This is a genomic window from Ruegeria sp. I3 (assembly GCF_056532525.1).
Map to the genome: position 1 here is coordinate 1 of NZ_JBQFNI010000006.1, position 53,551 is coordinate 53,551.

A 53,551-nucleotide genomic window follows, 5' to 3' on the forward strand; every position below is an offset into this window, starting at 1 on the left:
GCTTCGTGCAAGAGTTCAACGACAGCCTCGCCATCCCCCGCAATCTCTCCGACCTCGGCGTCACCAAAGCCGCCATCCCCGAACTGGTCCAAGGCGCTATCATCGACCCCTCATGCGGAGGTAACCCAATCGAATTGACCGAAGAAAACCTGACAACGCTCTTCAACGCAGCACACTAACAGGCTTGCCGAACCGATCCCTCACCTCTCATACTGGTCGGAGGTGAGGGAGATTTTCATGACGAAAGAGATTGTTCTGATCCACGGTGCTTTTGCCGGACCGTGGTGTATGGAGGATTATGCGGGCTTCTTTCGTGCACGTGGCTGGACGGTGCATGCGCCCGCGCTACGCTATCATGGTGGCGACCCCAAGGCAGATCCCGATCCCGGCCTCACCGACACAAGCGTCCTAGATTACGCCAATGACATTGCAGACTTCGTGCAGGGGTTGGAGAGCAAACCTGTTCTACTGGGCCATGCCATTGCGGGGGTAGTGGCGCAGAAGGTGGCGTCTCAGGGGTTGGCCAGCGCAATTGTCCTGATCAACCCAAACGCGGCCTGGGGCACATTGCCCGAAACCGACGACGAACGTGCCGTGCCGCGCGCGTTGATGGAGGGTCGGGCGTTCTGGAAACAGCCCATGCGCGTCGATTTCGAACTGATGGCCCCCTTTGCGCTGAACAAGATGCCCGAGGCGCAGCAGCACGAAGTGTTCGACCAGCTTGGCCCCGAAAGCGGGCGGGTGATGTTCGAGATGTTCTTCTGGATGTTCGACGATCACCACGCGATGAAGGTGGACATCGACAAGGTCGATTGCCCGGTGCTGATCGTTTCAGGCACCGAGGACCGGGCCGTGAACCCCAACACCTGCCGTGCTCTGGCGAAGCTTTACGGAGACCGTGCGACTTTCCTGCCTGTCGACAACCACGCGCATTTTCTGTTCATGGAGCCGGGCTGGGAAGGCCCAGCCGAACAGATTGCCGACTGGTTGGATCGGAATGTTGGGTAAGATGGGGTTTCACCCCATCGTCCCCGCTCCGCTTTAATGGGTTGGAAACCCATCCTACGTCAGTTGTTGGTTTGAAACGTGCTCTGCGGTTTCCAGACCAGAGAGCCATCGTCATTGCGATGACACCGCAGCAGCCGTTCCTCGCGCGTGCTGATGGTTGAGGTTACGGTGTTGTCACCGGTCAGCAGGATGAACGCGTCTGGCGAATAGGCCATCCCGCCATAGTAGCAAAACCGCGTCTCGGCCCCGTCCGGAATGGGCGATGCAGTGCTGAGCATCTGCTGCGCGGGGGCTGCCGAGGCTAGCAGGGTCAGGGCCAGCCCTAGGGTTAGTGTTTTCATGTCGTCCTCCCGTTCGGAATTATTTCGTTAGATTTGGTTTTGGCGCCGGAAACCTCAAAATTCGTTCTTGGATTACGGATTGAGGGTAAGTGTGAACGGGATCAACGGGTTAGGCAAGGGGGTTGCGGTGTGCCGGGCTGAAGCCCGGCCTACGGGGTGGGAAGCACCGTACTATCTACCAGTTGCTTGATGCAAAGCATCAAGCACGCGCCCGACCCGCCCCCTTGGGCGGGCGCGTTCCGCACCCATCCTCGGGCAGGGCGCGAGGTTCTCAAAATGCACGGAAGTACTTGTCTCATCCAATGATAAATCGGATGCTACTTTTGCAATCTTACGGATTGCTGTTCTACGATTTTAAAGCCACGAAACGATGGTCTGGCAGTTTTTACTTCGACGCCAGCATAGCCTTTCAAAGCAGTTCTAAATTGAGCGGAAGTTAGATTTGAGTTGGCGCCGATGATAATCTCTCGCAACCTCAGTTCATCTCCAAATGGATGGAAGAACAAGTTTGCGCCACGTGCTTTCAGCTCTTTTTCTTCGCTCGTCAGTTCGACGTATGCTCGCCATTCGTTTTCGTATTCCCAATGCTTGCTCTTAGTGTCTCGAGCGTAAGCAACGAATTGCTCTAGCGCATCGAAGTCCTTAAGGACTTCTGGATCAAATTTAACGAAGCAGTCTGTGTAATCCATTTGGTTAACGTCGCCTGAGACATCAAATCCAAAACAAACCCCTTTGTGATTCCGAGCATAATGGCCCCACATAGTCGGGAGGCACCACTCGCTACTAAACGAGATGAATCCGCGTTCCTGCGAGAATCGATCGATGGTCTGGCCCCATGCTATTCGCGCTTCACGGTTGTCACCAAAGTCGAATGGCTTCATCTCGAAGATATCATTCACTTCGTTGGGGAATGACAGTTTCAGGCGACGCCTTACAACGTTATCAAGAGCATGATCTGGGCCGGTGAAATAGTAAAGACGTTTGGGTTCACTCAAACGTCCAATTCCTCCACAAACCGCGCGTTTTCCTGAATGTATTGGAACCGCAGTTCGGGTTTTTTGCCCATCAGGCGCTCGACGAGGTCGCCGGTTTCGCCGGGTTCGTCCTCGTCGATGGTGACGCGGATCAGCTTGCGCGAGGCCGGGTCCATCGTGGTCTCTTTCAGGTCCTTGGCGTCCATTTCGCCCAGACCCTTGAAGCGCGAGACGTCAATCTTGCCTTTGCCGCCTAGACCTTTCTCCAGCCACTCGTCGCGCTCGGCCTCGTCCAGACAATAGACACGTTTGGCGCCTTGGGTCAGGCGGTAGAGGGGCGGGCAGGCCAGATACAGGTGGCCCGCGTCGATCATCGGGCGCATCTGCGTGAAGAAGAACGTCATCAGCAGCGATGCGATATGCGCCCCGTCCACATCCGCGTCGGTCATTATGATGATCTTGTCATAGCGCAGGTCGTCGACGTTGAACTTGGTGCCAAGACCCACACCCAGCGCTTGGGTCAGGTCGTTGATCTCGGCATTGGTGCCCAGCTTGGAACTGGCCGCGCCCAGCACGTTCAGGATTTTACCGCGCAAAGGCAGCAGGGCCTGCGTCTTGCGATCCCGACCCATTTTGGCAGAACCGCCCGCCGAGTCGCCCTCGACGATGAATAATTCCGTGCCGTCCCGTGTTGAACTACTACAGTCCACCAACTTGCCGGGGAGACGAAGTTTCTTAGTGGCGGACTTGCGTTGTGTTTCCTTCTCGGCCCGTCGGCGCAGGCGTTCTTCGGCCCTCAGGATGAGGAAGTCGAGGATCGCCCCGGCGGATTTCGTATCAGCCGCCAGCCAGTTATCGAAATGGTCGCGGACGGAGTTTTCGACCAGCCGCTGCGCCTCGACCGTGGCGAGGCGGTCTTTGGTTTGGCCGACGAATTCCGGTTCCGAGATAAAGCAGGACACCAGCGCACAGCCTCCGGTGATTAGGTCGTCGCGGGTGATCTGACCGGCCTTTTTGTTGTTGATCAGCTCGCCATAGGCCTTGATCCCCTTGAGGACCGCAGCCCAGAATCCCGCCACATGGGTGCCGCCTTCGGGGGTGGGGACAGTGTTACAGTAGGACTGGATGAACCCGTCGCGTGAAGGCGTCCAGTTGATCGCCCATTCGACTTTGCCGGGGGTCCCGAACTTCTCCTGAAAATCCACGGTGCCAGCAAAGGGCTGTTCGGCATAGGTGGAGGAGCCGTTCATCGTCTCCTTCAGGTAATCCGACAAGCCGCCGGGAAAGTGGAAACTCGCCTCGGTCGGGGTTTCCCCGTCGTCGATGGCAGATTTCCAGCGGATTTCGACGCCCGAGAACAGATAGGCCTTGGAGCGGATGGATTTGAATAGGCGCGCGGGTTTGAATTTGTGGTGGCCGAAGATGTCCGCGTCGGCGTGGAACGTGACGGTTGTACCGCGCCGGTTGGGCGCTGCGCCTACTTTTTCCACCGGACCTAGAGGGATACCGCGCGAGAAGCGTTGTTCGAATAGCTGTTTGTCGCGTGCCACCTGCACGACCATCGAATCCGACAGGGCATTCACCACCGATGCACCCACACCGTGCAGACCGCCCGAAGTCTGATACGCCTTGCCCGAGAACTTGCCGCCTGCGTGCAGGGTACACAGGATCACCTCCAATGCGGACTTGTCCGGGAATTTCGGGTGGGGGTCGATCGGAATGCCGCGCCCGTTGTCACGAACGGTCAGGGCGTAATCGGCGTGCAGTTCGACCTCGATCCGGTTAGCGTGGCCTGCGACTGCCTCATCCATCGAGTTGTCGAGGATTTCGGCCACCATGTGGTGCAATGCGCGCTCATCGGTGCCGCCAATATACATGCCGGGGCGTTTGCGCACCGGTTCCAGCCCTTCGAGCACCTCGATGGACGAGGCGTCATAGGTGGAGGTCGCTTCTGGCGTCAACAGATCGTCGGGCATGGGTGCTGCTCTTGTTTTTGAGTTTCCCCCATTATGGCAGGTGATGTGGTCCGGGGGAAGAGGGACGCGAGGTGTTGTATCCGGTTTGTCGGGGTCACCGGAACCGGAGCGAATTTCAGCGCTGTATTGCAGCGCGTTTACAATGACAGACTACAATGATAGCCAGAGAGTTTTGTCTTTAAAGCCACCTCGAACAAGAGAACTTTTCTCAAGCACATCCGAATATTCGTCATCCCAATCACGGAACCGGTCATTTGTGACGATAGCAGCGCCGAGATCCCTCGCTACCTGAAGGACCAGCGGGTCGGCAGGAGTACCCTTCGGCGCAACCATCACGTGGCTGGATGGCAACCCAAGCAAAGCCGCAAGGTAACTGTCGTTCATATAGCGATCTGAGATTTTGTATCCTACATTGGCATCAAAGACGACGCCCGGTGTCCGCCCCTTTGTCTTCAACTCGTCGACAACCTCGCGCACTGTGGCGATATTAGGAACACCGCCTTTCCAGTGCAAAACATTTGATCCATCGACGACAGCCCAGTTTTTCGAAGTTTTGAGCCGGCGTAGCCTTTTTCCGAACAGCAGCAGCAAACTTGCCAATGCGCACGGTCCTGTCAGCAATAACCAATCTGAGAACGCTGGATTGAACATAGCTAAAGCAGAGCCAAAACAAGTCAGGGCAAAAATACAGATGAGAGGGCGCACAGTTGAAAAGTCTTTGGTCAGAAAGTTGTTTCAATAGGGACGTAGCAGACAGTAGGGGTGGCTGCCCAGCATATATCAGTGATGCAATACAGATTGATATTAAACCGCGAGCTTTCCAAGGTCTCGTCATGTTTCGAAATCCCGTTTAGGCTTTGTTCCGGAAGCAGAAATTAGGGAGCAGAAGAATTGAGCTGGATCAGAACCATTCCATTCGAAGAGGCGACGGGAAAGCTGAGGAGGCTTTATGACCGCGTTACCGGGCCGGACAGCAATGTGGACAACATCATGATGGCGCACAGCCTGCGGCCGCATTCGATGGAAGGCCATATGGCGATGTATAAGGCCGTACTGCATCACTCGGGCAACAAGATACCGAAGTGGTTTCTTGAGGTGCTGGGCGTGTGGGTCAGCTCTCTGAACCGGTGCGGGTATTGCGTAGAACATCACTTTTCCGGATTGCAGCGGTTGCTGCAGGATGAGGTGCGCGGCAATGCGATCCGTGCGGCGATTGAGGCGCGTGATCCGGCCTCGGCCCCGCTGGACGCGGCACAGGTCGAAGCGATGAGATATGCGCGCAAGCTGACCGAGGCACCCGGTGATCTGACCGAGGCGGACGTGATCGCCTTGCGAGAAGCAGGATGGGAGGACGGAGAGATTCTGGAGATCAATCAGGTGTGTTCGTATTTCTCCTATGCGAACAGAACCGTTTTGGGGTTGGGGTGTTCGACTGACGGAGACGTTTTGGGCTTGTCGCCGAACAACTCGGACAATCCTGATGATTGGGGACATCGGTAAGTGCGGGGCTGGCCGCTCCCCCCTATGTATTTTGGGATCATGTAAAGAACGGGCATAGGCTTGTTCTTTGACGCCCCGATAAAACCTATGTCAATTTGACACCAATCAAAGCGCGCCGTGTGACAATCGGCTAAGCATCTCCTCGACAGTGAAACCGAGGAGAACATGTATGGATGCGGCACCCCAGATCAAACAAAAATCATCTCAGATCAAAGCTGTAACTGACCTGACGGCGGATGCCTCGGCACCAACATCCGAGAAAATCCGGCAAGCTTTTGAGAGCGGCAAGTACCCCTATGGCCGCAAGATGGCACGCAAGGATTACGAGGCGCAAAAGGCCGAGCTGCAGGCAGAGTTGCTGAAGGTTCAATTGTGGGCGCAGGAGACCGGGCAGCGGTTTGTGCTGTTGTTCGAGGGCCGCGACGCCGCCGGCAAGGGTGGGACCATCAAGCGGTTCATGGAGCATCTGAACCCGCGTCAGGCGCGTGTGGTCGCATTGAACAAGCCGACGGATGAGGAAAAGGGGCAGTGGTATTACCAGCGTTATGTGCAGCAGCTGCCCACCGTGGGCGAGATGGTGTTTTATGATCGGTCCTGGTACAACCGTGCGGGCGTCGAGCGGGTGATGGGCTTCTGCTCACCCAATGAGTATCTGGAATTCATGCGGCAGACGCCCGAGTTGGAGCGGATGCTGGTGCGCTCGGGCATTCAACTTTATAAGTACTGGTTCTCGGTCACGCAGGAAGAGCAGCAGCGGCGCTTTGGGAGTCGTGAAACTGATCCGTTGAAGCAATGGAAACTGTCACCGATTGACAAGGCTAGCCTAAGCAAATGGGATGATTATACCGAGGCGAAAGAGGCGATGTTCTTCTATACCGACACCGCTGATGCGCCCTGGACGATTGTCAAATCCAACGACAAGAAACGCGCGCGTCTGAACTGCATGCGGCATTTCCTGTCGACGCTGGACTACCCGGACAAAGACCTGAGGATCGTTGGTGAGCCTGATCCGTTGATAGTTGGGCAGGCGCATCACGTAATTCATAACTCGGACCATATTCTGGGGACAGCGCTGCATCCTGACGCGAAGATCGGCTGAAAATCGATAAACTGTAAAGCCGTTGCACCAAAGGTGATGGCGAGCGTCGCTTTGTTCTCGTTAGTCTCATTATGAAATAAGTTTGTTCCGCTCTTGTCTCGGGCAGCGCGCAAGCCTAAGGCTGGCGGAATGAACAAGGTGATGACATATCCCGGCCATTTGCGCGCAATCGCGGTGCTGGGCCTGCCATTGATTGGCGGGCATCTGGCACAGTATGCGATTGGTTTGACCGATACCGTCATGCTAGGCTGGTACGGGGTCGAGGCGTTGGCTGCCGTGACGCTGGCCAACAGCTATTACTTCGTCCTGTTCCTGTTTGGTGCCGGGTTTGGGTGGGCTGTAATGCCGATGGTGGCGACCGCTGCCGCCGAGGAAAATGAGACCAGCATTCGCCGCTCCACTCGCATGGGTCTGTGGCTATCTCTGATCTATGCGACGGTGATGATGCCCCTTTTGTGGTGGTCCCATCCGATCCTGATTGCTTTGAAGCAAGAGCCGCAAGTCGCTGAAACTGCGTCAGTATACCTGCGGGTCGCGGGGTGGGGCTTGTTCCCGGCGCTGTTGGTGATGGTCCTGAAGTCCTATTTGGCCGCGCTTGAGCGGACGCAGATTGTGCTGTGGATCACGATTGTTGCAGCTGTGGTCAATGGCGTGACCAACTATGCGCTGATCTTCGGAAACTGGGGCGCGCCCGAACTTGGGGTGATTGGTGCGGCTATCGCGTCAGTGGTGACGCAGATCGTATCATTGGTGGCGGTCGTGATCTATGCGGTGCGTGCGTTGCCGGAACACAGCTTGTTTCAGCGGTTTTGGCGCCCGGATTGGGAGATGTTCATGAGCGTGCTGCGTTTGGGCGTTCCCATCGGTCTGACGACACTGGCGGAGGTGTCGTTATTCGCGATCTCTGCTGTCATGATGGGCTGGTTGGGTCCAGTGCCGCTGGCAGCTCACGGGATTGCGTTGAACCTCGCCTCAGCGACGTTCATGGTTCATTTGGGCCTGTCTAATGTGGCGACTATTCGGGCGGGCAACGCGTTGGGTCGACGGGATCGGGCGCATCTTGAGAAAGGCGCGATTACGGTGACCGGGATGTCGTTGATCGTGTCGGTCTTGACGATTGTTCTATTCCTGACATGCGCTGAGCCCCTGATCTCGCTGTTTATGGAGGCCGATGATCCGCAGCGGCCACAGATCCTGCTAATCGGCACTGGCCTGCTGGCGATGGCTGCGTTGTTCCAGCTGGTCGATGGGGCGCAGGTCATCGCACTAGGCCTGTTGCGAGGTTTGCAGGATGCAAAAATACCGATGGTGATGGCCGCACTCAGCTATTGGGTGATCGGTATCCCCGCTTCGTACTATTTCGGCTTTGTTCGAGGTATGGAGGGGATCGGAGTCTGGCTTGGCCTCGTGATTGGCCTCGCTTGTGCTGCCGTATTGTTGATGGCGCGCTTCTGGCTAAGGTCGGTGCGCGATGTAGGAGAAGTTCCCGCCTAGGGGATCATTCTTTGCTCATCCGGTCGGATTTCTTTCGAACAAGTACCGACCGCAAGTCGTGCATTGCCATCAGCAATGGGTCGGTCACGTCCTCTAATTGCGCATCCGTTGCTTTAGACTGGGCCCATTGCGTGGTCAGATTCAGGTAGTCAACCGCACGGTGTATATCATCCATATCGCGGCGGGATAGCAGGGCTTTGCGCTCTTCCATCCAGCGCGCGATTTCATCGTTGTCGGCGTCGCTTAGTACACGCTGGCCCTGCGGTTTGACCTCGCCATTGCGGATGTTGATGACCGCGATCTGTTCCATCTCGATCCGGCGATGGCGATTTTCCGTGTCGATCCTGAACACCGCTGCCCCATTTTCGCGCACGCGGAAATAGTATTCAGGCAGGGCTGTGGACATAACAAACTCCGGTATCAGGTGAGCGCGGCGCAAAAACGTTGGATGCGTGTGCAGGCTTCAGTCAGGGCTTCATCAGAGGTCGCATAGCTGACGCGGAAATTGGGCGACAGACCAAAAGCTGCGCCAAACACCACCGCCACGTCGGCCTCTTCCAGCAGGGCGATTGCGAAGGTTTCGTCCGAATCTATCACGGTGCCCGCGGGTGTGGTTTTCCCGATCAAGCCTGCAATTGATGGATAGACGTAGAACGCGCCTTCGGGTGTCGGGCACGAGATACCGTCGATTTGGCTGAGCATGTCGACGACCAGATCGCGACGGCGTTTGAATATCTCATTATTCGGCGCAAGGAATGCTTGAGTTCCATTCAGAGCCTCGACTGCTGCCCATTGGCTGACCGAACTGGGATTCGAAGTTGATTGAGATTGCACCTTGCGCATCGCGGCGATCAACTCGACCGGGCCTGCCGCATAGCCAATACGCCAACCGGTCATGGCATAGGCTTTGGAGACGCCATTGCAGGTCAGCGTCCGATCATAAAGTCTCGGTTCCACCTGTGCGGGCGTGCAGAACTCGAACCCGTCATAGGCCAGGTGCTCATACATATCATCGGTCATCACCCAGACATGCGGATGTCGCATCAGGACATCAGTCAGTTCTTTTAGTTCAGAACGGCTATAGCCCGCCCCGGTGGGATTCGAGGGTGAGTTGAAGATGAACCATTTCGTTTTAGGTGTGATTGCGGCTTCCAGTTGATCCGCTGTCAGTTTGAAATTGGTCTGCAGCGAAGTTTCGACGATCACTGGTGTGCCACCGGCCAGTAACACCATGTCCGGGTAGCTGACCCAATAGGGCGCGGGGATGAGGACCTCATCGCCCTCGTTCAGCGTAGCCATCAGCGCGTTGTAAAGCGTCTGCTTACCCCCGGTCCCGACCGAGACCTGAGCGGGCGTATAGTCCAATCCGTGGTCACGCTTCATCTTGGCGCAAACCGCCTGTTTTAGCTCGGGGATGCCGTCCGGAGCAGTGTATTTGGTTTTGCCCGCAGCGATGGCGGCCACGGCGGCGTCCTTGATGTTCTGCGGCGTGTCGAAATCGGGCTCGCCTGCGCTCAGCCCGATCACATCGCGCCCGGCGGCCTTCAGCTCGGCTGCTTTGGACGTCATCGCGATGGTGGGCGAGGGTTTTACGCGTGACAGTGTCGCAGACAGGAAACTCATGGTCGGCCTCGGTTTGTATGTTCAGCCCGACTGTCATAGGGTGCGCCGAAATAACGATCAAGCCAATTGAGTTTTACCCTTTGGAGACCCCGATGAACGACGAAACAGACTGGTTCGGACCGGACACCGCAACCTTCGGGGATCGCGTTGCTGGCGCACGCGAAGCCGCAGGCATGACGCAGACCCAATTGGCCCGCAGGCTTGGTGTCAAAAAAGCCACGATCACCTCGTGGGAAGATGATTTGTCGGAACCCCGCGCGAACAAGCTGTCGATGATGGCGGGGCTACTGAATGTCTCGATCATGTGGCTTCTGACGGGCGAGGGCGACGGCATGGACGAAACCAGCCTGCATGGCGATACGGACTCGGAATTGCGCGATCTTGTTGCAGAGCTCCGCACGATCCGAGGTGAGATGCGAGCCAACTCCGAGCGTCTGGCCCGCGTCGAAAAAGCGCTGCGTCTGAAATTGGAACGCAATCAATGACCGAGCCGCGCGAGACCCGGATCAAGCGCATGAAAATGCGTTCGATGCGGCGGGGCATCAAAGAGATGGATTTGATCCTGACGGCATATGCCGATCGCAATCTGTCTTCGATGGACGAGGCGGGATTGGACACATACGATGCCTTGCTGCATGAAAATGATCAGGACCTTTATCAATGGGTCACTGGTCAGGCCAGCCCGCCGGAACCGCTGGCCGAATTGATCGCGGATATCGCGCAAACCTTTCAAAAATAAGCAATCATCAGGCTTAACCGATTTTTCGGGAATTCGCGTCATGTTTTCAGAAACAGCGCGATGAATCGGAGGATTGAATGAGTATGGAGTTACAGGTCACCGCGCCCGGGACCAAGGGGTTCATGACGAGCTATCTTGAGGCGTTGGCGCTGGTCGAGCGTCTGCATCGCTTGCTTCTGGACGTCATCAAGGATGAATTCGAGCGTGTCGGCGTACTTGAGATCAACGCGGTGCAGGCCCTGCTGTTGTTCAACATAGGCGACCATGAAGTAACCGCCGGAGAGTTGAAGAGCCGTGGTTACTATCAAGGCAGCAATGTCAGCTACAATCTTAAGAAACTGGTCGAGATGGGCTATATGCACCATCAGCGATGCGAGATCGACCGCCGCTCGGTACGGGTACGCCTGACCCCGCGCGGGCGTGAGATTCGTGACATCGTGTCAGACCTGTTCGCACGCCATGCAGAAGGGCTGCAAAACCGCGGCGTGATCGGGACCGATGGGATTGAAGAGATTACCGGTTCACTGCGTCGTGTCGAACGATATTGGACCGATCAGATTCGGTATATCTACTGATAGCTTTGATGGCTGAGTTTGGGACAGCGACAGACCCTCAAGCTCACGGATCAGTTTACGTGTCATCGCATCTTCATAGGCTTCGAAGCCAAGGGCGACTTCGACGAAAGCATCGGGGCCTCGGATGACCCACGCGTGGTAATAGGCGGATAGCTCCCCAATCTCTACCTGGCGGGTGTCTCCTGGATTGGGGTCGTCGATTCCGATTACAAGGGCGTTGATTGTAATATCAGTGTTTTGCAAAGCGGCTTTTATGTCCCGCGGGTGATGTCCGAGATTGTGTTTACCATCACCGGACAGATCCAGTGTTCGCCGCCAGCAATCGCTTTGGCTCTCCAACATCTCAGCACCGTACAACATGGCCGACCCGACCGCCGTTCCCTGCGGCGCTGATGAGCGTGTTGTGCTTTCTAAATGTTGCTGAATTCGACGCAGATCAGCAGTCGAGCGAACATCTGTCCAACCAAGCAAGAGGCGTTGGTGGCCAGGTTCGCTCCATTCGTAGATAGCGATCCGAATAAAGGTAGACGGGTTTGAAAGGATCAGTTGAACCACCTCGGGATGGCGCAACGCCGCCGCAAGGCCACTAAGTTGCAACCTGTACTCACGACTGTCGACCGAACCAGAGACATCCATTCCCAACGCCAAAGCCTGTCGACATTGCGCTGAAAGCGGGTTGGCCAGCAGGCAAAGAAGTGTCGCACACAGGCGGATCATTTCGCATTATCCGGTTGCAACGCACTAAGTTCCAATCCTTTCAATTCCCGTTCCAGTTTGCGACGCATGGCACGCTCAAAATCTTCGAACCCGGCGGCGATCTCAAGAAAAGCACCGGGTCCGTGTAGTACATTTTTCTGAAAGAACGGGATCAAGTCGATTTCTCCTTCGAAATCAGCTGCATTGATCACCAGACCATTCACGGTCGTGTTTTCGAACGGAAAGTGTTTGTAAGCGATCTGTGGCCCGTAGCCATCGTTGTTCTTGCCATCGCCCGAGATATCGATGGTCTGGAACAGACAATTCGGGGCGCTCTCCATCAGGGTTGCCCCAAAAGCCAGTGCGTGACCCATCGCAGTTGGGAACTCGTCTTCCGATCGCTTCGATGTCCCGATCCGATGCGCGGCGGAGATCAAATTGGCCCGAGTATCGATTATCGTCCAATCCAAAAGCAATGTCTGGTTGAAACTGCCGGACCATTCATAGACGGCTAATGCAACCGGTTGAGGTGAAAGGAAGAAAGCCTCCTGCACCTCGGGCGCAATCAATGCGTTGGCCAGCCCCTGTCGTTGTAGCGCATCCTCAGTCGCGTCCACCGAGGTCGAGATGTCCATGGCCAGCGCCAGCGCCAGGCGGCAGGTCTCGGCCCAAAGGGGGCTGCCCGCGACAGCCAGCCCCAATGCTCCCAGCCAGCGGATCACCAGTGGCCGGTGCTTTCCATGCTAGACCAAGGCTCTGCCGGGGCTAACGCTTCACCATTTTGCAGCAACTCGATTGAGACATTGTCGGGCGAGCGAACGAACGCCATACGCCCGTCGCGTGGCGGGCGGTTGATCACGACGCCATTGTCCTGAAGATGCTGGCAGGTCTCGTAAATGTTGTCGACGCCATAGGCGAGGTGCCCGAAATGGCGGCTGTCGCTTGGCAGTGCGTCGTCGCCATCCCAGTTGTATGTAAGTTCAATGGGCGCGTCCTCTTGTCCCGGTGGGGCGAGGAATACCAGTGTGAACCGCGCAGCCTCGCTTTCATAACGACGCGTTTCCTTCAGGCCCAATAGTTCATAAAACGCTATGGATTTCTCAAGATCCTTCACGCGGACCATGGTGTGGAGATATGTCAGCCCCATCGCGACTTTCCTTGCATTGGTTGTGATGCCAAGCACCTTAGCGCGCCTTCATCCCGTGTCGAGGGGCTGGCCGGACACAATTCCGATTTAGCGCAATGCGCCGCACATATCGCGGTTCCGATGGCAAGCTTGCCGATATATAGTGGTCGGCGACTCATTGCTGGAAAGGATAATTTCATGCCTCTGTCTGCCGACCAACTGGCCGAGATCGAAGCTCAGCGCGCACAGTCGAGCCCGACCCGCCGCGTCGTTGCCGAAGGTATGGAAGATCATCTGTACACGGCGCATCAGGTTCTGGATCACGGATTTGTCCGCGTTATCGACTATATGGGCGACGATGCTGCGATCTGTCAGGCCGCGCGTGTTTCCTACGGCAAAGGCACCAAGTCGGTGCAAAATGATGAAGGTCTGATCCGCTATCTGATGCGCCACTGGCATTCGACCCCGTTTGAAATGTGCGAGATCAAGTTGCACGTCAAACTGCCCGTATTCGTAGCCCGCCAGTGGATCCGCCACCGCACGGCGAATGTGAACGAATATTCGGCGCGGTATTCGATCCTGGATCGAGAGTTCTATATCCCGGCACCCGAACATGTCGCCGCGCAATCCGAGGTTAACAATCAGGGCCGTGGAGACACATTGCAAGGCGAAGAGGCCGCGCGCGTGTTGGAGATACTGAAAGCGGACAGTGCGCGCTGCTATGACAACTACGAGGCGATGATCGGTCAGGACGGCCAGCAAGGGCTTGCGCGTGAACTGGCGCGGATGAACCTTCCAGCCAACATTTATACGCAATGGTATTGGAAGGTGGACTTGCACAACTTGTTCCACTTCTTGCGTCTGCGTGCCGACCCGCACGCGCAGTACGAAATCCGCGTTTACGCAGATACCATGTGCAAGATTGTCGCCGACTGGGTACCGTTTGCCTACCGCGCGTTTGAGGACTACCGCCTTGGCGCAGTCAACCTCTCGGCGCAGATGGTGACCTGCTTGCGTCGGATGCTCAGCGGTGAAGATGTCACTCAGGAAAACTCAGGCATGACCGCACGGGAATGGCGTGAGTTTGAGGCTGTTATCCGAGAGGGTTGATTCAACAGAAAACTGGGCACGTCCCAAGGTGGGCGCGTTCACTAGGGTTTGCGGTTAACGGCCTGAAATTGGCCGTCAACCTTCTTTTATCTTTCCCGCCGGGGCGGGCTGTGCCTTACAGCGGCTTCAAATCAGCAGCCATTTGGCGGCCGTCACGTCCGTCCTGCAACTCGTACGAGACTTTCTGATTGTCAGCGAGTCCGGTCAGACCGGATCGTTCTACGGCCGAGATATGAACAAACACATCTTTGCCCCCTTCGTCGGGCGCAATAAAACCATAGCCTTTGGTTGTATTAAACCATTTCACGGTGCCGGTTGGCATTTCCCGTGTCTCCTTCTACTTACAAGTTGTCCCACAAATTGGTGGGGGCCTTGGCTGGCAAAACCGCCACACGTCACTGTTCGCCCTCACGATACAGCCCGGGTCGCGTGTTTCGCCTTTTTCAACATTACACGGTGAAGTAAAAAATCAAGAATAACTGGGGCAGCCTGATGGGTTTGTCTAAATTTGCAGCGATTACAGGATTAGTTAGATGATGCAGCTATATGGGTTAAAAACTTGCGATACGTGCCGTAAGGCATTGAAACTGCTTCCAGATGCGGTTTTCGTTGATGTCCGCGCGCAAGGGGTTCCCGAAAATGTGCTGTCCGAGGCGTACGAGACTTTCGGCAAAGCCTTGCTCAATACGCGATCAACAACCTGGCGGGGATTGGATGATGACACACGCAATCGACCGGTGCTCGCGCTGTTGGCTGATCATCCGACCCTGATGAAACGCCCACTGATAGTATCCAATGGTCAGATGTATCTGGGCTGGACGCCTGAAACCCGTCAGGCCCTTGGTGTTGCCTGAAGAACTGCTTATGTGACACGGGCAACAAGCGGAGACCTGTGAATGCGAAACGCTGCCATGATTTTAGGCGTCATTGCCGGGCTGATCGGGATGATCGTCGGTTTTTTTGGCTACGGCTTTGTGGAACTGATCGACCAGTTTGGTGAGATCGAAGGCATTGCCGAGCAGGTAGAGAACCCCGAGTTGATCCAGACGGCTTCGATCGTGGCGCCTTTGTTGGCAATCGTTGGCGGGGCGATGGCCCATTCTCGAGCGCTGATTGCGGGTTTATTGCTGCTGATTTCTGCGGCTGGGATGTACTATGCCTTTGGCTTCGGCGTTTTCACCATGTTCCCGATTGCCTTTGCAGGCGTAGCAGGGTTGCTCGGGCTCGCCGCAGGAAAACCGGACGAGCCCAAGGCACATTTCTAGGTCACTTCAGGCGTAGTAACCGATCCAGAGACAGCGGACCCGCGCCGTTGATCACAATCACCAGCAGCAGGAATGTCCACATCACGCGCTGATCCATCAACGTAATTGCGTTGTCGAACAAGCCGCCCAGTTTGACGCCATGTCCGGTGACATCGGTCAGTGTTTGAACCCAGACAAATCCGATCATGCCAAGCGCGGCAAGGCGCGTCAGCAGGCCGACCAGCAAAAGCACAGGCAGGACAAATTCGGCCACTGTGCCAAAGAAGATGACGACCCGCTGGAAAAAGGTCATCTGAGTCACATCATACAGCACCGCCTCTGCAGCTTTGGGAAAGATCTGACCGAAGGCTCCGGCCGATGGCGAAAAGATTGAGCCGTCGATTTTCAGCGTGGCCGAGTTCCAGTAGTAGACGAACAACACGGCGATAAAGACCACCCGAGCCAGGGTTGGTGTCAGCCAACCGGACGCGTGATCCGCTTTTTCCATCGCATTATTGTAAGTTGAGATCAGGGCAGTCATGTGTCCAGCCTTTCGATAGTCACAGAAGTTATTGCACCGCCCTGCAAAAGCAGTGCCAGAGTGGTTCCAAGATCAAATTCGGGTGTTTCGGCCATGGTGGATTCAAATGCCTCACCGATGGATTTGCCATCTTGAATCAGCGCGATCCATGCCGCACCACCGGGTGGCAATAGGTGTGGGGCAGGGTCGTATTCGGGACGCATGATCAAGGTATCCTGAGCGCCCGCCTCAGGTTTCGGCGCGCCTTCTTCAGTGTTAAATAGCCAGATCGCATGTACGGGCCAGCTTGAACGCAACACCTGCACCGACGGCGCGAGGGTCAGTTTGGCTTGCATCAAATCTTCCGGTGGCAAGCTGAGCGCTTCGGCATCTATGGGTTGTCGATCAGCGGCGTGGTAAGCCCTACGCAGCGCCAGTTCCAGACGGGCAACATCCGGCAGGTAGCCCAGATGCGACAACTGCTCCATTCCTTCCAGAAATTTAGGGAATTCCTCGCCATAAAACATCATCAGGGGTGAGGACGGCGGGTGCTGGCGCAAGAATATTCCAGCCAGCCCGTCCATATTCTGGGGTCCCAGCAGTTTTGTGATGACCGGGAAGGCCTGATGCATCGCCTCGGTCAGCGAGACGGCGACGTTGTTGCGATAGACGCTGAAGCGACGACCGGCGGGCTGCGCCTCGGCGTCCAGCAACCCATCGGGAATGGGCTTGTTGGCATCTAGCAGTGCCATGTGGAATGTCGTTTGCGACACGCTCATGCGGGCACGCGATCCAACGCTTTTTGCGCGCGCTCGGCTTCGGTCCGTAACACCGGCCAGTCCGGCACATCGGTGTCCCATTCAATCAACAGGGGTTTGGGGCCGGATTTGTCCAGAACGTAGTCCAGCAGGGACCAGACCGGATCAACGACCTCACGCCCGTGGCTGTCGATCAGCAAAGGATGCCCATGATCGTCTTCGTCTTCGTCATGCCCGCCCAGGTGAATCTCACCGACTTGGTCCAACGGGTAGGCATCAATGTAGCCCTGCGGTGAGAAATCCAGATTGGTGGCTGAAACAAAGACGTTGTTCACGTCCAGCAGCAACCCACATCCGGTGCGCCGGGTGATTTCGCGCAAGAAATCAGGTTCGGACCATGTGCTTTCCTCGAAAGCCAAATAGCTTGAGGGGTTCTCTAACAGCATTTGCCGCCCGACAATCTCTTGCACCTCATCAATATGGTCGCAAACACGGTCCAGAGTCGCATCAGTATAGGGCAGAGGAAGTAGATCGTTCAGGAAGTGGCTGTCATGGGTTGACCAGGCCAAATGCTCCGAAAAACTGGCCGGGTTCAACCAGCCGACAAGATGCTTCAGGCGGTCCAGGTGATCTGGGTCAAGTGGCGTTTCGCCGCCGATTGACAGCCCGACACCATGCACTGAAATGGGGAATTGTTCGGACAGGTGACGCAGTTGTGCCAGAGGTCTGCCACCATCGCCCATATAGTTTTCGGCATGAATCTCTAGCCACGCCACAGGCTTGGCCTGTTCAAGAATCTGCGAGAAATGCTGTGGTTTGTAACCAACGCCCGGTGCTGCAGGCAGCCGGTTCGATCTGAGCGCATTATCCAACATTTGCAAATCCCCTGATCACGTGGAAAGGGCGGGCGATCCTGCCCGCCCTTTCTGCTTCATTCGGAAAAGCCTTATGCAGGCAGGTCACGCTCCAGCGGCTCAAGCGAACCTTTGCGATCTGCACCGTCTGCTGTTTTAGGCAGCTCGATGTCGGCGCAGGTGCCTGCGTCAACCAGGGTCCATGCGTTGCCCTGATAGTCGACGGTCGAAGTGCCCGCGCAAGTTGTGCCGGGGCCGGCTGCACAGTCGTTCTGACCCGCCAGAGAAACGCCATAGCACTTTTCTTTGGCCTGGGCTGTTGCGGTTGTGGCCGCGCCGGAAACGGCTGCAGCAACTGCGCTTGCGATAACCAGTGTTTTTGCAGTGTTCGACATCTTGGTAATCCTTGTTAATGACTGCGAATGTCTGCTTGTGACAACGACAAGGTAATGGTTCAGGGGCAGCAGTTGAATTCACGAGCCCGTGTCTCACAACCCCGTCAAAGGTCGTCATGCACCCTTGAACGTTAACAAATTGTTTTTGAATTGAAAAATGATATTTGTTTCAATCCGGCCCAAAATACCGGGCCGGATTTCTAGCGGTTTGCTGCCGAATGTTACAGCAGATCGGGGGGCGTTGCAGCCACGCTCAACTCATTTGTTACAGCCTCAAGCGATTGGACCTGCGTCTGTTTTTCGCCAAGGCGACGGACACTGACCGTGCGATCTTCGACTTCACGGTGACCGACGGCCAGAATGATCGGCACTTTGCCAACCGAATGTTCGCGGACTTTATAGTTGATCTTCTCGTTGCGAATATCCGCCTCGGCGCGGACGCCTGCTGCGCGAAGGGTGCTGACCACTTCGGCCACATACTCATCGGCCTCGGAGGTGATCGAGGCCACAACGACCTGGCGCGGGGCCAGCCAGAACGGCAGCTTGCCCGCGTGTTCTTCGATCAGAATGCCGATGAAACGTTCAAACGAGCCCAAGGTCGCGCGGTGCAACATAACTGGGCGGTGTTTGCCACCATCAGCGCCGATATACGTGGCGTCCAGTCGCTCGGGCAGAACAAAGTCCACCTGATGCGTGCCGCATTGCCAATCCCGCCCGATCGCATCGGTCAGAACAAACTCGAGTTTCGGGCCGTAGAATGCCCCTTCACCCGGGTTGAGTTCCGGCTCGATCCCAGCCGCGCGGGTTGCGCTGAGCAGGGCGGCTTCAGCCTTGTCCCAAACTTCGTCCGATCCTGAGCGTTTTTCCGGCCGGTCCGAGAATTTGACCGAGAAGTTCTCAAACCCGAGGTCTTTGTAGATACCGGACAGGAACCGAATGAACTCAGCGGTTTCGGATTCGATCTGGTCTTCGGTGCAGAAGATATGGCCATCATCCTGGGTAAAGCCACGCACGCGCATGATGCCGTGCAGCGCGCCCGAAGGTTCGTACCGGTTACACGATCCGAACTCGGCCATGCGCAGAGGAAGGTCGCGGTAGGATTTGAGACCCTGATTGAAAATCTGCACGTGGCAGGGGCAGTTCATCGGTTTCAGGGCGTTGACCGCCTTTTCCCGTGCATGTTCCTCGTCCACTTCGACGATGAACATGTTCTCTTGGTATTTGTCCCAATGACCCGAGGCTACCCACAGCTTGCGGTCGACGACCTGAGGGGTGTTGACCTCAACATAGCCACCTTTGCGCTGTTGCCGACGCATGTAATCTTGCAGAAGAGTGTAGATGGTCCAGCCATTAGGGTGCCAGAAAATCTGCCCTGGGGCCTCTTCCTGCATGTGGAACAAATCCATCTCGCGACCCAGCTTGCGGTGGTCGCGCTTGGCGGCTTCTTCCAACATGTGCAGATGAGCCTTAAGCTTTTCCTTGCCGGTGAAGGCCACGCCGTAGATGCGCTGTAGCATTGCGCGGTCGCTGTCGCCGCGCCAATAAGCCCCGGCGATTGACATCAGCTTGAACGCGTCGCCTGGCAGTTGACCGGTGTGCTGCAAGTGCGGGCCACGGCAGAGATCCTGCCAGTGACCGTGCCAATACATGCGCAGTGGTTCATCACCCGGGATGGATTCGATCAGCTCAACTTTATAGGGCTCATTATTGGCCTTGTAGAACTCGATCGCGCGATCGCGATCCCAGACCTCGGTGGTCACCGGGTCACGCTTGTTGATGATCTCTTTCATCTTTTTCTCGATGAGGCCGAGATCTTCGGGCGTAAACGGTTCCTCACGGTCAAAGTCATAGTACCAGCCGTTTTCGATGACGGGGCCAATGGTGACCTTGGTTGCGGGCCAAATCTCTTGCACGGCTCGGGCCATGACATGCGCCAGATCGTGTCGGATCAGCTCATTGGCTTGCGCCTCGTCCTTCATGGTGTGAATAGCGATTTGCGCGTCGGCTTCGATTGGCCATTGCAGGTCCCAATGCTGTCCGTTCACCGTGGCAGAAATGGCTTTCTTCGCCAGCGAGGTCGAGATGTCGGCGGCGACCTGTGCGGGCGTAACGCCTGCTTCATAGGATCGGGAATTACCATCGGGAAAGGTAAGGGAGACTGACTGTGAGTCCAGGGCCATATCGGCTCTCCTCGTCGGTTTGGCGCCCACTGAACGCCCGGTTGCGGGTTATGTATGCTCGGCTCATGTGGCAGGTGGGGACACAGGTGTCAAGGGCAGGAGCGAGGGGCCAGCCCTCGCACTCCCCGAGGTATTTTTAGCCAGATGAAGAAGGATCGGGCAATTGCAGAGAGGTGCGTGACATGCATGATGGGCTGACAAGCAATGAGGGTAGCATGGCAGAGGCAGAATTTCTGGAAACCGCGCAGGGACGACGTCTGGCGTATCACAAGAGTGATGGGCGCGGGCCGACCATCGTTTTTCTAGGTGGCTTGAAATCAGATATGGAGGGCACCAAGGCGGTGCATCTGGAAGCGTGGGCGCGCGCGCGCGGGCAGGGGTTCCTTCGGTTTGACTATTCGGGGCACGGTGAAAGCTCGGGCGCCTTTACTGACGGGTGTATCGGGGACTGGCACGAGGATACGCTGGCTGCAGTTTCTCGGTTAACTGATGGTCCGCTGGTTGTTGTGGGATCGTCGATGGGCGGGTGGCAAGCGCTGTTGCTGGCGCGTGTCATGCCCGAACGGATCGCAGGTATGGTGACAATTGCGGCGGCCCCAGATTTTACCGAGGATGGGTATTGGGCGTCGTTTTCGAACGAGCAGAAATCTGAACTAGAGACGGTTGGACATGTGGAACTACCATCGGACTACATGGAGCCCTACGTCATCACCAAGCGGATGATTGAGGATGGGCGGCAGCGGTTGGTTTTGCGCGCTTCGCTTGATCTGCCTTTCCCTGTGCGTCTCCTGCAGGGGACAGCAGATACGGCCGTCTCGACCGATACGGCAGTGCGCCTGCTGGATCATGCCACTGGTCCGGACATGCAACTGCTGCTGGTCAAAGATGCGGATCACAGGTTCTCGGATGAGCGATGCCTCGGGTTGATTGAGCAGGCTCTGCGAGAAGTCCTGGAAGGCACCTGATGCGTCGCCTGGGCTGGGTTTTGGGGCGGGTGCTGGTGGGTTTGACGCTGGTTGGTGTGTTGATCTACGCCTTTGGCCCGCGCGAGCCAGTGGACCTGCATCCGCGTTTCGATCCGCGCAAATTTGGCGAGGGCGTTCAGGTTTACTTTGAAAGCATCGAATCCGCCTATGATGACATCGTGCCAGGTGTTGAAAAGCGCGTGGTCTGGCAAGATGGTTTTGTCGAACAGCGGACAGCTTATGCGGTGCTCTACATTCATGGGTTTTCCGCCACGTCCGAGGAGATCAGGCCAGTACCTGATCGCGTTGCGGACGCGTTGGGTGCCAACCTTGTCTACACAAGGCTTCAGGGGCATGGCCGCGATGGGGACGCAATGGCCGAAGGTACGGCGTCGGGCTGGATGCAGGATACAGCCGAGGCGTTGGCTGCCGCCAGGGCTGTTGGTGAGCAAGTCATTGTGATCGCAACATCAACGGGGGCGACATTGGCCGCCGCGGCTGCGATGGATACGGAACTGAGCACTGATGTGGCTGCATTGGTTTTGGTGTCGCCGAACTTTGGCGTAAACTCGGCTGGTTCCTGGGTGCCATCCTTGCCGTGGGCCCGGCATTGGCTGCCGCCATTGATGGGACAGGACCGGGATGTCTCAAGCACTAATCCCGAGAAGAACATCTTTTGGACAACTGTTTATCCATGGGAGGCGGTCGTGCCGATGTTTGCCCTTGTAGATGCGGTCAATGCGCTTGACTTCTCGGGCGCGCGGGTTCCGGCGCTGTTCTGGTTTTCTGATGATGATCAGGTGGTGCGTCCGAATAAAATGCATGAGGCGGCCAAGACCTGGGGTGGTCAGGCGATGGTTTCATTGGTGACAATGGGGCCCGGGGATGATCCGACCTCACACGTGGTCGCGGGGCGTCTGATGTCACCGGGTCAGACCGACGCGGCGGTCGCGGGCATATTGGAATGGCTGTCAGAGCAGGGGATTCCGAAGCAAAGCGGGGGCTGAATATGCGTAGACCGGGCAGTATGTGGAGCCTTGAGACGTTGGGTCGCGTGCGACTATCCCGGCATTTTTTCATGCGTGATTTTCTATATTCCGAGATCGGGAACTTTCACGAATTGCAAAATATTCCCGACAACCCTGATCTTGCGATCGAGACCGGGCGCGCGTTTTGCGAGACCTTGCTGGACCCGCTGGAAGAAACCTTTGGTCGTATCGCGGTGCGCTCGGGCTATCGCTCGCGATCACTGAACCGGTTCGGGAACGAGAACAGGTTGAACTGTGCCCGCAATGACAACCCGTTGGAGTGCCACATTTGGGATTGGGGCGAAGGTGACGCACGTGTAGCAGGGGCGTCGGTGGTAATTCCGTGGTTTGCAGACCGCTATGCGCAGGGGCGCGATTGGCGCGATCTGGCGTGGTGGATGCATGACCATCTGGATTATTCCGAGATTTGGTTTTTTCCCAAATTATGCGCGTTCAATCTGGTTTGGCGGGCCAAGCCTGTACGGCGGATCGACAGCTATATCACCCCGCGCGGCTGCTTGTTGCGGGCCGGGGCGGAGCCAGATGAACCGCTGGGCCAAAGGCAGGAACGCTATGCGGATTTCCCGCCGTTTCGGGCGATCAGCTATCCGTGAAGTTTTGCTTGCCCGCTGTTGGCAAACCTCTCATCCTGTAACAAAACAATAACAACGAGCGGAGGGCACCGAGGTGATTGAGCCGTTGGTTTTGCTACCCGGATTGATGTGCGATGCACGGTTGTTTCAGGCGCAGATCACCGCGCTGTCGCGTGAACGTGCAGTTATGGTCGCACCAATCACCGGCGGTGAACGGTTCGAAGAGATCGCGTCGGGCTTGCTGGATCAACTGCCGCACCGGTTTGCTTTGTGCGGGTTTGGTCTGGGTGGTGGCGTCGCGCTTGAGATCGTGCGGCGCGCACCTGAGAGGGTGACACGACTGGCCTTGCTGGCGACGGATGCGCAGGCCGACACACCTCATATCGCGGCGAGTCGCGAAGACCTGATCGTTGGCGCGCAGGCGGGGAGGTTGGACGAAGTGATGCGCAAGCTGATCGGCTCGGACATGTTGGCTCCCGGTCCGCAACGCATCCCGATTTTGAACGAAGTGTTGCAGATGGCCGAGGAATTGGGCTCGAATGTGTTTGTACGTCAGATAAGAACCCTGCAACGCCGTCCGGACCAACAAGGCACGCTGCGCCGGATCAGGATGCCCACGCTGATCATTTGCGGTGCCTATGATGCGGAGAATCCGGTCCGCAAGAATACCTTCATGGCTGATCTCATTCCGGATGCAGAGTTGCGCGTGATTGATGAGGCCGGGCACTATCCGACACTGGAAGCACCCGAATCCGTGATTGCGATGCTGCAGGATTGGCTCCGGAAACCACTGCGGCTGACCTAGTCGTAGAAAACCGCGCGCTGGTTCTTGGTCAGAACAGTTGGTTGCACCACCGGCCGACCGGTTTCAGAGTCAAAGAATGGCGTTTTCTTCCAGCTCCCGGACAGACGCGATTTTAGTACGCGTTTAAGCAGACCCACAGCGGCATAGCGGATTTTCTCATGAGACTGCTTGCCGTCAGCCCTTGGCACAAATCCACGCGTAGTAATGGGACCCAAACTGCTGGGGTGGGGAATACGTTTGACGATAAAACCCGCGAACGGAAATTTTGGAGTTGTCGGCGTCGTGGCCAGCGGCGCGTTGCAGCATCTGGCATACCAACGCAACATGCCCTTGGGGCTAAGTTGCATAGCTGCCAAGTACTCGACCCCTGCATCGATCTTGATGTCTTCCGGTGACATCTGAAACACCTCGACTGGGTCGGGCGCAGGGTCGGGCTGTTCAAAATAAAGCTGAGCCGCGCGGCAGTCATGGCAAAAACACACGACATGAGTGCCGGATACGACGCCGTGTTCAGTAATGCGCCCCGAAAGGGCACCGCAATTGCAACGGAAAGGAAGGTCTCCTGCCGCTGCGCGGCTCATGCAACTTTGTTGCTATTGGCGGCTCGTTGACGGGGTTTGCGGCTGTTTTCATTCATGAAATCAATCACTAGCGGACGGATGTTGTCGCGCCAGCTGCGGCCCGCAAAAATGCCATAGTGACCCGCGCCGGGTTCAACATGGCTGGCCTTTTTGCTGTCGGGCAGACCCGTGCATAAATCCAGCGCCGCAATGCATTGCCCGGGGGCTGAGATATCGTCATTCGTGCCTTCGACCGATTTCACAGCCACATCAGTGATCTTGCCGATATCTACCTTGTGGCCGGCTACAACGAACTCGTTGCGCGCGATCTCACGGTTTTTGAAGACACGTTCAACGGTCGAAAGATAGAACTCGGCAGTCATGTCCATCACCGCCAGATATTCGTCATAGAACCGGTTATGGGCATCGTGGTCGGATGCCTCGTCACGAATAACGCGCTGGATCTGATCCGAGAACGCCTTGCTGTGACGTTCGGCATTCATTGACATGAACGAAGCCAGTTGTAGCAAGCCGGGATACACCATCCGGCCTACGCCCTTGTATTTGAAGCCAACCCGCTGGATCATCGTTTCTTCCAACTGACCCATCGTTACACGGCGACCAAAATCCGTAACCTCGGTCGGAGTTGCGTCGGGGTCGACGGGACCGCCGATCAGGGTCAGGGTACTTGGCTGCGCCTTCGGCTCGACCTCGGCCAGATAGGCAGTTGCGGCCAGAGTCAGCGGTGCGGGCTGACAAACCGCAATAACATGCGTATCGGGGCCGAGCTCTTTCATAAAATCGACAAGGTAGAGCGTGTAATCCTCGACATCGAACTTGCCTTCGGACACGGGAATGTCGCGCGCGTTATGCCAATCGGTAATGTAGACCTCACAATTGACAAGCAGGCTTTTGACGGTCGAGCGGAGCAGGGTCGCGTAATGCCCCGACATCGGCGCAACCAGCAGCACCTTGCGTGGCTGTTCTTTGCGTCCATTAACGCGGAAATGGATCAGGTCGCCGAAAGGACGCTCAAGAACGGTTGTGATATCGACCAGATGGTCCTTGCCGTCTTCGCAGGTAAAGGTGCGGATACCCCAATCAGGCTTGACGACCATACGCTGAAATGTGCGCTCGGTTACTTCGCCCCATGCAGCCATCCAGTTGAAGGCCGGGTTGGGTGTCATCGAGAACAGGGGGTAGGATGCCATCGCGCTTGCGGTTGCACCAAGCCATTGGTTGGTGTTACGCATGGTTTCCATCAGGTCATAGGTCATCATGTAGCGCATCGAATGTGCCTCCTGAGTATCAGCCTGAGAATTCGGACCATTCGCCGCTTTGCCCCCCGACGCCAACGACGTTATTCTGCACAGCAGCGAGACTAGGGGGGAATTGTTAAAATGACAACTACCGAAGACCAGACGCCAAAACTGACCGAAGAACATATTGAACGACTTAAAGAAAATATGGACAAAGTAGAAGAACTGTCCAAACGCCTGGTCGAGGTCATGGCCGGAAAAACGCCGCACACCCCCGCTCTGGATGGCCCGAATCAAGAGCTTTTTGCAAAAGCAGCAACTGCGTATTGGGCTGAAGCGTTTCAAAACCCCACAAAGCTGTTGGAGCAGCAAATTGAGTATTGGGGAAAATCGGTTCTCAACTTTGCGGAAGCGCAGAAAGCGATGACCCAAAGCGACGGGGATGTACCCCCAGCCGCTGCCAAAGATAAACGGTTTGCCAATCCAATGTGGGAAACCAACCCCTACTTTCGCCTCATTCGCCAGCAGTACCAAACCAATGCCGAAGCGATCGCGCAGGCCGTCGCATCGGTTGACGATCTGGAAACCAAGGATAAACAGCGTCTGCAGTACTTCTCGCAACAGATCATAGATATGATGGCGCCAACGAATTTTCTGGCCACCAACCCCGATGCGCTGGAAAAGGCCATCGAGACCGAAGGGCAGTCCCTGATAAAGGGGCTGGAGAACCTCGTGTCGGACCTTGAGGCCAATGACGGCGAGATGGTTGTCAGGCTGGCTGACGAAAGTGCCTTTGAGATTGGCGGGAATATCGCAACTACACCCGGCGACGTCGTCTATCGCAACCGAATGATGGAACTGATCCAGTATAAACCGGTGACCGAGACGGTGCACGAAACGCCGATCGTTCTGTTCCCGCCATGGATCAACAAGTTCTATATCTTGGACCTAAAGGCTCAGAACAGCCTGATCAAATGGGTGACCGAGCAGGGCTATACCCTGTTTGTGGTCAGCTGGGTGAATGCCGATAGCTCGCACGCGGACATCGGGATGGAGGACTATATTCAGGAAGGGTTCCTGACCGCCATCGAAGAGGCGAAGAAAATCTGCAAGGTCAAGCAGGTCAACGCAGTGGGTTACTGCATCGCCGGTACGACGCTGAGCCTGACGCTTTCGCTGATGAAGCAGCGCGGCGACAAGTCGATCAAATCTGCCACTTTCTTCACCACCCTGACAGACTTTGGTGAGCAGGGGGAGTTCACGCCGTTCCTGCAAAATGACTTTGTAGATGGCATCGAAGAACAGGTCTCGAAGGATGGTATTCTAAAGGCATGGATCATCGGGCGAACGATGTCTTTCCTGCGATCCAGAGATCTCATCTATACGCCGGCGATCCGCAGCTACATGATGGGTGAAACACCGCCAGCGTTTGACCTGTTGTACTGGAACGGCGACGGGGCCAACCTGCCAGGTCGGATGGCGATCCAGTATCTGCGCGGTTTGTGTCAGAGCAACGATTTCGTCAACGACGGGTTCGAATTGCTTGGCCATAAGCTGCATATCAAGGATGTCGATGTGCCTTTGATGGCGATCACCTGCGAGACGGATCATATTGCCGCATGGAAGGATTGCTATCGCGGGGTGCAGCAGATGGGCGCGAAGTCGAAGACCTTTGTGGTGTCCGAGTCCGGCCACATCGCGGGCATCGTAAATCCGCCCAGTAAGAAAAAATATGGCCATTACACCAATCCTGAGCTGAAGTGTGATGCCGATACATGGCTGAAAGAGGCTGACTTCCACGAAGGTTCGTGGTGGCCGATGTGGGAAGCGTGGTTAAAGAAGCGATCAGGCAAGCAGGTTCCCGCGCGCGATACCGGCGATTCGGATCATCCACGCCTTTGCCCGGCTCCGGGTACCTATGTTTTGGTCAAGGCAAACCGCTGATATCATTTTGAAACTCAAAAATTTCTGCGTTGCAGCAAGAAAAAACTTGCAATGCTGCGATGCAGCAATCATATTGCCTTCAAGCTGATGAGAACCGGGGTGGGCCCGGAACGGCTAGAAGGATTTAGGACAATGGCAAAGACCCAAGACTTTACCGCGACCCTGAAAGACATGATGGGCGCGTTCCCGGTTGACACAACCGCTCTGGAAGACGCATTCAAATCGACCGCTTCTCTGAACGAAAAGCTGTCGGGTGTTGCTCTGGACGCAGCTGAGAAATCGGCTGAGATCTCGAACAAATGGACCAAAGAAACTCTGGCCAAACTGACCGAGATGTCGAAAGCAAAGACCGAGCCTGCGGATTACGCAAAAGCTGCAACCGACTTCGCAAGCGCGTCGGCTGAAGTTGCTGCTGAAAACCTGGCTGCTTTCGCTGAGATCGCGAAAAAAGTTCAGACCGAAACCGTTGAGCTGCTGATGGCGGCTGGCAAAGACGCTGCAGAAGATGCAACCGCAGCCGTCAAAAAAGCCACCAACGAGGTGACCGCTGCAGCAAAGAAAGCAGCAACCACCAAGTAAGATAAGACTGCGACTTAGCACCCATTCCTCCCAAATGGTGCAATCGCTGCGGGCAGGTCGCTTGACCTGCCCTTTCTTTTTGTTCTGCAGTCGCATAACCTGCGCTGCAACGCATCATCCTTGGGGAGGGTACAGGGTGTCGGAACAAGACAAACCGCTGCTGATCAAGCGCTATGCCAGCCGTCGGCTGTATAACACCGAGACCAGCGATTACGTGACGCTTGAAGATATAGCCGGTTTCATCCGCGACGGGCGCGAGGTTCAGATCATTGACCTGAAAACCGGTGATGACCTGACTCGTCAGTATCTGCTTCAAATCATTGCCGAACACGAAAGCCGTGGCGAAAATGTTTTGCCGATTAATGTGCTGAACGATCTGGTGCGCAGCTACATGGTGCCGGGCGGGGGCATGATGCCGCAATTCCTGCAAAGCTCGTTCGACATGCTGCGCGAGAGCCAGTCCAAGATGATGGAAAACATGAACGCCATGAACCCAATGTCCCAGATGCCGGGGTTCGAGGCGATGCAGGCGCAGCAAAAGGCCTTTCTAAAAGCCATGACCGGTGGTCTGTCGGGAAACTGGTCGGGGCCGGATGATGAACAAGAAACATCGCCCGAACCCAAAGAGGATTTGGACGACATCAAAAAGCAACTTGCCGAGCTGCAGCAAAAACTATCGAAGCTGAGCTAGCCTGACCGATGCGCTGGCTGTCTGTTCTGGGCGCGTTGATCTGGGCCCAGACTGCACAGGCCCAAGGCCAGTTTACATCCGTGTGGGAACCTATCTGCACAATGGGTCGGGATACGGCTGCGGGCTGCGACGAGATTCGCGCGCGCGAAATTCTGGATGCAACGACCCCGCCCTGGCGCGCCATTGGCCGGGTCAATTTTGCCAGCCGCAGTCAGCGGTCCCATTGTACAGGCGTGCTGGTGTCTGAGCGGCTGGTTTTGACCGCGGCACATTGCTTGTACAACAGCGCGCGCAACCGCTGGATTCCTCCGGCCAGTATCCGGTTTGCCGCAGGGTATCAGCGCGGCGAGGCTGCCGCCGTGTCCAATGTATTGGCCTATCGGCTGGATTCGGAACAGGGGCGCGACGGTGTATTCAACAATCGCGCCGATCTGGATTGGGCCGTTTTGGAGTTGTCCGAGCCAATTGGAGAGCAGGTTGGTTTTTTCGATATTTCCCGGACTGTCCCGCAGATGGGCTCGTTCGCGGGCTATCCCGGATTGCGGCCTCACGTGCTCAGTCGCACCGATAGCTGTAATGCCGCACAGGCCGGCCAAGGGCTGATGCGCGCGATCTGCCCCGTCATGATGGGGGATTCCGGTGCGCCGTTTCTGATGCAAACAGAAACCGGGTTTGCCGTTGCCGGGATTTTGTCGCGCGTCGCGCCAACCCCTGACGGGATCGACGCATTGTTACTTTCAGTTCATGACCTTGATCTGCAATAGTACTGACGATCAGGTCCCGTAGACTGGCACCGGGCCAACAACCTCGCCAACAGAAGCCAGCAGGATGTCCGAGATTACGTCCAGTTCATCGCGCGTCAAACGCACGGGCAGACGTACATCGCAGGCCTTCATCAGCATCGCACGGGTCTGTGGCAGGTCGAACTGTTCGGGTAGGAACTGCCAGTTCCAGAAGGCACGAGCGTTATCCTGACTCAGGCCAAAGACCTGCACCTTGACACCGCGTGCCTCGGCTGCGGCGGCAAAGGCGCGGATTTCATCGTCGCTGAGGTCAACCAGATTGAATTGGATCGAATCCGGTGCGCGCTGCTCGGGTGTCAGAGGGGCAGGGACATCGATGTAGGGCGATGTGTTCAGACGATCAGCCACATAGTCATGGTTTGCCAGCCCGTCGCGGACACGGCGTGCCAATTCGGGAATTTGCGGACGAATGACTGCAGCGCTGAGGTTGCTCATGCGCAGGTTATACAGTGGCAACTGATTCTGCCATTTGGCAAAGGCCTGCTCCAGCTCTGGTGAGCCAGAGTGCTTTTTCCAGTTGTGCTCGTATGCGCCCGACATGATGACAGCCCGCGCCACAAGATCCGCATCGTCGCTGACCAGAATGCCACCTTCGCCTGCGTTGATCATTTTATAGGACTGGAACGAGAAGCAGCCGACCTTACCGATGGTGCCAATATTGCGCCCATGCCAGGTTGTGCCCAATGAGTGGGCGGCGTCTTCGATCACCGGGATATCGCGCGCTTCGCACAGCTCCATGATCGCGTCCATGTCCGAGGTATGGCCGCGCATATGGCTGATGATCACTGCCTGCACGCTGTCCAGCTTGGCCGTGAAATCGGCCATATCGACGCGATAATTGTCCCCGACCTCGCACAGAACCGGAATGCAATCCGCGTGCACGATTGAAGACGGCACGGCGGCAAAGGTAAATCCGGGGATCAGAACCCGCGCATCGCGGGGCAGCCCAAGCGCCTTGAGCGACAAAAACAGCGCGGCAGAACAGGAAGAGACCGCCAGCGCGTATGTTGTGCCGAGCAGTTCGGCAAACTCTGCCTCCAGGAGAGCAACGGGCGCATCCTGAGGTGCGGTATAGCGAAACAGATCGCCTGACTTCATCAGGGCGTCGATTGCGTCTCGGGCGGCTGCGGGGATGGGTTCGGCTTCATGAACGTTGGGTACAAGCGTCATATTTGGATTTCCCGAATTTTATCTTTGGGAAATATAAATTCGATGTGGAGGCAAGCCAAGTCCCAATTCGCATCGTCAGCGAGATTTCACCAATTCGTCGTAAAGAATGTGTTCAGATTCCCAGCCTGTCACGCAGCGCATACCAAGTCATGGCCAGTATCAGCAACGGCGTCCGCAAAGCAGGACCACCCGGGAAGGGCACTGCAGGAACGCGGGCCATGGTATCGAACCCCTCAGCCTGCCCCTGGATCGCCAACGCCATGAGTTGCCCCGCATGGGTCGCGGTGCCGACGCCGTGGCCAGAATAACCCGAGGCGGACAGGATATTTGGCGCAACCCGGGTCAAATAGGGCATGCGCCGCATGGTGATGCCCAGCGTTCCGCCCCATGCGTAGTCGATTTTGACGTCACGCAGATGCGGAAAAATCTCGGTCATCGGCTTGCGGACTTTTGCGGCGATGTCCTCGGGGAAACGATAACCATAACTTTCGCCACCCCCAAACAGCAGCCTGCCATCGGCGCTTAGCCGGAAATAGTTTATCACGAACTTGGTGTCAGCAACGGCGATATCTTTGGCCAAAACTTTTTGCACTTCAGCGCCCAAAGGTTCGGTTGCCGCGATGAAATTGTTGATGGGCATCACGCGCGATGCAACTTGCCGGTTCAGATCTCCGAGGTATCCGTTGCAGGCCAGAATAACGTGACCGGCAGTGATCTTGCCCTTTTCAGTGCGTACAGTGACACGAGCGCCCTGATCGATGCCAAGAACTTCGGTGTCTTCATGCAGTCTTAACCCGGCTCTGACAGCGGCGCGCGCAAGGCCGAGGGCGTAGTTCAACGGGTGTAGGTGCGCGGCACCATTGTCCAGATACCCACCCGCATAGGCTGGTGAGGGGCAAAGCCCGCGCGCGGCATCGGCATCTAAAGTTTCGATTTGGTCGTATTTGTATTTACCCGACAGATGCGCCGCGTGATCATGTAGCTCTGCGCGCTCCGAGTTGTTAAAGCCCAGAACCGCAATGCCGGGCTTCAGGTCGCAATCGATCTGATGTTTTGAGATCAGAGATTTGACCAGATCCTTGGCTTCTTCGGCCAGATCCCAAAGCTTTAACGCATCTTCATCGCCGACAAGCCGTTCAAGATCTTCTTGATCCAAACGCTGCGCGCTGCCCAGTTGGCCTCCGTTGCGACCCGAAGCCCCAAAGCCCGCGCGATGAGCTTCCAGCAGGACAACATCGAACCCAGCCTCAGCCAGGTGCAATGCTGCCGAAAGGCCCGTGTATCCGCCTCCGACAATGCAGACGTCTGCGGTATGGTCGCCTTCAAGCTCTGGGTGGCGGTCAAAGGTGTGCGCCGTTGCGGCATACCAGCTAGGCGGATACTCCGCCTTGCGGTCATTAGAATACAGCAGGTTCATCGCGTCTTTGCCCTAGACGTTCATTAGCAGATGCTCGCGTTCCCACGGGGAAATGACCTGCAGGAACTCTTCGTACTCAGCACGTTTGACGATGCCGTAGACACGGGCGAACTCGGGACCCAGAACTTCGTGCAGGGCTGTCGCCTCATCAAACAGGTCCAGAGCTTCACCCATGATCTGAGGGATATCGCCGTCGCCTTCATAGGCGTCGCCATAGAATTGGCGGCGTGGGCGCTCTTGCTGAGTCAGGCCCAAATAGCCGCAGGCCAACGACAATGCGATGCCCAGATAGGGGTTGCAGTCCATGCCTGCGATGCGGTTTTCGACCCGGCGCGCCTCGGGGCCGGACAGAGGTACGCGAATGCCAGTTGTGCGATTGTCGCGTGCCCACTCCAGATTAATCGGGGCCGCATGGTCTTTGACGTAGCGGCGATAAGAATTCACATACGGTGCCATCACCGCCAGCCCTGCAGGCAGGTGGTTCTGCAAGCCGGCGATGAAGTGATAAAACGCATCTGTCTCGCCACCTTGTGGACCGGAGAAGATGTTCTGTCCCGTTTCTTTTTCGATGATCGAGTGATGGATGTGCATGGCCGACCCCGGCTCATCTTCGATCGGTTTTGCCATGAATGTTGCAAAGCAGTTGTGACGTAGCGCGGCTTCGCGGATCAGGCGTTTGAAATAGAATACCTCGTCCGCCAGCTTCACCGGATCGCCATGACGCAGGTTGATCTCTAGTTGTCCGGCACCGCCTTCTTGCGTGATCCCGTCGATTTCAAACCCCTGAAATTCGGCAAAGTCGTAGATGTCGTCGATCACCGGCCCGAATTCATCGACCGCTGTCATCGAATAAGCCTGCCGCGCCGCCGCAGGTCGGCCCGAGCGGCCCATCATCGGCTTGATCCCTTGCGCGGGATCTACATTCGGCGCGACAAGAAAAAATTCCATCTCGGGGGCGACAACCGGCTTCCAACCTTTGTCGTGATACATCTTCACAACGCGTTTGAGCACATTGCGGGGGCTGAAAGGGATCGGCTCGCCATCTCGGTCGAACGCGTCGTGAATCACCTGCAAGGTCCAGTCGCCCGTCCAAGGAGCGGCCGACGCAGTTGAGAAGTCGGGTTTCAGGATCATGTCCCGCTCAATGAAACCGTCCTCACCTGCAGCTTCGCCCCAATCCCCTGTGATGGTCTGATAGAAAATGCTGTCGGGTAGGTGAAAATAGGATTGCTTGGCAAACTTTGACGCCGGGACCGCCTTGCCGCGGGCGATGCCGGGCAGGTCAGAGATGATGCATTCAACCTCATCAAGCCGTTTGCCTTCAAAGTAGGTGCGCGCCGCCTCAGGCAGCTGATCTGTCCAGTCGGCCATCAGGCCCTCACTTTCTTTAGGAACTCTGCCATGTGGTGTCCGATTTTGGCATTATCATCCGGGGCATCTTTCCGGTTCGCTGCCGCCTGCATCAACGCATCGGGAACCACGCCTTTGCCTCGGGTCTCCATCAAGCCCTGTATGAAGTCATTTCCATATTCAGGATGGGCCTGCACGGTCCAGATCGTATCGCCATAGGTGACCATGGCGTTCTGGCAAAAGTCATTCGTACCGGTGACCACCGCACCTGCGGGCAGTTTGGTCACTTGATCCTGATGCCAAGCATTCAAGGTGACGGTCTGATCGCCAAAGCTGTATTCCGTGCGTCCTACAGCCCAGCCGCCATCAAACTTTTCCACTTTTCCACCAAGCGCTTGTGCGATGATCTGATGGCCAAAGCAAACACCAATCAAGGGGTTCCCTGTCTTCTGAATATCCCGGATCAGCTGTTCAAGCGGGGGAATCCAAGCGTGATCTTCGTATGCGCCATGACGAGATCCGGTGATGATCCACCCGTCGGCCTGATGCGCGTCTTTCGGAAACTCACCATCGACCACTGCGTATGTTTGGAATTCAAAGCCGTTCCCACCCAGTAATGCGCGAAACATGCCATCATATTCCCCGAATTGTTCATGCAATTCATCGGGTGGGTGGCCGGTTACAAGGATGCCGATTTTCATAGTTCACCAAATTTGATCAAATTTATTCTAACGGAGCGAAGCGAGCTGGGCAAGAGGTTCAAACGCTCTCAAGATAGCTGAGCCAGTGCTCGTCAGGAGGGTGGGACGCGAATCGTGCAATTTCCTGCCGTTTGGTCATTACAAGGTTGCGGATCAAATCGTCCGGGAAAATGCGCGCAACTACCGGGTCAGTTTCGAAAGCAGAGATGGCCGACGGCCAGTCGGCTGCCAGCTGCGGCAGATCGGTCAACTCATAGGCATTGCCCGAAATCGGGCTGGGCGGTCGCAGGCCATCCTCGATCCCAACCATTGCCGCGCCCAGAACTGCGGCAAGCATGAGATAGGGGTTGATGTCACCGCCAGCAACGCGATGTTCGATCCGTCGGGCGGCAGGGGCACCACCCGGAATGCGCAGGGCCGCCGTGCGGTTTTCATAGGCCCAGCTTGCTCCGGTGGGTGCGTGGGCACCAGGCACGAGGCGCGTGTAAGAATTGCCATGGGGAGCGAAGATCAGCGTAGAGCCAGGCATCGCGGTCAGACATCCAGCAACCGCCGAGCGCAGTTCAACGGTTCCCTCGGCCCCTCCGTTATCGAAGACATTGCGTCCATCGACATCGACGACCGAGAAATGCACATGCATTCCGTTGCCCGCATCCTCGGCATAGGGCTTGGACATGAAGGTTGCTGTGAAGCCATGCTTGCGGGCTACGCCACGCGCCAAGGTCTTGAAAAGCCACGTATCATCGGCGCAGCGCATGGCGTCCTGATGGTTCAGATTGATCTCGAACTGGCCGATCCCGCTTTCAGATATTGCAGTCTGAGCGGGAATACCCATAGCGGCGCAACCATCATAGAGATCGGTGAAGAACGCATCAAACGCGTCCATTTCGGCCATCGACAGAACGGCTTCGTCCCGCAGCCTGCGGCGCGTGACCGGGTTGATCGGAGGCTGCGGTTGGTCGCCTGAGGCGTCAAGCAGAGTGAACTCGAGTTCGGTAGCGGCGATGACCGACCAGCCCCGTTCGGAAAATCGATCTAGAACCGCAGAAAGCGCGTGTCTCGGATCGCCCGCAAAAGGCGTGCCGTCATCGTGGTACAGGCACATGGGCACCAGCGCGGTGGATGTATCAAGCCAGGGCATGGGAACCGGACCACGCCCGGTGGGGCGCAACACACCATCTGCATCACCGCTTTCGAAGACAAGCGGGCTGCCTTCGATATCAGCGCCCCAGAGATCGACATTGAGCGCAGAGAACGGCATACGCACGGCGCCTTTGTCCAACTTGGCACCGTATGAGGGCGGCACGCGTTTGCCACGCATCTGACCGTTGAGGTCACAGGCGGCGACGCGGAATGTATGCAGGGCGCTCAGGTCCATTGGGGGCTCCGTGGTCTAGTCACGAGAGGTTTAAATCAGGATTAGCGTCTTGTCACGAAATTTGATCAAATTACGAACAGGCGTCGCTTGCGGTGGGGCGCGATGTTGAAAATCAACCGACTTGTACAGTGGTCGAGACCGCTGTCTTCCGAGTTGTACAACATTCAGGTGCCCGATTGTGCCGGGCGTAGCGATGCCTATAGTCTCATATATGTTCATCTTTCTTACCATAGTGTTACTGATCGCAGGCGGGGTCGGCTATTACGTCTGGTCCAAGAGACAGGCCCGCGCGGCGCTGCTGGCGACGCGTCTGACCTCGGATCAACGGGACATCATTGATCAGCAAGTTCCCATCATCCGGCGGCTGCCCGCCGGGCTGCGCAGCCACTTGGATGGCAAGGTGAACCTGTTTCTGGATCAAGTGAGCTTCTACGGCTGCGACGGGTTGGAAGTGACTGAGGAGATGGAGTTGTCGATTGCGGCGCAGGCCTGTTTGCTCGTGATCAATAGCGACATTTGGTATGACAATCTGACGACCATTCTGATCTATCCCAATGCGTTCAAGTCAAAGCAGCAGCGGCGCTCGGGCTATGTCGTGTCCGAGAAAGAGATCGTGCGGACCGGGGAAAGCTGGGATCGCGGACCGGTCATTTTATCATGGGCACACAGCCAGCAGGGCGCTCTGGATGATCGCGACGGGCAGAACGTAGTGCTGCATGAATTTGCGCATCAGATCGATGATCTGTCCGGGGGTACAAATGGCGTACCGATCCTGAGTGAAGGGCAGAGCTTTGCCGAATGGGAAAAGGTATTCCTGACCGCCTATGACGCGCATGTTCACGCGGTTGAAAGCGGGCGGCGGACAGTCATCGATCCGTATGGCGCGACCGGGCATGAAGAGTTCTTTGCCGTTTCGGTTGAAGTGTTCTTTGAGCGCCCGAAGGCGCTGAAGCACGAGGTGCCTGAGGTCTATGAGCAGCTTTCGAAACTGTTCCGGCTGAACCCGGTGGAGTGGGCTTAGCGCGCCAGATTTAGTCGGAAGCGCATCTTGGCTTTCCGCTCGGCAGGTAGATGGCGGTTCAGGCGTTTGTTGACCCTTCCGAAGCCCCAAACGATGACCAGCGTCAGCAGGATGAAATAGAACGCCAGAATCGGGTAGGGGATGAACGGGTTGAACGTCTTGTCCGCGAAGTAGCTGGCGTAATAGAGCGCGTCGCCCCGTTGTTGCCAGGCCGGGAAGGCCGAGAAGAAGACCAGTGTGGTGGACTGGAAGACAAAGATCGCTTCGTTCGTATAGGCGGGCCACGCCAGCCGCAGCATTGTGGGCCAAACGATACGTCGGAAGCGCGACCAACCGGACATGCCATAGGCGTCAGCGGCTTCGATATCGCCCTTGGGGATCGAACGCAGGGCGCCATAGAAGATCTCGCCCGAATAGGCGGAAGTATTCAGGAACAGCACGATCAGCGCCCCCAGCCAGGCCGAGGTGAAGGCGTCGAACATCGGATAGGGCTTCTTCAGCGAAAGGAAGAAGAAATAGGCAAAGAAGAACTGGATGAACAGCGGCGAGCCGCGGAACAAAAAGATGAACCACTCGGACGGTTTACGCAGCCATTTATTCGACGAGGCTTTGCCGACGGCCAACGCGGTGGCGAGGAAGAACCCCGTGACCATCGCCATGATCCCGAAATAGATATTCCAGATCATGCCCGAGCCGATCAGCGTGAAGTGCTCGCACAGGGTGAAATCGGTCTTGGGCAGCAGGCGCTCGCCAAAGCCCAGCGAACGGAGGCCATAATCCTGAATGGTCTGGATGCAGCTCATGCGGTGGTCTCCTTGCGCAGAAGCTCTCCGCCCGATGTGGCCTGACCATGGGACAGGCGGCGCATCAGTTTCTCAAGCCCGATTTCCGAGACGCGGGTCATGCCGAGGTAGAAGATCAGCAGGGCGAGGAAGTACCACATGCGCCAGTCGCCATGAGGGTAATCGGTAAAGCGGGATGTTTTTGTGCCGCCCAACTCGCGCGCCCAATAGACGATATCTTCGATGCCCAGCAAGAAAAGCAGTGGTGTAGCCTTGATCAGCACCATCCACAGGTTCGATAGGCCAGGTAGGGCGTAGACCCACATTTGCGGCACCAGGATACGCCAAAAGGTCTGGCGGCGTGTCATGCCGTAGGCTGCGGCCGTCTCAAGCTGGGCGTGTGGTACAGCGCGCATGCCGCCGAACAAGACGTTGGCGGCAAACGCGCCGAACACGATAGAGAATGTGACGACGGCAAGGAAGAAGCCGTAGGTTTCATGCACCCATTCGGGTGCAGTGCCCAGTGGCAGCTTGGCGGCCTGACAGACGATGAAGTCGTTGCCCTGCCGCACCGGATCGGTCCAGTCGGGGCAGAGCACTTTATGGCGCAGCCATTCAAAGCCCTGATCCAGAGCGATCACGAAGAACAGAAAGAAAGCGATATCAGGCACGCCACGCACGATGGCGATATAGGCCTTACCCAGCCAGCTAAGCGGCGGGAAATGCGATCGCGCTGCCATAGCGCCGGCAAAACCGAAGCTCAGGGCGACCGGGGCGGTGACGGCCAGCAGACCCAGCACCTTGAAGAACGACAAGTAGAACGACCAGTGGACGCCATTGGTCAGATAGCACGAGAACCAGCGGAACGTGCCCAGCGTGTCAGGATCAGCGCAGTAGGAGAACATAAGGCGTCTTTCGAACGTCTGGCCGGTCTCAGGTCCGGCAGGTCCGGCGCGCGCACGCGCCGGACAATTGGACGGAGGGCTTAGTTGGTTACGACCGAGCCGTCTGTGTTGTATGTAGCGATACCTTCGCCAAACCATTTGACCAGCATCTCGTTGAGCGTGCCGTCTGCCTTCATGGAAGAAATCGCGTCATCGAACTTGCCGCGCAGTTCTGCGTCGCTCTCGCGCAAGCCCATGCCGATGCCACCGCCCAGCGGGACAAGATCGCCGACAAAGACCAGCTCGCCACCGGATTCCTCAACAATCGGGACCAGGAAGTCATAGTCAGCCAGCACAGCATCCGCTTCGCCATTGCGTACGGCGGCGATGGTTTCTTCGGGGGTGGCGAATTCGACCAGAGTCGCGCCGGATTCAGCAACGTGACCGGCCTGAATGGTTGCGGTCTGTGCAGCGACGATGCCACCTTTCGTGTCAGCGCCATCTGAAGCAGCTACGTAAGCTGAGGCGGTCGGCGGGTAGTAATTCTGGGTAAAGTCGATGACCTCATCGCGTTCGTCAGTGATCGACATGCCGGCGATGATGGTATCGTAGTTGCCCGAAACCAGGTTCGGAATAATCGAATCCCAGTCATTCTTGACCCATTCGCACTCCAGACCGGCGCGCTTGCACAGCTCGTCACCGACTTCACGCTCGAAGCCGTCGATCTCACCAGCATCATTGATGAAGTTGTACGGAGGGTAGGCGCCCTCGGTGCCCATGCGCACAGTTTCGGCCATTGCGATACCGGCGGTCAACGCCAGTGCTGCGGTGGTCAGAATCAGGTTTTTCATGAGTTACTCCCCTTTATTGGTTCTGTCCGTTGGTTAAGCCGCCTGAGTGGCGGAGAGAAAGCCCTGAAGCCGTTCGGATTCAGGGGCAGTGAAAATGTCTTCGGCTGAACCCTCTTCTTCGATCAGGCCCTGATGCAGGAACACAACGTGGCTGGAGATATCCGCAGCCATCTTCATGTCATGGGTCACGATGATCATGGTGCGGCCTTCTGCGGCCAGATCCTTGATCACTTTGATCACTTCCTGTTCCAGTTCGGGATCGAGCGCTGAGGTCGGTTCGTCAAACAGCAGCGCCTGAGGTTCCATGCACAGCCCACGTGCGATTGCGGCGCGTTGTTGCTGTCCGCCCGATAGTTGCGCCGGATAGACGTCGCATTTGTCGCCAATGCCGACCTTCTCCAGATATTTGCGCGCGCTGTCTTCGACCTCGGCCTTGTCGCGGCCCATGACAGTGACCGGAGCCTCCATCACATTCTGCAGGATGGTCATATGGGCCCACAGATTGAACTGCTGGAACACCATCGACAGATTTGTGCGGATGCGCAGCACCTGCTTGGGATCGGCGGGACGGCGATGATTGTGGCTGCCAGTCCAACGGACGGGCTCGCCTTTGAACAGAATCTCGCCCTCTTGGCTGTCTTCCAACAGATTGCAGCAGCGCAGCAGGGTAGACTTCCCCGAACCGGATGATCCGATCAGCGACACGACGTCGCCGCGATGCGCGGTGATGTCCACGCCCTTGAGCACCTCGAGTTGGCCAAAGCTTTTGTGCAGGTTCTTGATCTCAATGACGGGAGCGGCGTCTGTCACGGGCAGTCCAGATATGATTGGTGTTGGTGCGGTAATAGGGCTGAAAAATCGGGCTAATGCAATGCGCAATTGACAAGTTCACGCAGCGAAATTGCCAAATCGGGCGGTCGCGCTGTCTAAACTGTCAGTTTGTTGGGCGCATTCTGTGACTCGATGCACCATTATCGACAGGTCAGCCAGATCAATCTCTTGATTGCGGCCCAGAGATTCAGGTCACAGGATTCCGGATCAACCGAGGTGATCCTCAGCGAAACCAAATTTATTGAACTGGCTTGATCCAATCACCAAAACTGTTTGAATTTGGGAATAATTCGTTTTGAGTTAAAGATTGAAATATACGAATTCAATTCACGTAAGGGGCTTCTTGTGATCGCGCTATTATTTGCATTGTTCGCCGGCACGATGGTGCTGGCATACTTTAAGCTGGTCAGAATTTCATACGCATTGTTCGTGCTGACGCTTTTGGCGAGTGCCTACTGGCTGAAGTTTCACGCCACGACCCCCTTAACGATTCAACTGTGAGGTCGTCCAATGTCACCTGAATTTGCTCGTAACATGAATGCGATTGGTGCACTGGCGGTTTGCCTGGTTCTGGTGCTTGCCTTCTACTTTCAGCTTGTCCTTTACGAACTGCCCTGTCCGTTATGTTTGCTCCAACGCGTGGGATTCGTGGCCGTTGGGTTCGGGCTTGCTCTGAACCTGTTGTGGGGTACGCGCGCCAGAAACTATGGCATCGTGCTGGTGGCGGCGATCTTTGGGATCAGTGTTTCGATCCGCCAGATCCTGCTGCATATCGTGCCCGGAACAGGGCACTACGGCTCCCCGGTTCTGGGCCTACACTTCTATACCTGGGCGGGAGTCGCGTTTGGTTTGATCATCCTTGGCACCGCAATCATGCTGGTATTCGAGAAGCAGTATGATCTTGCGTCGGACGTTCGGGCAACCGAACGCTTCGGAGGAAGTACATTGGCCAAAACAGCGTTTTTCCTGATTTTGGCATTGGCCGTCGCGAACGCTGGTTCGGCGCTTTTGGAGTGTGGGCCTGGCATCTGTGACGATCCGCCGACAGACTACAAGTTTCTGAATGAGCTTGAAGGCAGCGATTCATAGCGCTGACAAAGCCCGAAGGCTTGCCGGTTGATCAGACCTTCGCCGCCTTTTGTCTTGCAAGCGCCGAATCCACATCGCTCACGCCGAGCAGGCTGACGACAAGGCGTAGCAGAGAATCCTCTTCACCGCTGCGGTGCCCATCCGCCAGTGCGACCGACCACATGGCCTGCACAACGGCTAGGCGGTCGTCATAGGCGATGGCCTCTTTGATGGCGCGAGTAAAGCGGACGGTGTCGGGCGCCTCGGCTTCAAGGTCTTCGGCGCGGGCGCGCAGGGCTGCGGCCTCAAATGGCGACAGGCCGTAGCGTTCGGCCGAGATGCGGTCGATTCGGGCCATTTCGGTATCGGCATAGTCGTTGTCGGACCGAGCGATACGCACCAACAGGGCGGTGAGGGCCAGACGGGCATCATCTTCGACAAGCGGGTCGGGCTGCGGCTGTGTGAGCCGGGACAGGAAATCACTGAACATAAGCGTTTATATAGAGATAGCCTAGGTCGCTTCCAAGCGGCTTTGTATCCGCTCGCGTGCCGCTTTGCTGTCATTGAAGCTGAGGCCCATGGCAATGCGGGCTTCTTCGACGATCTTGACCTCGCCCTCGTCCGAGTTGCCATCGGCCAGCACGACCTCCCACAGGGCGTCAAGCGCGGCCAAGCGTTCCTGAAGATCGGTGGTTTCGCGGATCAGTTTGCCGAATGTATCTGTTTCCGGAGCAGCTGCGTGCAATTTTTCGCAGGTGGCGCGGACCTTGGCGGCCTCGATCGCATTGTGCTGATAAAGTCGCGCAAGAATGCGGTCGATCAGGCTGATCTCTTCCAGCTTGTAGTCGCGGTCGGCCTGCGCGACACGTACCAGCAATGCCCCCAGGGCCAGTTCGGCATCAGGATCGGGCAGTTTGTCATGTTGCGGCGGCCGAAAGGCCTGGAAGAATTTTTTCAACATATCGGCAGGATATTCCGTAATTCGAGGCGCGCCAAGCGGTGCTAGCCCTCATAGCCCTGAATAATCACAAGATCGCCGGTCGAAACCGGATCGCGCAAGGCCTTGGCGGCTTGATAGGCATCGCTTTCATAGCAGGCCAGCGCCTGTTCATAGCTGGGAAATTCGATGACAACGGTGCGGGCGCGAGCCTTGCCTTCGGGCTCGCTCCTCTCGCCGCCGCGTACAAGAAACTTGGCCCCGTAATCGGCGAATGGGGCCGCATTGGCAGCAATGTAAGATTTGTAGGTTTCAATGTCGTCTACATCGACATGGGCAACCCAGTATCCTTTGGCCACAAGGTGTCCTCCGCTGGTATCGGATGCAAGGTGCGGAGGAACAGGTTGAAATGCAATCCCCTAAAAGTGGATCATCCACCGGATTGCAGCGCGGCGCGTGCTGAATCCTGTAACCAAGCGGTCATTTGCCGATAGGGAACCGGGCCATAGCTGATCCGGGCCACGCCGAGTTTCGCCAGCGTCGGCGTGTCAGGCGTGCCGGGCAGGGCGATGATGTTGACCGGCAAGTCGGTGGCCGCGCAAAGCTGGCCGATCATGGATTCGTCTTTCAGGCCCGGCGCGAAGAACCCGCTGGCTCCGGCATCGGCGTAGGCTGCCGCGCGGGCCATGGCGTCATCCAGCATCGCTTGATCATGCGTGTCCGGAGCGGCTTTGAGGAAGATGTCAGTGCGGGCGTTGATGAAGGCGGGAACACCGGCCACGTCACAGCTTTCGCGCATCGCAGCGACACGCGCTGCCTGTGTTTCGATGTCATAAAGATCTTTAGTTCCAACGACCTGATCTTCGAAGTTAAAGCCGATTACTCCGGTTTCCAGCGCGCGTTTGACATTGGCCGATATGCCAAAAGTATCCTCGGCATAAGCGCCTTCGAGGTCCATGGTGACCGGTATATCAACCGCCTCGACAATGCGGCGAGCGTTGTCTAACGCCAACTCAAACGGGATGTTCTGGCCGTCCGAAAACCCCTGCGCCATTGCCACCGGAGCACTGCCAGTTGCCAGCGCTTTGGCCCCTGCATCGCGTACAGCGACGGCGCTGCCGGGGTCCCAGATATTGTAGAGGATGACCGGATCGCCCTTCTTGTGCAGGGCGGCAAAGGTTTCTGCTTGGATAATCTGGTCGGTCATGGCCGGTCTCCTGTCGCTGCTATGGCGGCAGTTAACCGTGTAACTGGTCGGCGCGTAAAGATATTTCGCGCCGACTGGTACAAATCTGTTATCGGCCCGTGATCAGACCAGACGCGAGGTGTCTTTCGCGGCGCGCACGAACTCGCGGAACAGCGGGTGCGGGTCGAAGGGTTTGGATTTCAGTTCCGGGTGGTATTGAACGCCGATGAACCACGGGTGATCCGACCATTCGACGATTTCCGGCAGGCGACCATCCGGCGACATGCCCGAGAAGTTCAGGCCTGCCTTTTCCAGCTTGTCGCGATACTTGATGTCGACCTCATAGCGGTGACGATGGCGTTCTTCGATCTGGGTGCCGCCGTAGACATCTGCGACCTTCGAGCCCTCGGCCAGCACAGCGTTATACGCGCCCAGACGCATGGTGCCGCCTTTGTCGTCACCGACTTTGCGTTCGACCTTATGGTTGCCCTGCACCCATTCTTTCAGGTGGTAAACAACGGGTTCGAAACGCTTTTTCCCGGCCTCATGGTCGAATTCTTCGGACCCGGCTTCGGTGATTCCCGCCGCATTGCGCGCCGCTTCGATCACGGCCATTTGCATGCCCAGACAGATGCCCAGATAGGGCACCTTGTGCTCGCGCGCGTATTGAGCGGCCTTGATCTTGCCTTCAGTGCCGCGTTCGCCAAAACCACCGGGGACGAGGATGGCGTGGAAGCCTTCCAGATGCGGTGCGGCGTCTTCGGTATCGAACACCTCGGCATCGACCCATTCGACCTTGACCTTGACCCGGTTGGCCATGCCGCCATGGGTCAGGGCCTCGGCGATGGATTTATAGGCGTCTTCCAACTGGGTGTATTTGCCGACGATGGCGACCTTCACTTCGCCTTCGGCGTTGTGGATACGGTCGCTGACATCTTCCCACTTGGCCAGATCGGGCTTGGGGGCCGGGCTGATCTGGAACGCGTCCAGAACCGCCTGATCCAGACCTTCGCGGTGATAGGCCAGCGGGGCGTCATAGATGGTGGACAGGTCCTGCGCTGCGATTACGCTATCGGGGCGGACGTTACAGAATAGGGCCAGCTTTTCGCGTTCTTTCTTTGGAATCGGACCTTCTGACCGGCAAACCAGAATATCGGGGGCCAGACCGATCGAGCGCAGCTCTTTAACCGAGTGCTGGGTCGGCTTGGTTTTCAACTCGCCCGAGGCCTTGATGTAGGGCAGTAGGGTCAAGTGCATGAACAGGCACTGACCGCGCGGCTTGTCTTGGCTGAACTGGCGGATGGCTTCAAAGAAGGGCAGACCTTCGATGTCGCCCACAGTGCCGCCGATCTCACAGAGCATGAAATCAACCTCATCCTCACCAATGGCGATGAAATCCTTGATCTCGTTGGTGACGTGCGGGATCACCTGAATGGTTTTGCCGAGGTAATCTCCACGCCGCTCTTTCTCCAGCACGTTCGAATAAATCCGTCCTGAACTGACCGAGTCGGTCTTGCGTGCGGCCACGCCGGTGAACCGTTCATAGTGGCCAAGGTCCAGATCGGTCTCGGCCCCGTCATCGGTCACGAACACTTCGCCATGTTCGAACGGCGACATCGTGCCCGGATCAACGTTCAGGTAGGGGTCCAGCTTGCGCAGACGCACCGAATACCCTCGGGCCTGCAACAGCGCGCCCAGAGCCGCCGAAGCCAGTCCTTTGCCCAAGGATGAAACCACACCACCAGTGATGAATATAAAACGCGCCATGTTTTTCGGCTGCTCCCGTGAGACGTCATTATCAGCTGCCCGGCGGTTCAAAAAAACCGCTGCATCACGGGACTTCACATATAGAGGATTCGCGCACATAGCGCAAGAGAACCGCAAGATGCTGTTGCAGTTCCCTTATGAATTTCTAGGTTTTGTGGCTTAGTCGGCAGCCTGCGGGATCAACGGAGCGTTGTCGCCTTGTGCCGGAGGCAGCAATTCATCCGCCGATGGAACCGCCGGAGCGCTTTCCTCAGCCGGTGCCGGAGCAGGTACGCCCAAACGATCAATTACTGAGCTGCCCGAAGATTTCTGAGCCGCAAGAATCGTCAGCGTGATCGAAGTCACGATGAAACACGCCGCCAGAATCCATGTCAGTTTGCCCAAAGCAGTCGCCGCCGCGCGGCCGGTCATGGCGCCGCCGCCACCGCCACCCATACCAAGGCCGCCGCCTTCGGAACGTTGCATCAGCACAACGACAATCAGGCCCAAAGCCAGAAGAAGGTGGATGATGAGAACGACGTTTTCCATGGTGGTCCTGTACAGCGTGGCGTGTATCGCGTGGTACTTATGCAAGTTTGATGCTGGGGGCAAGTCACGAGTTGGCATCACGTGCGGTGATGTTTCATATCACACCAAAGAGACTGGACAGGTTGCCATTCTGTCGCGCAGGCTGCGCGCCATGCCACATGATGATCACGACCACCCGCACGCCCTGTTGCCCCCCGAACCTGCGCTGCGCGTCAAAGCGCTTGAGACGATTCTGACCCGCAAGGGGCTGATCGATCCGGCGGCGCTTGATGAAATCATCGACACCTACCAAAACAAGATCGGCCCGCAGAACGGCGCGCATGTCGTTGCCAAGGCCTGGAATGATCCCGATTTCAAAGCCGCGCTGCTGGAGGACGCCACCTCGGTCGTGGCCGATCTGGGCTATTACGGCCGACAGGGTGAGCATATGGTGGTCGTCGAGAACACGCCCGAACAGCACAACATGGTCGTCTGCACCTTGTGCAGTTGTTACCCGTGGCCGCTGCTGGGAATTCCACCCGGCTGGTACAAATCTGACGCTTACCGCGCCCGTGCCGTGCGTGAGCCGCGCAAGGTCCTGTCTGAGTTTGGTGTTACCTTGCCTGAAGGTACATCGGTTCGCGTCTGGGATTCGACGGCCGAAATTCGTTACCTCGTCCTGCCGATGCGCCCAGAGGGCACAGAAGGATTGAACGCGGATGAACTTGCCGCGCTGGTCACCCGCGACAGCATGATCGGCACTGGGCTACCCAAGGTGCCGTCATGACGCGCGTACATGATATGGGAGGGCGCTTTGGTGATGGTCCGGTAATCCCGGAACCCCAAGACGCACCGGTGTTTGCCGAAGACTGGCACGGTCGGGCGCTGGCGGTAACGCTCGCTGCGGGGTTTCTGGGGCAATGGAATATTGATGTTTCACGCCACGCGCGGGAAAGGTTGTCTCCTACGGACTACGCGCGGTTTTCTTACTATGAGAAATGGATGTCCAGTCTGGCTGATCTTCTGGTCGAAAAGGGTGTCCTGACGCTTGATGATTTGCGCGGTGTCGACGGGGATGGTGTTCATCCTCTGACTGAGCGTACCCTGAAGGCTGACGCCGTCGCAGGCGCCTTGGCCAAGGGCGGACCCGCAGATCGCCCGTCGAACGTCGCAGTTCGGTTTCAAACCGGGCAAGCCGTTCGAACCCTGGGCCACAGCGCCAATCGACTGGTTGATGGCGGCCACACTCGGTTGCCAATCTATGCCGCCGGTGCGACGGGTCGCATCCTCAGGCTGCATGGCACTCATGTCCTGCCGGATTCCAACGCCCATGGGTTGGGTGAAGCCCCCGAGCCGCTATATGCGGTCGTGTTTCCCGCCTCAGAACTTTGGGCAAACCCTGAGCACCCGGCGGATGAGGTCGTGCTGGACCTCTGGCAATCTTATCTGGAGCCCGCATGAGCGATTGTATCACTCACTCAGCCCCCGAGCCGGTTTTTGCTGAGCCCTGGCACGCACAGGTTTTTGCGGTCACAGTGGCCTTGAACGAAGCGGGCCGGTTTGATTGGCCGGACTGGGCGGAACGGTTTTCCAATACTTTGAAACGGAACGGCCTCAAAAAAGATCTGGATGGTGGGGACGATTACTTTCACGCTTGGTTGGAGACCTTGGAGGCGCTGCTGGCTGAGCAGGGGGAAGCGCCCACTGATGATGTCCAGGCTCTTCGCAATGCATGGGAAGAGGCTTACCTGACAACACCCCACGGTCATCCCGTACAATTGCGCTAGAAGCAGAGGGGGCGCTGCCCCCGCCGCCCGTCCGGGCGACTCCCCCGAGGTACTTTTGGCCAGATGAAGCAGGGGATCCGATCTTCATCAGGCCAAAAACACCTCCGCCGGAGGCATCGCGCGCAGCACGATTTGTATCTGCGGCGAAATATCGGTTTCCCTGCCGTCTGTGCCCGGCTATATGAGCCGGGTTTGAATATTCAGCGCAAAAGGACCGGATATGGCCAACGTGGTTGTTGTCGGCGCCCAGTGGGGCGACGAAGGAAAAGGCAAGATCGTCGACTGGCTCAGTGAGCGAGCGGATGTGATCGCGCGTTTTCAGGGTGGACATAATGCCGGGCACACGCTGGTCATTGCGGGTGAGGTTTACAAACTGCATGCGCTACCTTCGGGCGTGGTACGCGGCGGAAAGCTGAGCGTGATCGGCAATGGGGTCGTCTTGGACCCTTGGCACCTGATCAAAGAGATCGGTACCATCCGCGCGCAGGGTGTCGATATCACGCCCGAGACGCTGATGATTGCCGAGAACACCCCGCTGATCCTACCGTTCCATGGCGAGCTGGATCGTGCGCGCGAAAGCCAGAACTCGGTGGCCAAGATCGGCACGACCGGTCGCGGGATCGGTCCATGCTATGAAGACAAGGTCGGGCGGCGTGTGATCCGGGTGGCTGATCTGGCTGATGACGCAACGCTGGCGCTGCGGGTCGATCGGGCCTTGGTCCATCACAATGCGCTGCGCAATGGGCTGGGGTTGGAACCTATTGATCGTGACGCGTTGATTGCGCAGTTGAAAGAGATCGCGCCGCAGATTTTGCCTTTCGCGGCACCGGTGTGGAAGGTGCTGAACGAGAAGCGCAAGGCAGGCAAGCGAATCCTGTTCGAAGGCGCACAGGGTGCGCTGCTGGATATCGATTTCGGGACCTATCCGTTTGTGACATCGTCGAATGTGATTGCGGGCCAGGCCTCGACAGGCGTTGGGATTGGGCCGGGTTCGATCGACTTCGTTTTGGGCATCGTCAAGGCGTACACGACCCGCGTGGGTGAGGGGCCTTTCCCAACCGAATTAGACGACGAAGATGGCCAACGCCTGGGCGAACGGGGGCATGAGTTCGGCACCACGACGGGGCGCAAACGCCGTTGTGGTTGGTTCGATGCCTGTCTGGTACGCCAAACCTGCGCGACCAGCGGTGTGAACGGCATCTCCCTGACCAAGCTGGATGTGTTGGACGGGTTCGAGACGCTGAAAATTTGTGTCGGGTATGAGCTGGATGGCGATCGTCTGGACTATCTGCCGACCGCCGCCGACCAGCAAGCACGTTGCACGCCGATTTACGAAGAGATGCCGGGCTGGAGCGAATCCACCGAAGGCGCGCGCAGTTGGGCAGACTTGCCTGCGAACGCGATCAAATACGTGCGCCGCGTCGAGGAATTGATCGAATGTCCGGTCGCCCTTTTGTCCACCAGCCCGGAGCGGGAGGACACCATTCTGGTGACCGACCCGTTTGCAGATTGATGAGCAGCAACGACAAACCCGGCCTCAGCTATAAGGCACGTCGGCGGTGGTCATTGGTGCTGCTGCTGATCGGGCTCCCCATCTATATCGTTGCGGTTGTGACAATCGTGAACTGGCTGGATCGCCCGCCGGTCTGGCTGGAACTTCTGGTATATGTCGCACTTGGCATTGTCTGGGCGTTGCCGTTCAAATTTGTCTTCCGCGGGGTGGGCAAAGAGGACCCGGATCAAGATCAAAGCTAAGCCGCCCGATTGTCTTGGTGTCTTCTGCGTGGCGCGATGTTTGCGACTTTCTTTCGCGGCAACCAGAGGCAGACAGGGCATGAAAAACCGGGTATTAGCGGCGGTTACCACAACATGTATCGCGAGCAGCGCTCAGGCCGATGATTGGCGCTATACCATTGCGCCTTATTTCTGGGGGCCGGAATTCAGAACCTCACTGGACGTGGGACCAAACCCGCCGGTGAACGGGGACACCTCGATCTTCGACATTCTGAAGGGCGCGTTCCTGATCGCTGGTCAGGCCCGAAATGGGCGTTGGACCATTGGTGGTGAGTTCAATTATCTCAATTTGGGTGACGATGTCTCGGTCGGTCGGTTCGACGATGCAGCCAGTTGGGATCTTGAGGGCACGATGGTCTCACTGGCGGCCAGCTATGCGGTCTATCAGGATGATCAGTCACGGTTGGAAGCGTTGGCCGGGCTGCGCCATTGGGACCTGGATGTTTCGACCACCGTGCTGGATCGCACCTTCAGCACGGATCAAAGCTGGACTGACCCGTTGATCGGCGCACGCTATAACTACGCGCTGAATGATCGCTGGAGCCTCACAGCGATGGGCAATATCGGCGGCTTCGGTTATGGCTCGGAATTCCAGTGGGAGGCGCTGGTGCAGGCTAGTTGGAAGTGGCGTGAGAATATCAACGTTGCGGGCGGGTATCGCCATCTGGATGTTGAGTTTGAAGACGGGCGCGATGTGATTGATCTGATCCTGACCGGCCCTTACGTGGCGCTGGCGTTCAACTTCTGAACTTGACTGGCTTTTTGGCTGCCAGCCACGGAACGAAAAAGGGCCAGAGTTTCCTCTGGCCCAATTTTGTCTTGAGGGGGAATTGGGGGATCTTGGTGTCAGCCAGCGGCACGCTCGTCGTCGTTCGGGCGGAACCCGATTTGGGTTGAGGCGGCAAAACGGCCACCTCCGGCCTTTTCGATTTTGCCGTCCCGCAGCAACTGACCGAATGAGCGCAAGCTTTCTTCGCGGTTGAACGATTCCTGCTTGAGCGAGCGAACTTTGTTCATCAGCTGTGGACGTGAGAACTGCTCCTGACCTTCGATGAAGGACAGATAAGCCGCGGCAGCTTCCAGCAGGTCGAGTAGTGATTGGGCACCCTGTTCTTGCGCAAAGGCTGCAAAACCACCTTCTTCATCTGCAGATTCCTCGTCCGCCGAGGTGACACGGCGCGGTGTCACCGGGCCGGTGTCAGCCGTTTCGGTATCCACCCGCTGTTCAGCCACCAGTTTCAATGGTGCGGCAGCATCCGGGGTGGGGCGTTCACTGGTGACCTCGATCTCGGGTCGGCGTGGATTGACGACCGAGGCCAGATCACCGCGATAATCATCCTCGGGGGTCTGAGATTTGTCTGCGCCATCTTCGCGGTCTGCTTCGGTTGCAGCAACGGCAGTGCGCAGGTGAGAATATGTTTCGCGCTGACCGCTAGTGGCAGGATCATCCATATGGGCGCCCGCTTCGTCCATCAGGCGCGATACGTCCTGATCCAAACCCGTCATATCGGGCAGCTCAGCCGTCGTGTTTGCCGCCAGCTCGGATTCTACCAGCGTCATTTCGTCAAGCAGCAGCGCCTCATCCTCGGCCGAGATGACGCCATGGGCGAGGCCGGTAAGATCCGGTGTTGTTTCATCTTCGTCGGTGTTGTCCTGGTCATTCAGGATGTTTGAGGGGCCTTCGTCTTCAGTTTCAGATTCGTCGTCGAGGTCCGAGAACAACACGTCCTTGTCCGTGACATCGGCTGCCGGCTGTTCGGGCGCTTCGTCCTTGTCTTCAAGATCGGCAGTGATCGCCGGTGAGATGATCGGGGCTGCTTCGACTTCGTCCTGCTCGTTGGTGGCAGGTGCGATAGGTTCTTCGTCCTGAACGGGCAGCTCGGCGATGGTTGCCATTTGCTCGGGTTCGGCAGGCTGTTCGACCTGTGGGGCCGTTGCCGGAGCGTCGTCCGTAGCAGTGTCTTCCAGATCGGCCGGGCTCAGCGCGCCGGACTCAAAAGCGGCAGAAATTGCATCTACCTTTGGCTTCACGGGCTGCAGATAGCTGACGTCTTCGTCTTCAGAGTATCCGGCAGGGGCAGCATCGGAATGCGAAACAACAGCCCGGATTCGCTGCAGCTTGGCTGCGATGCTGTCAGCGGCGGGAGCATCTTCGGATTGCGGAGCAGACGGAGCAGGGGGAACAACATCCGCGACAGGCTGAACAGGTTCAGGTGCTGTGGCTGGCGCAATTGCAGCGGGGGTCGGTGCTGCAACCGGGGCGGTTTCCGTTGCGCGCAGCAACAGGCCGGTCTCGTTCTGGCTGGCTTCAACCTTCTGTGCGGCGTCCCGCTGTGCGATCCGGGTCAGCATCTCGGCGTCAGGCTGAGGAGGTTCCGATCCGAAGTATCGGTCATCCGCTGCAAGGTCCCGGAAATACTCGGCGATCGCCTTCATTGTTTCAAATGAATCGTCAAAGCCTTCGAGGGTGCACGAGAAGGTGCCGTATGAAACGGTGAGTACCTTGTTGTTCTGTACCATCAGACGCATGTCCTTTACAAACTACCAGGTCGATTACCAGACACAGCAGGGGCAACCGACTCGAAACTCTAGCCATGAAGCTATCATTTTGTGGTTTCATTATGTCCAAAACTGGAAAATATGGTCAATCTTGTGGAAAATGGGGCAATTGTTCGCTCTGGCGGGCCAATCGGGCTGTTTGGTGGGGGCGAATTCAGTTCAGAGGACGTGAATCTGGTGCTAAATCGCGTCAATTCTGCCGTCGCGGCGGATGGCGGTGCGGCTGCGTTGATTGATTCGGGACGGATGCCGGACGCAGTGATCGGCGATTTGGACTCGATTACGGCAGAATATCGGGCCCGGATTCCCAAGGATCGGTTGTTCCAGATATCCGAGCAGAACAGCACCGATTTTGACAAGGCGCTGCGCAATATGGATGCGCCTGTGGTGCTGGCAGCAGGATTTCTGGGCGCGCGGGTGGATCATCAGTTGGTGGCGTTCAATACTCTGGTTCGGTTGCAGGATCGGCCTTGCGTCCTGTTGGGCGCACGAGAAATTGTCTTTCATGCGCCACCCAGGATCAGTCTGGAGCTCACAGTAGGAGACACGGTTTCATTGTTTCCGCTGCGGCGGGTGACCGGGCGCAGCGAGGGGCTGGAATGGCCGATTGATGATCTGGTGCTAGAACCGGACGGGCAGGTCGGAACCTCAAACCGAGCGCTAGGCGCGCTAACGCTTGAGGTCGATGGACCCGGGTTGCTGACGATCCTGCCGCGCGCGACGTTGGATCAGGTCATGCAGGCGTTTCAGTCGGGCCCGACCGAGCGTTGGCCCGCTCGTGCAGGATAACGTAGAGCCCGGCCGCGATTGTGATGCCGATGCCTAGCGCGGCCAGCCCGTTTGGCAGATCGTGGAAGATCAGCCAGCCGATCAGGGTGGCGACCGGAATCTCTAGATATTGCATCGGGGCCAAAGTCGCAGACGGCGCATAGCGCAGAGACCATGTCATCAGCAGATGCGCCACGGTGCCCAGCACACCGATCCCCAGTAGCAGCCAGAGCGTCTCGGCCGTGGGCATCGTCAGGGACATTGCTGGCAGGCCGATCTGGGAACCCAGCAGGACAATCGGCAGCAAAAAGGCGGTTGCCATGGCCCCCGATACAGCCTGCAGCGCAACCGGGTCTGTTTCCTTGGCGATCTGCCGCGTAACCAGCATGAACAGGGCGAAGACCACCGCCACGATCAGGGGCAGCAAGGCGGGCGCGCCGACCTCTGCAAAGCTGGGTTGGATGACCAGCAAGGTGCCGATGAATCCCACGACACAGGCGACCAGACGTCGGGGGCCGACCTGTTCGCCCAGTACGTATTTGCCCAAAAGCAGCATGATGAAGGGCATTACAAAGGCGATGGCCACGGTATCGGCCAGCGGCATATATTGCAGCGCTGTGAACATCGCTGCGATACCAATGATGTGCAGAAGGGTGCGGATCATCGTCAGGCGCAAAACGCGCGGCATCATCTTCCATGGCTTGCCGGTCATTGCGATCAGTGGGATCAGGATCATCGCCTGAACAGCAAACCGCACCAGTACCAGCAGTCCCAAAGCTGTGGTTTCACCCAACAGCTTTGCCATCCCGTCACCCAGCGGTGCGAGCACGCAAAAACCGAGCATCAAAATGATGCCGAGAACGGGACGATCCTGAGTCATGTGCGCGACGCTAGCGCTTTAGCGGCACAGGGGGAAGCTCTGATCTCAGGTGTCGGGCAGGGGTTGGACTTTGGTGTAATCCGGGCCGATGCAGGTGGGCAGGCCGTCACCAAGCTGCAGCCAGCTAAGCTTTTCCTCGTGCGCGACATGCAAGGTCGGGCTGAGTACTTCGGGATTTTCCAGTGTCGCGACGTAGAGATGCATCACATCCGACATCACCGTCGACCGGAAGGATATCGGTGTGCCGCAATGGGGACAAAAGCTGCGCTCGACCCCGGGGGAGGAGTTGAAGCGTTTCGGTTCTTCCCCGATCCAGCGCCAATTGCCGTCGCGCACGCCGAAATAGGTGGTCATCGGAGCGGCGCATTGGCGACGGCAGCTGTCACAATGGCAGGTGACACAGGACAGAACCGGAGGATCAACCTCGTATCCAATCTTGCCGCACAGGCAGTGTCCGCGCATGTCACCCCACTT

The 53,551-nt window shown here is 57.1% G+C and carries 63 protein-coding genes and 1 pseudogene; 29 read left to right on the forward strand and 35 right to left on the reverse strand.

The genetic code is table 11. The features are described from left to right. Both ACR0L9_RS15530 and ACR0L9_RS15535 read left to right on the forward strand, forming a co-directional pair. Window positions 1-179, forward strand: a pseudogene (locus ACR0L9_RS15530) (iron-containing alcohol dehydrogenase); the annotation flags it as partial. Window positions 180-237: 58 nt separating this feature from the next. After that, window positions 238-1,008 (forward strand): alpha/beta hydrolase, encoded by a 771-nt coding sequence (locus ACR0L9_RS15535; protein WP_480896033.1) that lies wholly within the window; start codon window positions 238-240, stop codon window positions 1,006-1,008. Window positions 1,009-1,067: 59 nt separating this feature from the next. Here ACR0L9_RS15535 and ACR0L9_RS15540 read toward each other — a convergent pair whose 3' ends face one another. From ACR0L9_RS15540 to ACR0L9_RS15555, 4 genes are all read right to left on the reverse strand, one after another. Next, entirely contained in the window at window positions 1,068-1,349 is a 282-nt protein-coding gene (locus ACR0L9_RS15540; RefSeq protein WP_170511160.1) for a hypothetical protein, read from the reverse strand. Window positions 1,350-1,666: 317 nt separating this feature from the next. Next, window positions 1,667-2,344, reverse strand: a complete 678-nt coding sequence (locus ACR0L9_RS15545; protein ID WP_480590822.1) for a DUF2971 domain-containing protein — start codon at window positions 2,342-2,344, stop codon at window positions 1,667-1,669. Next, window positions 2,341-4,299: a DNA topoisomerase IV subunit B gene (gene parE / locus ACR0L9_RS15550; RefSeq protein WP_480896035.1), complete on the reverse strand. Its 1,959-nt coding sequence runs from the start codon at window positions 4,297-4,299 to the stop codon at window positions 2,341-2,343. The genes ACR0L9_RS15545 and parE overlap by 4 nt, the downstream gene beginning before the upstream one ends. Window positions 4,300-4,449: 150 nt before the next feature. After that, on the reverse strand, window positions 4,450-5,004 hold the full coding sequence (locus ACR0L9_RS15555; RefSeq protein WP_480896036.1) for an NYN domain-containing protein: 555 nt from the start codon (window positions 5,002-5,004) through the stop codon (window positions 4,450-4,452). Window positions 5,005-5,190: 186 nt separating this feature from the next. On the opposite strand from ACR0L9_RS15555, the gene ACR0L9_RS15560 reads away from it, so the two are divergent. From ACR0L9_RS15560 to ACR0L9_RS15570, 3 genes are all read left to right on the forward strand, one after another. Continuing rightward, a complete protein-coding gene (locus ACR0L9_RS15560; RefSeq protein ID WP_480896037.1) occupies window positions 5,191-5,799 on the forward strand; it encodes a carboxymuconolactone decarboxylase family protein in 609 nt (202 codons plus the stop codon). 169 nt (window positions 5,800-5,968) lie between these two features. Beyond that, window positions 5,969-6,898 (forward strand): polyphosphate kinase 2, encoded by a 930-nt coding sequence (gene ppk2 / locus ACR0L9_RS15565; protein ID WP_480896039.1) that lies wholly within the window; start codon window positions 5,969-5,971, stop codon window positions 6,896-6,898. Window positions 6,899-7,027: 129 nt separating this feature from the next. After that, window positions 7,028-8,392, forward strand: coding sequence for an MATE family efflux transporter (locus ACR0L9_RS15570; protein ID WP_170645810.1), 1,365 nt, complete (start codon window positions 7,028-7,030; stop codon window positions 8,390-8,392). Window positions 8,393-8,396: 4 nt separating this feature from the next. On the opposite strand, the gene ACR0L9_RS15575 is transcribed toward ACR0L9_RS15570, so the two are convergent. Continuing rightward, window positions 8,397-8,798 carry a hypothetical protein gene (locus tag ACR0L9_RS15575; RefSeq protein WP_170404825.1) on the reverse strand — a complete coding sequence of 134 codons (402 nt, stop codon included), beginning with the start codon at window positions 8,796-8,798 and terminating at the stop codon, window positions 8,397-8,399. Window positions 8,799-8,812: 14 nt separating this feature from the next. Continuing rightward, window positions 8,813-10,015: a pyridoxal phosphate-dependent aminotransferase gene (locus tag ACR0L9_RS15580; protein WP_170404828.1), complete on the reverse strand. Its 1,203-nt coding sequence runs from the start codon at window positions 10,013-10,015 to the stop codon at window positions 8,813-8,815. A 92-nt stretch (window positions 10,016-10,107) separates the two neighbouring features. On the opposite strand from ACR0L9_RS15580, the gene ACR0L9_RS15585 reads away from it, so the two are divergent. From ACR0L9_RS15585 to ACR0L9_RS15595, 3 genes are all read left to right on the forward strand, one after another. Continuing rightward, entirely contained in the window at window positions 10,108-10,500 is a 393-nt protein-coding gene (locus ACR0L9_RS15585) for a helix-turn-helix domain-containing protein (protein WP_170393655.1), read from the forward strand. Beyond that, entirely contained in the window at window positions 10,497-10,754 is a 258-nt protein-coding gene (locus tag ACR0L9_RS15590) for a succinate dehydrogenase assembly factor 2 (RefSeq protein ID WP_170393653.1), read from the forward strand. Before ACR0L9_RS15585 ends, ACR0L9_RS15590 begins: the two co-directional genes overlap by 4 nt. A gap of 77 nt (window positions 10,755-10,831) precedes the next feature. After that, window positions 10,832-11,329 carry a MarR family winged helix-turn-helix transcriptional regulator gene (locus ACR0L9_RS15595; RefSeq protein WP_170393651.1) on the forward strand — a complete coding sequence of 166 codons (498 nt, stop codon included), beginning with the start codon at window positions 10,832-10,834 and terminating at the stop codon, window positions 11,327-11,329. On the opposite strand, the gene ACR0L9_RS15600 is transcribed toward ACR0L9_RS15595, so the two are convergent. Genes ACR0L9_RS15600 through ACR0L9_RS15610 form a run of 3 tightly spaced genes read right to left on the reverse strand, consistent with a single transcriptional unit; the run spans window position 11,276 to window position 13,172 of the window. After that, window positions 11,276-12,046 carry a DUF1194 domain-containing protein gene (locus ACR0L9_RS15600; RefSeq protein WP_480753745.1) on the reverse strand — a complete coding sequence of 257 codons (771 nt, stop codon included), beginning with the start codon at window positions 12,044-12,046 and terminating at the stop codon, window positions 11,276-11,278. The two genes, ACR0L9_RS15595 and ACR0L9_RS15600, sit on opposite strands and share 54 nt — an antisense overlap. Next, window positions 12,043-12,747, reverse strand: coding sequence for a DUF1194 domain-containing protein (locus ACR0L9_RS15605; protein WP_480896040.1), 705 nt, complete (start codon window positions 12,745-12,747; stop codon window positions 12,043-12,045). The genes ACR0L9_RS15600 and ACR0L9_RS15605 overlap by 4 nt, the downstream gene beginning before the upstream one ends. Further along, window positions 12,744-13,172 (reverse strand): VOC family protein, encoded by a 429-nt coding sequence (locus tag ACR0L9_RS15610; protein ID WP_170393645.1) that lies wholly within the window; start codon window positions 13,170-13,172, stop codon window positions 12,744-12,746. Before ACR0L9_RS15610 ends, ACR0L9_RS15605 begins: the two co-directional genes overlap by 4 nt. A gap of 177 nt (window positions 13,173-13,349) precedes the next feature. Between ACR0L9_RS15610 and thyX the strand changes: the two genes are divergently transcribed. Next, window positions 13,350-14,261: an FAD-dependent thymidylate synthase gene (gene thyX / locus ACR0L9_RS15615; RefSeq protein WP_170393643.1), complete on the forward strand. Its 912-nt coding sequence runs from the start codon at window positions 13,350-13,352 to the stop codon at window positions 14,259-14,261. A gap of 115 nt (window positions 14,262-14,376) precedes the next feature. Here thyX and ACR0L9_RS15620 read toward each other — a convergent pair whose 3' ends face one another. Beyond that, on the reverse strand, window positions 14,377-14,583 hold the full coding sequence (locus ACR0L9_RS15620) for a cold-shock protein (RefSeq protein ID WP_008758035.1): 207 nt from the start codon (window positions 14,581-14,583) through the stop codon (window positions 14,377-14,379). Between the two features lie 214 nt (window positions 14,584-14,797). On the opposite strand from ACR0L9_RS15620, the gene ACR0L9_RS15625 reads away from it, so the two are divergent. Together ACR0L9_RS15625 and ACR0L9_RS15630 are read left to right on the forward strand one after the other, a co-directional pair. After that, complete coding sequence (locus ACR0L9_RS15625) at window positions 14,798-15,115, forward strand: arsenate reductase family protein (RefSeq protein WP_170422413.1); 318 nt, start codon at window positions 14,798-14,800, stop codon at window positions 15,113-15,115. A gap of 42 nt (window positions 15,116-15,157) precedes the next feature. Next, window positions 15,158-15,526, forward strand: coding sequence for a hypothetical protein (locus ACR0L9_RS15630; RefSeq protein WP_170420996.1), 369 nt, complete (start codon window positions 15,158-15,160; stop codon window positions 15,524-15,526). A gap of 1 nt (window position 15,527) precedes the next feature. Here ACR0L9_RS15630 and ACR0L9_RS15635 read toward each other — a convergent pair whose 3' ends face one another. From ACR0L9_RS15635 to thrS, 5 genes are all read right to left on the reverse strand, one after another. Then, on the reverse strand, window positions 15,528-16,046 hold the full coding sequence (locus ACR0L9_RS15635; RefSeq protein WP_170626091.1) for a DoxX family membrane protein: 519 nt from the start codon (window positions 16,044-16,046) through the stop codon (window positions 15,528-15,530). Further along, window positions 16,043-16,804, reverse strand: coding sequence for an HvfC/BufC family peptide modification chaperone (locus tag ACR0L9_RS15640; RefSeq protein ID WP_480896041.1), 762 nt, complete (start codon window positions 16,802-16,804; stop codon window positions 16,043-16,045). The genes ACR0L9_RS15635 and ACR0L9_RS15640 overlap by 4 nt, the downstream gene beginning before the upstream one ends. Next, window positions 16,801-17,658: an MNIO family bufferin maturase gene (gene bufB, locus ACR0L9_RS15645; RefSeq protein WP_480896042.1), complete on the reverse strand. Its 858-nt coding sequence runs from the start codon at window positions 17,656-17,658 to the stop codon at window positions 16,801-16,803. Before bufB ends, ACR0L9_RS15640 begins: the two co-directional genes overlap by 4 nt. Window positions 17,659-17,729: 71 nt before the next feature. After that, a complete protein-coding gene (locus ACR0L9_RS15650; protein ID WP_010439128.1) occupies window positions 17,730-18,032 on the reverse strand; it encodes a BufA1 family periplasmic bufferin-type metallophore in 303 nt (100 codons plus the stop codon). A gap of 221 nt (window positions 18,033-18,253) precedes the next feature. Continuing rightward, window positions 18,254-20,212: a threonine--tRNA ligase gene (thrS, locus tag ACR0L9_RS15655; RefSeq protein ID WP_170626089.1), complete on the reverse strand. Its 1,959-nt coding sequence runs from the start codon at window positions 20,210-20,212 to the stop codon at window positions 18,254-18,256. Between the two features lie 215 nt (window positions 20,213-20,427). On the opposite strand from thrS, the gene ACR0L9_RS15660 reads away from it, so the two are divergent. The 4 genes from ACR0L9_RS15660 (at window position 20,428) to ACR0L9_RS15675 (ending at window position 23,603) form a co-directional block, all read left to right on the forward strand. Beyond that, entirely contained in the window at window positions 20,428-21,177 is a 750-nt protein-coding gene (locus tag ACR0L9_RS15660) for an alpha/beta fold hydrolase (RefSeq protein ID WP_170510723.1), read from the forward strand. Beyond that, window positions 21,177-22,184, forward strand: a complete 1,008-nt coding sequence (locus ACR0L9_RS15665; RefSeq protein ID WP_480896044.1) for an alpha/beta hydrolase — start codon at window positions 21,177-21,179, stop codon at window positions 22,182-22,184. Before ACR0L9_RS15660 ends, ACR0L9_RS15665 begins: the two co-directional genes overlap by 1 nt. 20 nt (window positions 22,185-22,204) lie before the next feature. After that, on the forward strand, window positions 22,205-22,819 hold the full coding sequence (locus ACR0L9_RS15670; RefSeq protein ID WP_480896179.1) for a hypothetical protein: 615 nt from the start codon (window positions 22,205-22,207) through the stop codon (window positions 22,817-22,819). Between the two features lie 73 nt (window positions 22,820-22,892). Beyond that, the gene (locus ACR0L9_RS15675) at window positions 22,893-23,603 is read left to right on the forward strand and encodes an alpha/beta fold hydrolase (RefSeq protein WP_480896045.1); all 711 of its coding nucleotides are present in this window, start codon (window positions 22,893-22,895) and stop codon (window positions 23,601-23,603) included. Here the strand turns inward: ACR0L9_RS15675 and ACR0L9_RS15680 are convergent. Both ACR0L9_RS15680 and phaZ read right to left on the reverse strand, forming a co-directional pair. Next, window positions 23,600-24,184, reverse strand: coding sequence for a DUF6151 family protein (locus ACR0L9_RS15680; RefSeq protein ID WP_480896046.1), 585 nt, complete (start codon window positions 24,182-24,184; stop codon window positions 23,600-23,602). The two genes, ACR0L9_RS15675 and ACR0L9_RS15680, sit on opposite strands and share 4 nt — an antisense overlap. Continuing rightward, on the reverse strand, window positions 24,181-25,452 hold the full coding sequence (gene phaZ / locus ACR0L9_RS15685) for a polyhydroxyalkanoate depolymerase (RefSeq protein ID WP_170404873.1): 1,272 nt from the start codon (window positions 25,450-25,452) through the stop codon (window positions 24,181-24,183). The genes ACR0L9_RS15680 and phaZ overlap by 4 nt, the downstream gene beginning before the upstream one ends. Before the next feature lie 111 nt (window positions 25,453-25,563). Here phaZ and ACR0L9_RS15690 point away from each other — a divergent pair, with 111 nt between their 5' ends. From ACR0L9_RS15690 to ACR0L9_RS15705, 4 genes are all read left to right on the forward strand, one after another. After that, complete coding sequence (locus tag ACR0L9_RS15690) at window positions 25,564-27,366, forward strand: PHA/PHB synthase family protein (RefSeq protein WP_480896049.1); 1,803 nt, start codon at window positions 25,564-25,566, stop codon at window positions 27,364-27,366. Between the two features lie 132 nt (window positions 27,367-27,498). Then, a complete protein-coding gene (locus tag ACR0L9_RS15695) occupies window positions 27,499-27,945 on the forward strand; it encodes a phasin family protein (protein ID WP_170393620.1) in 447 nt (148 codons plus the stop codon). A 136-nt stretch (window positions 27,946-28,081) separates the two neighbouring features. Beyond that, window positions 28,082-28,636 carry a polyhydroxyalkanoate synthesis repressor PhaR gene (phaR, locus tag ACR0L9_RS15700; RefSeq protein ID WP_170404880.1) on the forward strand — a complete coding sequence of 185 codons (555 nt, stop codon included), beginning with the start codon at window positions 28,082-28,084 and terminating at the stop codon, window positions 28,634-28,636. A gap of 8 nt (window positions 28,637-28,644) precedes the next feature. Then, the gene (locus ACR0L9_RS15705; RefSeq protein ID WP_480896050.1) at window positions 28,645-29,400 is read left to right on the forward strand and encodes a trypsin-like serine peptidase; all 756 of its coding nucleotides are present in this window, start codon (window positions 28,645-28,647) and stop codon (window positions 29,398-29,400) included. 9 nt (window positions 29,401-29,409) lie between these two features. On the opposite strand, the gene ACR0L9_RS15710 is transcribed toward ACR0L9_RS15705, so the two are convergent. The 5 genes from ACR0L9_RS15710 to ACR0L9_RS15730 form a co-directional block, all read right to left on the reverse strand. Continuing rightward, window positions 29,410-30,609, reverse strand: a complete 1,200-nt coding sequence (locus tag ACR0L9_RS15710; protein WP_480896051.1) for a DegT/DnrJ/EryC1/StrS family aminotransferase — start codon at window positions 30,607-30,609, stop codon at window positions 29,410-29,412. A gap of 112 nt (window positions 30,610-30,721) precedes the next feature. Next, entirely contained in the window at window positions 30,722-32,026 is a 1,305-nt protein-coding gene (locus ACR0L9_RS15715) for an NAD(P)/FAD-dependent oxidoreductase (protein WP_480896052.1), read from the reverse strand. Window positions 32,027-32,038: 12 nt separating this feature from the next. Then, window positions 32,039-33,397: a glutamine synthetase family protein gene (locus ACR0L9_RS15720; protein ID WP_170393610.1), complete on the reverse strand. Its 1,359-nt coding sequence runs from the start codon at window positions 33,395-33,397 to the stop codon at window positions 32,039-32,041. Further along, window positions 33,397-34,077 (reverse strand): type 1 glutamine amidotransferase, encoded by a 681-nt coding sequence (locus ACR0L9_RS15725; RefSeq protein ID WP_480896055.1) that lies wholly within the window; start codon window positions 34,075-34,077, stop codon window positions 33,397-33,399. Before ACR0L9_RS15725 ends, ACR0L9_RS15720 begins: the two co-directional genes overlap by 1 nt. Before the next feature lie 58 nt (window positions 34,078-34,135). Continuing rightward, entirely contained in the window at window positions 34,136-35,455 is a 1,320-nt protein-coding gene (locus tag ACR0L9_RS15730; protein ID WP_480896056.1) for a glutamine synthetase family protein, read from the reverse strand. Window positions 35,456-35,666: 211 nt separating this feature from the next. Here ACR0L9_RS15730 and ACR0L9_RS15735 point away from each other — a divergent pair, with 211 nt between their 5' ends. Then, a complete protein-coding gene (locus tag ACR0L9_RS15735) occupies window positions 35,667-36,476 on the forward strand; it encodes a M90 family metallopeptidase (protein WP_170610088.1) in 810 nt (269 codons plus the stop codon). Here the strand turns inward: ACR0L9_RS15735 and ACR0L9_RS15740 are convergent. The 4 genes from ACR0L9_RS15740 to ACR0L9_RS15755 all read right to left on the reverse strand — a co-directional run bounded on the left by ACR0L9_RS15740 (window position 36,473) and on the right by ACR0L9_RS15755 (window position 39,803). Further along, on the reverse strand, window positions 36,473-37,279 hold the full coding sequence (locus ACR0L9_RS15740) for an ABC transporter permease (RefSeq protein WP_170393602.1): 807 nt from the start codon (window positions 37,277-37,279) through the stop codon (window positions 36,473-36,475). The two genes, ACR0L9_RS15735 and ACR0L9_RS15740, sit on opposite strands and share 4 nt — an antisense overlap. Further along, complete coding sequence (locus ACR0L9_RS15745) at window positions 37,276-38,163, reverse strand: ABC transporter permease subunit (protein WP_170511102.1); 888 nt, start codon at window positions 38,161-38,163, stop codon at window positions 37,276-37,278. Before ACR0L9_RS15745 ends, ACR0L9_RS15740 begins: the two co-directional genes overlap by 4 nt. 80 nt (window positions 38,164-38,243) lie before the next feature. Then, complete coding sequence (locus ACR0L9_RS15750) at window positions 38,244-38,993, reverse strand: transporter substrate-binding domain-containing protein (RefSeq protein WP_170393598.1); 750 nt, start codon at window positions 38,991-38,993, stop codon at window positions 38,244-38,246. Between the two features lie 33 nt (window positions 38,994-39,026). After that, window positions 39,027-39,803 carry an ABC transporter ATP-binding protein gene (locus ACR0L9_RS15755; protein ID WP_170393596.1) on the reverse strand — a complete coding sequence of 259 codons (777 nt, stop codon included), beginning with the start codon at window positions 39,801-39,803 and terminating at the stop codon, window positions 39,027-39,029. Window positions 39,804-40,169: 366 nt separating this feature from the next. Between ACR0L9_RS15755 and ACR0L9_RS15760 the strand changes: the two genes are divergently transcribed. Together ACR0L9_RS15760 and ACR0L9_RS15765 are read left to right on the forward strand one after the other, a co-directional pair. After that, window positions 40,170-40,325, forward strand: coding sequence for a DUF5993 family protein (locus ACR0L9_RS15760; protein WP_223118239.1), 156 nt, complete (start codon window positions 40,170-40,172; stop codon window positions 40,323-40,325). A gap of 9 nt (window positions 40,326-40,334) precedes the next feature. Continuing rightward, window positions 40,335-40,913, forward strand: a complete 579-nt coding sequence (locus ACR0L9_RS15765; protein ID WP_170393594.1) for a disulfide bond formation protein B — start codon at window positions 40,335-40,337, stop codon at window positions 40,911-40,913. 31 nt (window positions 40,914-40,944) lie between these two features. Here the strand turns inward: ACR0L9_RS15765 and ACR0L9_RS15770 are convergent, their stop codons facing one another. The 6 genes from ACR0L9_RS15770 to secG all read right to left on the reverse strand — a co-directional run bounded on the left by ACR0L9_RS15770 (window position 40,945) and on the right by secG (window position 45,310). Continuing rightward, window positions 40,945-41,382, reverse strand: a complete 438-nt coding sequence (locus tag ACR0L9_RS15770; RefSeq protein WP_170393592.1) for a tellurite resistance TerB family protein — start codon at window positions 41,380-41,382, stop codon at window positions 40,945-40,947. Window positions 41,383-41,403: 21 nt separating this feature from the next. Then, complete coding sequence (locus ACR0L9_RS15775) at window positions 41,404-41,853, reverse strand: tellurite resistance TerB family protein (protein ID WP_170393590.1); 450 nt, start codon at window positions 41,851-41,853, stop codon at window positions 41,404-41,406. Between the two features lie 41 nt (window positions 41,854-41,894). Beyond that, window positions 41,895-42,188 carry a DUF1330 domain-containing protein gene (locus ACR0L9_RS15780; RefSeq protein ID WP_170393588.1) on the reverse strand — a complete coding sequence of 98 codons (294 nt, stop codon included), beginning with the start codon at window positions 42,186-42,188 and terminating at the stop codon, window positions 41,895-41,897. 71 nt (window positions 42,189-42,259) lie between these two features. Next, window positions 42,260-43,036, reverse strand: a complete 777-nt coding sequence (locus ACR0L9_RS15785) for an isocitrate lyase/PEP mutase family protein (RefSeq protein WP_480896057.1) — start codon at window positions 43,034-43,036, stop codon at window positions 42,260-42,262. Between the two features lie 102 nt (window positions 43,037-43,138). Continuing rightward, window positions 43,139-44,782: a CTP synthase gene (locus tag ACR0L9_RS15790; protein WP_480896058.1), complete on the reverse strand. Its 1,644-nt coding sequence runs from the start codon at window positions 44,780-44,782 to the stop codon at window positions 43,139-43,141. A 159-nt stretch (window positions 44,783-44,941) separates the two neighbouring features. Continuing rightward, window positions 44,942-45,310 (reverse strand): preprotein translocase subunit SecG, encoded by a 369-nt coding sequence (secG, locus tag ACR0L9_RS15795; RefSeq protein ID WP_010439184.1) that lies wholly within the window; start codon window positions 45,308-45,310, stop codon window positions 44,942-44,944. Window positions 45,311-45,461: 151 nt separating this feature from the next. Here secG and nthA point away from each other — a divergent pair, with 151 nt between their 5' ends. The 6 genes from nthA (at window position 45,462) to ACR0L9_RS15825 (ending at window position 49,618) form a co-directional block, all read left to right on the forward strand. Continuing rightward, the gene (gene nthA / locus ACR0L9_RS15800; protein WP_480896180.1) at window positions 45,462-46,076 is read left to right on the forward strand and encodes a nitrile hydratase subunit alpha; all 615 of its coding nucleotides are present in this window, start codon (window positions 45,462-45,464) and stop codon (window positions 46,074-46,076) included. Continuing rightward, the gene (gene nthB, locus ACR0L9_RS15805; RefSeq protein WP_480896060.1) at window positions 46,073-46,750 is read left to right on the forward strand and encodes a nitrile hydratase subunit beta; all 678 of its coding nucleotides are present in this window, start codon (window positions 46,073-46,075) and stop codon (window positions 46,748-46,750) included. Before nthA ends, nthB begins: the two co-directional genes overlap by 4 nt. Further along, window positions 46,747-47,076: a nitrile hydratase accessory protein gene (locus ACR0L9_RS15810; RefSeq protein ID WP_480896061.1), complete on the forward strand. Its 330-nt coding sequence runs from the start codon at window positions 46,747-46,749 to the stop codon at window positions 47,074-47,076. Before nthB ends, ACR0L9_RS15810 begins: the two co-directional genes overlap by 4 nt. A 220-nt stretch (window positions 47,077-47,296) precedes the next feature. Next, window positions 47,297-48,589: an adenylosuccinate synthase gene (locus tag ACR0L9_RS15815; protein ID WP_480896063.1), complete on the forward strand. Its 1,293-nt coding sequence runs from the start codon at window positions 47,297-47,299 to the stop codon at window positions 48,587-48,589. Further along, entirely contained in the window at window positions 48,589-48,831 is a 243-nt protein-coding gene (locus ACR0L9_RS15820) for a DUF2842 domain-containing protein (RefSeq protein ID WP_170511086.1), read from the forward strand. The genes ACR0L9_RS15815 and ACR0L9_RS15820 overlap by 1 nt, the downstream gene beginning before the upstream one ends. A gap of 79 nt (window positions 48,832-48,910) precedes the next feature. Then, window positions 48,911-49,618, forward strand: a complete 708-nt coding sequence (locus tag ACR0L9_RS15825; RefSeq protein WP_170626079.1) for a YfaZ family protein — start codon at window positions 48,911-48,913, stop codon at window positions 49,616-49,618. Window positions 49,619-49,716: 98 nt separating this feature from the next. Here ACR0L9_RS15825 and ACR0L9_RS15830 read toward each other — a convergent pair whose 3' ends face one another. Beyond that, a complete protein-coding gene (locus tag ACR0L9_RS15830) occupies window positions 49,717-51,390 on the reverse strand; it encodes a hypothetical protein (RefSeq protein WP_480896064.1) in 1,674 nt (557 codons plus the stop codon). Window positions 51,391-51,510: 120 nt separating this feature from the next. On the opposite strand from ACR0L9_RS15830, the gene ACR0L9_RS15835 reads away from it, so the two are divergent. Beyond that, window positions 51,511-52,218, forward strand: coding sequence for a thiamine diphosphokinase (locus ACR0L9_RS15835; RefSeq protein WP_170610098.1), 708 nt, complete (start codon window positions 51,511-51,513; stop codon window positions 52,216-52,218). Here the strand turns inward: ACR0L9_RS15835 and ACR0L9_RS15840 are convergent. Further along, window positions 52,163-53,077 (reverse strand): DMT family transporter, encoded by a 915-nt coding sequence (locus tag ACR0L9_RS15840; protein WP_170610100.1) that lies wholly within the window; start codon window positions 53,075-53,077, stop codon window positions 52,163-52,165. The genes ACR0L9_RS15835 and ACR0L9_RS15840 overlap by 56 nt on opposite strands. Before the next feature lie 45 nt (window positions 53,078-53,122). Further along, a complete protein-coding gene (locus tag ACR0L9_RS15845) occupies window positions 53,123-53,539 on the reverse strand; it encodes a GFA family protein (RefSeq protein ID WP_170510657.1) in 417 nt (138 codons plus the stop codon). Between the last annotated feature and the right edge of the window lie 12 nt (window positions 53,540-53,551).

What these genes read in the sequence shown, in the direction of transcription:
- phaZ (WP_170404873.1), bottom strand. Translation starts at nt 25,452, where the DNA reads ATGCGCTACATGATGACCTATGACCTGATGGAAACCATGCGTAACACC.
- ACR0L9_RS15690 (WP_480896049.1), top strand. Translation starts at nt 25,564, where the DNA reads ATGACAACTACCGAAGACCAGACGCCAAAACTGACCGAAGAACATATT.
- ACR0L9_RS15820 (WP_170511086.1), top strand. Translation starts at nt 48,589, where the DNA reads ATGAGCAGCAACGACAAACCCGGCCTCAGCTATAAGGCACGTCGGCGG.
- nthA (WP_480896180.1), top strand. Translation starts at nt 45,462, where the DNA reads ATGCCACATGATGATCACGACCACCCGCACGCCCTGTTGCCCCCCGAA.
- ACR0L9_RS15540 (WP_170511160.1), bottom strand. Translation starts at nt 1,349, where the DNA reads ATGAAAACACTAACCCTAGGGCTGGCCCTGACCCTGCTAGCCTCGGCA.
- ACR0L9_RS15630 (WP_170420996.1), top strand. Translation starts at nt 15,158, where the DNA reads ATGCGAAACGCTGCCATGATTTTAGGCGTCATTGCCGGGCTGATCGGG.
- ACR0L9_RS15610 (WP_170393645.1), bottom strand. Translation starts at nt 13,172, where the DNA reads ATGGGGCTGACATATCTCCACACCATGGTCCGCGTGAAGGATCTTGAG.
- ACR0L9_RS15715 (WP_480896052.1), bottom strand. Translation starts at nt 32,026, where the DNA reads ATGAACCTGCTGTATTCTAATGACCGCAAGGCGGAGTATCCGCCTAGC.
- ACR0L9_RS15575 (WP_170404825.1), bottom strand. Translation starts at nt 8,798, where the DNA reads ATGTCCACAGCCCTGCCTGAATACTATTTCCGCGTGCGCGAAAATGGG.
- ACR0L9_RS15620 (WP_008758035.1), bottom strand. Translation starts at nt 14,583, where the DNA reads ATGCCAACCGGCACCGTGAAATGGTTTAATACAACCAAAGGCTATGGT.
- ACR0L9_RS15810 (WP_480896061.1), top strand. Translation starts at nt 46,747, where the DNA reads ATGAGCGATTGTATCACTCACTCAGCCCCCGAGCCGGTTTTTGCTGAG.
- ACR0L9_RS15790 (WP_480896058.1), bottom strand. Translation starts at nt 44,782, where the DNA reads ATGGCGCGTTTTATATTCATCACTGGTGGTGTGGTTTCATCCTTGGGC.
- ACR0L9_RS15705 (WP_480896050.1), top strand. Translation starts at nt 28,645, where the DNA reads ATGCGCTGGCTGTCTGTTCTGGGCGCGTTGATCTGGGCCCAGACTGCA.
- ACR0L9_RS15725 (WP_480896055.1), bottom strand. Translation starts at nt 34,077, where the DNA reads ATGAAAATCGGCATCCTTGTAACCGGCCACCCACCCGATGAATTGCAT.
- ACR0L9_RS15750 (WP_170393598.1), bottom strand. Translation starts at nt 38,993, where the DNA reads ATGAAAAACCTGATTCTGACCACCGCAGCACTGGCGTTGACCGCCGGT.
- ACR0L9_RS15625 (WP_170422413.1), top strand. Translation starts at nt 14,798, where the DNA reads ATGCAGCTATATGGGTTAAAAACTTGCGATACGTGCCGTAAGGCATTG.
- parE (WP_480896035.1), bottom strand. Translation starts at nt 4,299, where the DNA reads ATGCCCGACGATCTGTTGACGCCAGAAGCGACCTCCACCTATGACGCC.
- ACR0L9_RS15720 (WP_170393610.1), bottom strand. Translation starts at nt 33,397, where the DNA reads ATGGCCGACTGGACAGATCAGCTGCCTGAGGCGGCGCGCACCTACTTT.
- ACR0L9_RS15845 (WP_170510657.1), bottom strand. Translation starts at nt 53,539, where the DNA reads ATGCGCGGACACTGCCTGTGCGGCAAGATTGGATACGAGGTTGATCCT.
- ACR0L9_RS15600 (WP_480753745.1), bottom strand. Translation starts at nt 12,046, where the DNA reads ATGATCCGCCTGTGTGCGACACTTCTTTGCCTGCTGGCCAACCCGCTT.
- nthB (WP_480896060.1), top strand. Translation starts at nt 46,073, where the DNA reads ATGACGCGCGTACATGATATGGGAGGGCGCTTTGGTGATGGTCCGGTA.
- ACR0L9_RS15585 (WP_170393655.1), top strand. Translation starts at nt 10,108, where the DNA reads ATGAACGACGAAACAGACTGGTTCGGACCGGACACCGCAACCTTCGGG.
- ACR0L9_RS15765 (WP_170393594.1), top strand. Translation starts at nt 40,335, where the DNA reads ATGTCACCTGAATTTGCTCGTAACATGAATGCGATTGGTGCACTGGCG.
- ACR0L9_RS15740 (WP_170393602.1), bottom strand. Translation starts at nt 37,279, where the DNA reads ATGAGCTGCATCCAGACCATTCAGGATTATGGCCTCCGTTCGCTGGGC.
- ACR0L9_RS15735 (WP_170610088.1), top strand. Translation starts at nt 35,667, where the DNA reads ATGTTCATCTTTCTTACCATAGTGTTACTGATCGCAGGCGGGGTCGGC.
- thrS (WP_170626089.1), bottom strand. Translation starts at nt 20,212, where the DNA reads ATGGCCCTGGACTCACAGTCAGTCTCCCTTACCTTTCCCGATGGTAAT.
- bufB (WP_480896042.1), bottom strand. Translation starts at nt 17,658, where the DNA reads ATGTTGGATAATGCGCTCAGATCGAACCGGCTGCCTGCAGCACCGGGC.
- ACR0L9_RS15640 (WP_480896041.1), bottom strand. Translation starts at nt 16,804, where the DNA reads ATGAGCGTGTCGCAAACGACATTCCACATGGCACTGCTAGATGCCAAC.
- ppk2 (WP_480896039.1), top strand. Translation starts at nt 5,969, where the DNA reads ATGGATGCGGCACCCCAGATCAAACAAAAATCATCTCAGATCAAAGCT.
- ACR0L9_RS15650 (WP_010439128.1), bottom strand. Translation starts at nt 18,032, where the DNA reads ATGTCGAACACTGCAAAAACACTGGTTATCGCAAGCGCAGTTGCTGCA.
- secG (WP_010439184.1), bottom strand. Translation starts at nt 45,310, where the DNA reads ATGGAAAACGTCGTTCTCATCATCCACCTTCTTCTGGCTTTGGGCCTG.
- ACR0L9_RS15830 (WP_480896064.1), bottom strand. Translation starts at nt 51,390, where the DNA reads ATGGTACAGAACAACAAGGTACTCACCGTTTCATACGGCACCTTCTCG.
- ACR0L9_RS15835 (WP_170610098.1), top strand. Translation starts at nt 51,511, where the DNA reads ATGGTCAATCTTGTGGAAAATGGGGCAATTGTTCGCTCTGGCGGGCCA.
- ACR0L9_RS15590 (WP_170393653.1), top strand. Translation starts at nt 10,497, where the DNA reads ATGACCGAGCCGCGCGAGACCCGGATCAAGCGCATGAAAATGCGTTCG.
- ACR0L9_RS15535 (WP_480896033.1), top strand. Translation starts at nt 238, where the DNA reads ATGACGAAAGAGATTGTTCTGATCCACGGTGCTTTTGCCGGACCGTGG.
- ACR0L9_RS15570 (WP_170645810.1), top strand. Translation starts at nt 7,028, where the DNA reads ATGAACAAGGTGATGACATATCCCGGCCATTTGCGCGCAATCGCGGTG.
- ACR0L9_RS15840 (WP_170610100.1), bottom strand. Translation starts at nt 53,077, where the DNA reads ATGACTCAGGATCGTCCCGTTCTCGGCATCATTTTGATGCTCGGTTTT.
- ACR0L9_RS15815 (WP_480896063.1), top strand. Translation starts at nt 47,297, where the DNA reads ATGGCCAACGTGGTTGTTGTCGGCGCCCAGTGGGGCGACGAAGGAAAA.
- ACR0L9_RS15770 (WP_170393592.1), bottom strand. Translation starts at nt 41,382, where the DNA reads ATGTTCAGTGATTTCCTGTCCCGGCTCACACAGCCGCAGCCCGACCCG.
- thyX (WP_170393643.1), top strand. Translation starts at nt 13,350, where the DNA reads ATGCCTCTGTCTGCCGACCAACTGGCCGAGATCGAAGCTCAGCGCGCA.
- ACR0L9_RS15745 (WP_170511102.1), bottom strand. Translation starts at nt 38,163, where the DNA reads ATGTTCTCCTACTGCGCTGATCCTGACACGCTGGGCACGTTCCGCTGG.
- ACR0L9_RS15680 (WP_480896046.1), bottom strand. Translation starts at nt 24,184, where the DNA reads ATGAGCCGCGCAGCGGCAGGAGACCTTCCTTTCCGTTGCAATTGCGGT.
- ACR0L9_RS15695 (WP_170393620.1), top strand. Translation starts at nt 27,499, where the DNA reads ATGGCAAAGACCCAAGACTTTACCGCGACCCTGAAAGACATGATGGGC.
- ACR0L9_RS15665 (WP_480896044.1), top strand. Translation starts at nt 21,177, where the DNA reads ATGCGTCGCCTGGGCTGGGTTTTGGGGCGGGTGCTGGTGGGTTTGACG.
- ACR0L9_RS15660 (WP_170510723.1), top strand. Translation starts at nt 20,428, where the DNA reads ATGGCAGAGGCAGAATTTCTGGAAACCGCGCAGGGACGACGTCTGGCG.
- ACR0L9_RS15635 (WP_170626091.1), bottom strand. Translation starts at nt 16,046, where the DNA reads ATGACTGCCCTGATCTCAACTTACAATAATGCGATGGAAAAAGCGGAT.
- ACR0L9_RS15785 (WP_480896057.1), bottom strand. Translation starts at nt 43,036, where the DNA reads ATGACCGACCAGATTATCCAAGCAGAAACCTTTGCCGCCCTGCACAAG.
- ACR0L9_RS15710 (WP_480896051.1), bottom strand. Translation starts at nt 30,609, where the DNA reads ATGACGCTTGTACCCAACGTTCATGAAGCCGAACCCATCCCCGCAGCC.
- ACR0L9_RS15825 (WP_170626079.1), top strand. Translation starts at nt 48,911, where the DNA reads ATGAAAAACCGGGTATTAGCGGCGGTTACCACAACATGTATCGCGAGC.
- ACR0L9_RS15670 (WP_480896179.1), top strand. Translation starts at nt 22,205, where the DNA reads ATGTGGAGCCTTGAGACGTTGGGTCGCGTGCGACTATCCCGGCATTTT.
- ACR0L9_RS15775 (WP_170393590.1), bottom strand. Translation starts at nt 41,853, where the DNA reads ATGTTGAAAAAATTCTTCCAGGCCTTTCGGCCGCCGCAACATGACAAA.
- ACR0L9_RS15580 (WP_170404828.1), bottom strand. Translation starts at nt 10,015, where the DNA reads ATGAGTTTCCTGTCTGCGACACTGTCACGCGTAAAACCCTCGCCCACC.
- ACR0L9_RS15730 (WP_480896056.1), bottom strand. Translation starts at nt 35,455, where the DNA reads ATGGACCTGAGCGCCCTGCATACATTCCGCGTCGCCGCCTGTGACCTC.
- ACR0L9_RS15595 (WP_170393651.1), top strand. Translation starts at nt 10,832, where the DNA reads ATGAGTATGGAGTTACAGGTCACCGCGCCCGGGACCAAGGGGTTCATG.